This window comes from Streptomyces olivochromogenes, from assembly GCF_001514115.1.
GTDB lineage: Bacteria > Actinomycetota > Actinomycetes > Streptomycetales > Streptomycetaceae > Streptomyces > Streptomyces olivochromogenes.
This window is the reverse complement of sequence record NZ_KQ948451.1, coordinates 1,248,581-1,304,577: the sequence shown is the minus strand read 5'-3', so window position 1 is coordinate 1,304,577 and position 55,997 is coordinate 1,248,581. Positions and strand designations below refer to the sequence as shown.

The 55,997-nt window shown below is 70.2% G+C and carries 54 protein-coding genes and 1 pseudogene; 38 read left to right on the top strand and 17 right to left on the bottom strand.

From position 1 onward, the window contains the following. Window positions 1–125: 125 nt before the first annotated feature. Genes AQJ27_RS05960 through AQJ27_RS05950 form a run of 3 tightly spaced genes read right to left on the bottom strand, consistent with a single transcriptional unit; the run spans window position 126 to window position 2,458 of the window. Window positions 126–785, bottom strand: a complete 660-nt coding sequence (locus AQJ27_RS05960; protein ID WP_067362492.1) for a contact-dependent growth inhibition system immunity protein — start codon at window positions 783–785, stop codon at window positions 126–128. Window positions 786–812: 27 nt separating this feature from the next. Continuing rightward, the gene (locus AQJ27_RS56305; protein WP_067362489.1) at window positions 813–2,090 is read right to left on the bottom strand and encodes an RNase A-like domain-containing protein; all 1,278 of its coding nucleotides are present in this window, start codon (window positions 2,088–2,090) and stop codon (window positions 813–815) included. Continuing rightward, window positions 2,087–2,458 (bottom strand): WXG100 family type VII secretion target, encoded by a 372-nt coding sequence (locus AQJ27_RS05950; protein WP_067362486.1) that lies wholly within the window; start codon window positions 2,456–2,458, stop codon window positions 2,087–2,089. The genes AQJ27_RS56305 and AQJ27_RS05950 overlap by 4 nt, the downstream gene beginning before the upstream one ends. A gap of 329 nt (window positions 2,459–2,787) precedes the next feature. On the opposite strand from AQJ27_RS05950, the gene AQJ27_RS05945 reads away from it, so the two are divergent. The 3 genes and pseudogenes from AQJ27_RS05945 to AQJ27_RS05935 all read left to right on the top strand — a co-directional run bounded on the left by AQJ27_RS05945 (window position 2,788) and on the right by AQJ27_RS05935 (window position 5,152). Next, window positions 2,788–3,153, top strand: coding sequence for an HK97 gp10 family phage protein (locus tag AQJ27_RS05945; protein WP_159064330.1), 366 nt, complete (start codon window positions 2,788–2,790; stop codon window positions 3,151–3,153). 84 nt (window positions 3,154–3,237) lie between these two features. Next, window positions 3,238–3,689, top strand: a pseudogene (locus AQJ27_RS05940) (transposase); the annotation flags it as partial. A 362-nt stretch (window positions 3,690–4,051) separates the two neighbouring features. Continuing rightward, window positions 4,052–5,152: an IS110 family RNA-guided transposase gene (locus tag AQJ27_RS05935; protein ID WP_067362909.1), complete on the top strand. Its 1,101-nt coding sequence runs from the start codon at window positions 4,052–4,054 to the stop codon at window positions 5,150–5,152. Window positions 5,153–5,315: 163 nt separating this feature from the next. On the opposite strand, the gene AQJ27_RS05930 is transcribed toward AQJ27_RS05935, so the two are convergent. Further along, entirely contained in the window at window positions 5,316–6,143 is an 828-nt protein-coding gene (locus AQJ27_RS05930) for a hypothetical protein (RefSeq protein WP_067362480.1), read from the bottom strand. A 615-nt stretch (window positions 6,144–6,758) separates the two neighbouring features. Between AQJ27_RS05930 and AQJ27_RS05920 the strand changes: the two genes are divergently transcribed. Beyond that, a complete protein-coding gene (locus tag AQJ27_RS05920; protein ID WP_067362471.1) occupies window positions 6,759–7,199 on the top strand; it encodes a hypothetical protein in 441 nt (146 codons plus the stop codon). Window positions 7,200–7,555: 356 nt separating this feature from the next. Here the strand turns inward: AQJ27_RS05920 and AQJ27_RS05915 are convergent, their stop codons facing one another. Further along, entirely contained in the window at window positions 7,556–8,083 is a 528-nt protein-coding gene (locus AQJ27_RS05915) for a 2'-5' RNA ligase family protein (protein WP_067362468.1), read from the bottom strand. A 634-nt stretch (window positions 8,084–8,717) separates the two neighbouring features. Here AQJ27_RS05915 and pcaDC point away from each other — a divergent pair. The 8 genes from pcaDC (at window position 8,718) to AQJ27_RS05875 (ending at window position 15,429) form a co-directional block, all read left to right on the top strand. Further along, entirely contained in the window at window positions 8,718–10,013 is a 1,296-nt protein-coding gene (gene pcaDC, locus AQJ27_RS05910; protein WP_067362465.1) for a bifunctional 3-oxoadipate enol-lactonase/4-carboxymuconolactone decarboxylase PcaDC, read from the top strand. A gap of 70 nt (window positions 10,014–10,083) precedes the next feature. After that, window positions 10,084–10,719 carry an MBL fold metallo-hydrolase gene (locus tag AQJ27_RS05905; RefSeq protein ID WP_067362462.1) on the top strand — a complete coding sequence of 212 codons (636 nt, stop codon included), beginning with the start codon at window positions 10,084–10,086 and terminating at the stop codon, window positions 10,717–10,719. Window positions 10,720–10,791: 72 nt separating this feature from the next. Further along, window positions 10,792–11,571, top strand: a complete 780-nt coding sequence (locus AQJ27_RS05900) for an exodeoxyribonuclease III (RefSeq protein WP_054230385.1) — start codon at window positions 10,792–10,794, stop codon at window positions 11,569–11,571. Window positions 11,572–11,627: 56 nt separating this feature from the next. Next, window positions 11,628–12,068 carry a DUF6278 family protein gene (locus tag AQJ27_RS05895; protein ID WP_067362458.1) on the top strand — a complete coding sequence of 147 codons (441 nt, stop codon included), beginning with the start codon at window positions 11,628–11,630 and terminating at the stop codon, window positions 12,066–12,068. Between the two features lie 140 nt (window positions 12,069–12,208). Then, a complete protein-coding gene (locus tag AQJ27_RS05890) occupies window positions 12,209–12,952 on the top strand; it encodes an amino acid ABC transporter ATP-binding protein (protein WP_067362455.1) in 744 nt (247 codons plus the stop codon). Between the two features lie 16 nt (window positions 12,953–12,968). Then, window positions 12,969–13,886 carry a glutamate ABC transporter substrate-binding protein gene (locus AQJ27_RS05885; RefSeq protein WP_067362452.1) on the top strand — a complete coding sequence of 306 codons (918 nt, stop codon included), beginning with the start codon at window positions 12,969–12,971 and terminating at the stop codon, window positions 13,884–13,886. A gap of 11 nt (window positions 13,887–13,897) precedes the next feature. Then, a complete protein-coding gene (locus AQJ27_RS05880; RefSeq protein ID WP_067362449.1) occupies window positions 13,898–14,542 on the top strand; it encodes an amino acid ABC transporter permease in 645 nt (214 codons plus the stop codon). Continuing rightward, window positions 14,539–15,429, top strand: coding sequence for an amino acid ABC transporter permease (locus AQJ27_RS05875; RefSeq protein ID WP_067362446.1), 891 nt, complete (start codon window positions 14,539–14,541; stop codon window positions 15,427–15,429). Before AQJ27_RS05880 ends, AQJ27_RS05875 begins: the two co-directional genes overlap by 4 nt. Window positions 15,430–15,480: 51 nt before the next feature. On the opposite strand, the gene AQJ27_RS05870 is transcribed toward AQJ27_RS05875, so the two are convergent. Together AQJ27_RS05870 and AQJ27_RS05865 are read right to left on the bottom strand one after the other, a co-directional pair. Next, window positions 15,481–17,049 carry a CocE/NonD family hydrolase gene (locus tag AQJ27_RS05870; RefSeq protein WP_067362444.1) on the bottom strand — a complete coding sequence of 523 codons (1,569 nt, stop codon included), beginning with the start codon at window positions 17,047–17,049 and terminating at the stop codon, window positions 15,481–15,483. Between the two features lie 135 nt (window positions 17,050–17,184). After that, entirely contained in the window at window positions 17,185–17,943 is a 759-nt protein-coding gene (locus tag AQJ27_RS05865) for a hypothetical protein (protein ID WP_201264218.1), read from the bottom strand. A gap of 104 nt (window positions 17,944–18,047) precedes the next feature. Here AQJ27_RS05865 and ggt point away from each other — a divergent pair, with 104 nt between their 5' ends. After that, the gene (gene ggt, locus AQJ27_RS05860; protein ID WP_079064792.1) at window positions 18,048–19,859 is read left to right on the top strand and encodes a gamma-glutamyltransferase; all 1,812 of its coding nucleotides are present in this window, start codon (window positions 18,048–18,050) and stop codon (window positions 19,857–19,859) included. Window positions 19,860–19,904: 45 nt separating this feature from the next. Here ggt and map read toward each other — a convergent pair whose 3' ends face one another. Beyond that, window positions 19,905–20,672: a type I methionyl aminopeptidase gene (gene map, locus AQJ27_RS05855; RefSeq protein WP_067362438.1), complete on the bottom strand. Its 768-nt coding sequence runs from the start codon at window positions 20,670–20,672 to the stop codon at window positions 19,905–19,907. A gap of 32 nt (window positions 20,673–20,704) precedes the next feature. On the opposite strand from map, the gene AQJ27_RS05850 reads away from it, so the two are divergent. From AQJ27_RS05850 to AQJ27_RS05810, 9 genes are all read left to right on the top strand, one after another. Beyond that, window positions 20,705–20,977 (top strand): helix-turn-helix domain-containing protein, encoded by a 273-nt coding sequence (locus AQJ27_RS05850; RefSeq protein ID WP_067362435.1) that lies wholly within the window; start codon window positions 20,705–20,707, stop codon window positions 20,975–20,977. Between the two features lie 56 nt (window positions 20,978–21,033). Then, window positions 21,034–22,710: a hypothetical protein gene (locus AQJ27_RS05845; RefSeq protein WP_067362432.1), complete on the top strand. Its 1,677-nt coding sequence runs from the start codon at window positions 21,034–21,036 to the stop codon at window positions 22,708–22,710. A 214-nt stretch (window positions 22,711–22,924) separates the two neighbouring features. Next, window positions 22,925–23,767, top strand: a complete 843-nt coding sequence (locus AQJ27_RS05840; protein WP_067362429.1) for a nitrilase-related carbon-nitrogen hydrolase — start codon at window positions 22,925–22,927, stop codon at window positions 23,765–23,767. Then, the gene (locus tag AQJ27_RS05835) at window positions 23,764–25,047 is read left to right on the top strand and encodes an aspartate aminotransferase family protein (RefSeq protein WP_067362426.1); all 1,284 of its coding nucleotides are present in this window, start codon (window positions 23,764–23,766) and stop codon (window positions 25,045–25,047) included. Before AQJ27_RS05840 ends, AQJ27_RS05835 begins: the two co-directional genes overlap by 4 nt. A 25-nt stretch (window positions 25,048–25,072) precedes the next feature. Continuing rightward, window positions 25,073–26,635 (top strand): PucR family transcriptional regulator, encoded by a 1,563-nt coding sequence (locus AQJ27_RS05830; protein ID WP_067362423.1) that lies wholly within the window; start codon window positions 25,073–25,075, stop codon window positions 26,633–26,635. Window positions 26,636–26,780: 145 nt separating this feature from the next. Further along, complete coding sequence (locus AQJ27_RS05825) at window positions 26,781–27,623, top strand: nitrilase-related carbon-nitrogen hydrolase (protein ID WP_067362420.1); 843 nt, start codon at window positions 26,781–26,783, stop codon at window positions 27,621–27,623. 175 nt (window positions 27,624–27,798) lie between these two features. After that, the gene (gene hydA, locus AQJ27_RS05820) at window positions 27,799–29,202 is read left to right on the top strand and encodes a dihydropyrimidinase (protein WP_054230370.1); all 1,404 of its coding nucleotides are present in this window, start codon (window positions 27,799–27,801) and stop codon (window positions 29,200–29,202) included. 18 nt (window positions 29,203–29,220) lie between these two features. Beyond that, window positions 29,221–30,240, top strand: a complete 1,020-nt coding sequence (locus AQJ27_RS05815) for a TIGR03842 family LLM class F420-dependent oxidoreductase (RefSeq protein WP_067362417.1) — start codon at window positions 29,221–29,223, stop codon at window positions 30,238–30,240. A gap of 194 nt (window positions 30,241–30,434) precedes the next feature. Then, window positions 30,435–31,961: an NCS1 family nucleobase:cation symporter-1 gene (locus AQJ27_RS05810; protein WP_067362414.1), complete on the top strand. Its 1,527-nt coding sequence runs from the start codon at window positions 30,435–30,437 to the stop codon at window positions 31,959–31,961. 34 nt (window positions 31,962–31,995) lie between these two features. Here the strand turns inward: AQJ27_RS05810 and AQJ27_RS05805 are convergent, their stop codons facing one another. From AQJ27_RS05805 to AQJ27_RS05795, 3 genes are all read right to left on the bottom strand, one after another. Next, complete coding sequence (locus AQJ27_RS05805; protein WP_067362904.1) at window positions 31,996–32,661, bottom strand: hypothetical protein; 666 nt, start codon at window positions 32,659–32,661, stop codon at window positions 31,996–31,998. Window positions 32,662–32,783: 122 nt separating this feature from the next. Then, window positions 32,784–33,122: a hypothetical protein gene (locus AQJ27_RS05800; protein WP_067362411.1), complete on the bottom strand. Its 339-nt coding sequence runs from the start codon at window positions 33,120–33,122 to the stop codon at window positions 32,784–32,786. Window positions 33,123–33,298: 176 nt separating this feature from the next. Next, window positions 33,299–34,300 (bottom strand): carboxymuconolactone decarboxylase family protein, encoded by a 1,002-nt coding sequence (locus AQJ27_RS05795; protein ID WP_067362408.1) that lies wholly within the window; start codon window positions 34,298–34,300, stop codon window positions 33,299–33,301. Window positions 34,301–34,516: 216 nt separating this feature from the next. Between AQJ27_RS05795 and AQJ27_RS05790 the strand changes: the two genes are divergently transcribed. From AQJ27_RS05790 to AQJ27_RS05745, 10 genes are all read left to right on the top strand, one after another. Continuing rightward, complete coding sequence (locus tag AQJ27_RS05790; protein ID WP_067362405.1) at window positions 34,517–35,629, top strand: sensor histidine kinase; 1,113 nt, start codon at window positions 34,517–34,519, stop codon at window positions 35,627–35,629. Next, complete coding sequence (locus AQJ27_RS05785; protein ID WP_067362402.1) at window positions 35,626–36,294, top strand: response regulator; 669 nt, start codon at window positions 35,626–35,628, stop codon at window positions 36,292–36,294. Before AQJ27_RS05790 ends, AQJ27_RS05785 begins: the two co-directional genes overlap by 4 nt. A 16-nt stretch (window positions 36,295–36,310) precedes the next feature. Next, the gene (locus tag AQJ27_RS05780; protein ID WP_159064329.1) at window positions 36,311–36,517 is read left to right on the top strand and encodes a hypothetical protein; all 207 of its coding nucleotides are present in this window, start codon (window positions 36,311–36,313) and stop codon (window positions 36,515–36,517) included. A 53-nt stretch (window positions 36,518–36,570) separates the two neighbouring features. Continuing rightward, window positions 36,571–36,984: a hypothetical protein gene (locus tag AQJ27_RS05775; RefSeq protein ID WP_096239613.1), complete on the top strand. Its 414-nt coding sequence runs from the start codon at window positions 36,571–36,573 to the stop codon at window positions 36,982–36,984. Between the two features lie 236 nt (window positions 36,985–37,220). Beyond that, window positions 37,221–39,044, top strand: a complete 1,824-nt coding sequence (locus tag AQJ27_RS05770; RefSeq protein WP_067362394.1) for a gamma-glutamyltransferase family protein — start codon at window positions 37,221–37,223, stop codon at window positions 39,042–39,044. A gap of 86 nt (window positions 39,045–39,130) precedes the next feature. Continuing rightward, the gene (locus AQJ27_RS05765) at window positions 39,131–39,976 is read left to right on the top strand and encodes an inositol monophosphatase family protein (protein WP_067362391.1); all 846 of its coding nucleotides are present in this window, start codon (window positions 39,131–39,133) and stop codon (window positions 39,974–39,976) included. Window positions 39,977–40,266: 290 nt separating this feature from the next. Continuing rightward, entirely contained in the window at window positions 40,267–41,676 is a 1,410-nt protein-coding gene (locus AQJ27_RS05760; protein WP_067362902.1) for a phytoene desaturase family protein, read from the top strand. 249 nt (window positions 41,677–41,925) lie between these two features. Continuing rightward, window positions 41,926–43,398 carry a glycoside hydrolase gene (locus tag AQJ27_RS05755; RefSeq protein ID WP_067362388.1) on the top strand — a complete coding sequence of 491 codons (1,473 nt, stop codon included), beginning with the start codon at window positions 41,926–41,928 and terminating at the stop codon, window positions 43,396–43,398. Between the two features lie 76 nt (window positions 43,399–43,474). Next, a complete protein-coding gene (locus AQJ27_RS05750; RefSeq protein WP_067362899.1) occupies window positions 43,475–43,984 on the top strand; it encodes an O-acetyl-ADP-ribose deacetylase in 510 nt (169 codons plus the stop codon). 44 nt (window positions 43,985–44,028) lie between these two features. After that, window positions 44,029–44,547, top strand: a complete 519-nt coding sequence (locus AQJ27_RS05745) for a P-loop NTPase family protein (protein WP_067362385.1) — start codon at window positions 44,029–44,031, stop codon at window positions 44,545–44,547. A 25-nt stretch (window positions 44,548–44,572) separates the two neighbouring features. On the opposite strand, the gene AQJ27_RS05740 is transcribed toward AQJ27_RS05745, so the two are convergent. The 3 genes from AQJ27_RS05740 to AQJ27_RS05730 form a co-directional block, all read right to left on the bottom strand. Beyond that, window positions 44,573–44,950, bottom strand: a complete 378-nt coding sequence (locus AQJ27_RS05740; protein WP_067362382.1) for a YybH family protein — start codon at window positions 44,948–44,950, stop codon at window positions 44,573–44,575. Window positions 44,951–44,976: 26 nt separating this feature from the next. Next, on the bottom strand, window positions 44,977–45,690 hold the full coding sequence (locus tag AQJ27_RS05735) for an SDR family NAD(P)-dependent oxidoreductase (protein ID WP_067362377.1): 714 nt from the start codon (window positions 45,688–45,690) through the stop codon (window positions 44,977–44,979). A 207-nt stretch (window positions 45,691–45,897) separates the two neighbouring features. Beyond that, window positions 45,898–46,818: a LysR family transcriptional regulator gene (locus AQJ27_RS05730; RefSeq protein WP_067362374.1), complete on the bottom strand. Its 921-nt coding sequence runs from the start codon at window positions 46,816–46,818 to the stop codon at window positions 45,898–45,900. A 215-nt stretch (window positions 46,819–47,033) separates the two neighbouring features. Between AQJ27_RS05730 and AQJ27_RS05725 the strand changes: the two genes are divergently transcribed. The 4 genes from AQJ27_RS05725 (at window position 47,034) to AQJ27_RS05710 (ending at window position 50,527) form a co-directional block, all read left to right on the top strand. Further along, a complete protein-coding gene (locus AQJ27_RS05725) occupies window positions 47,034–47,336 on the top strand; it encodes a muconolactone Delta-isomerase family protein (RefSeq protein WP_067362371.1) in 303 nt (100 codons plus the stop codon). Window positions 47,337–47,469: 133 nt separating this feature from the next. Further along, the gene (locus tag AQJ27_RS05720; RefSeq protein WP_067362895.1) at window positions 47,470–48,738 is read left to right on the top strand and encodes a YbfB/YjiJ family MFS transporter; all 1,269 of its coding nucleotides are present in this window, start codon (window positions 47,470–47,472) and stop codon (window positions 48,736–48,738) included. Between the two features lie 19 nt (window positions 48,739–48,757). Beyond that, entirely contained in the window at window positions 48,758–49,372 is a 615-nt protein-coding gene (locus AQJ27_RS05715) for a GOLPH3/VPS74 family protein (RefSeq protein ID WP_067362368.1), read from the top strand. Window positions 49,373–49,456: 84 nt separating this feature from the next. Further along, on the top strand, window positions 49,457–50,527 hold the full coding sequence (locus tag AQJ27_RS05710; RefSeq protein ID WP_235613370.1) for an alpha/beta fold hydrolase: 1,071 nt from the start codon (window positions 49,457–49,459) through the stop codon (window positions 50,525–50,527). A gap of 28 nt (window positions 50,528–50,555) precedes the next feature. On the opposite strand, the gene AQJ27_RS05705 is transcribed toward AQJ27_RS05710, so the two are convergent. Then, window positions 50,556–51,176, bottom strand: coding sequence for a TetR/AcrR family transcriptional regulator (locus AQJ27_RS05705; RefSeq protein ID WP_067362365.1), 621 nt, complete (start codon window positions 51,174–51,176; stop codon window positions 50,556–50,558). 1,314 nt (window positions 51,177–52,490) lie between these two features. Between AQJ27_RS05705 and AQJ27_RS05700 the strand changes: the two genes are divergently transcribed. Next, on the top strand, window positions 52,491–53,402 hold the full coding sequence (locus tag AQJ27_RS05700; RefSeq protein ID WP_235613439.1) for a polyprenyl synthetase family protein: 912 nt from the start codon (window positions 52,491–52,493) through the stop codon (window positions 53,400–53,402). A 217-nt stretch (window positions 53,403–53,619) separates the two neighbouring features. Further along, window positions 53,620–54,471, top strand: a complete 852-nt coding sequence (locus AQJ27_RS05695) for a COG4705 family protein (RefSeq protein WP_067362360.1) — start codon at window positions 53,620–53,622, stop codon at window positions 54,469–54,471. A gap of 49 nt (window positions 54,472–54,520) precedes the next feature. On the opposite strand, the gene AQJ27_RS05690 is transcribed toward AQJ27_RS05695, so the two are convergent. Further along, complete coding sequence (locus AQJ27_RS05690) at window positions 54,521–55,417, bottom strand: M56 family metallopeptidase (RefSeq protein WP_067362357.1); 897 nt, start codon at window positions 55,415–55,417, stop codon at window positions 54,521–54,523. Continuing rightward, entirely contained in the window at window positions 55,414–55,797 is a 384-nt protein-coding gene (locus AQJ27_RS05685; RefSeq protein ID WP_067362353.1) for a BlaI/MecI/CopY family transcriptional regulator, read from the bottom strand. The genes AQJ27_RS05690 and AQJ27_RS05685 overlap by 4 nt, the downstream gene beginning before the upstream one ends. Window positions 55,798–55,997: the final 200 nt, after the last annotated feature.

The window sequence follows — 55,997 nt, the reverse complement described above, 5'->3', positions numbered from 1 at the left end:
CGACGGACGCTGGCGGGTGACGGGCCCGCCTGGTCAGCGGTGACTTGAGCGGATCATGGGGGGTGTTGATCCGTTGGGGGGCGAGTACCGGGGCACCACGGTTCTGACGGCCGCGCCGGGCGGGATCAGGCGGCAGTGTGGTGAGTGAGGATGTCCCTGATGTCGATGAGCCACTGGCGCAGTGGAACTCCCTTTGGAGGCGCGATGCGCAGACCGAGTACACGGGCGGCTTCCGTCAGGTCGTCGTCGTTCGGGTTGGCTGCGATGAACGCGTCGATGTCCGTGGCCGCGGCTCGGTGGTCCTCCGGGGACTCCAGGGCCAGGTAGTCGTCGACGGCCTCAGCGTGCGACTGGTACTCGGCGGAGAAGTCCTGGTGAAAGTAGGACCCCAGAAGGTGGGCGAGCGCGGGGAACCGCTCACGCCACTCCCAGGCAGTCTGCGGGCGGTGGGTGGAACCGTCGGCCGGCGGCTTCGCGAGGAAGTGGCTGAGGTGATGGCGGATGACCCGCAGGCAGTCCTCGACGCTCACGCCTGACGGCGGTTCGATGTGCGGAAGGAGGTCGACGTCGTCGGCTACCTCGTCGCTGAACAGGCCGACGGCGAGCAGATCGTCGAGCTCGCGTACTGCGGCTGCCGCACGCTGGGGTTTGGCCGCGACGACACGCAGGTAGGAGGTGAGCGCTGCGCCGGGTGCTTCCATCGTGTCGTCGAATGTGTTGCCGCTCCATTCGTACGCCTGTAGGAGGTCGTGCAGTTCCGTGAAGCGGTCGTGGATGGGCGCCATGGGCTGTGGACCTGTCTGGTTGCGGTCTTACGAGGTGGCTTCGGGGTAGGAGGTCAGGACGCGGTAGCCCAGAGGGACGGTCGGGTCCTTCTTGAGGACGACTTTCGCCCCCGTCACCCATTCTGGGGGCAGTCCGTTCTTGAAGTGGGTGCGAGACAAGCTCATTCCGGTGGGCTCTCCCAGCTCGGCCGAAAAGTCCTTCTTCCCCGCCGGCTTCCCGTTGTTCAACCAGTCCTCGATCTGCTTCTGCCGCTTGAGGACTACCGCCTGGGTGTGCTTCTGGGCCGAGGCGTGGTCGATGTACCGGGAGGCGGCGTCCAGTTCAGGGTCCCCGCGCAGGCGGGCCCGGAGGTCCCGGGTGGTGACCTCGACGTGACGGGCGCCGGTATGCGCGCCGTTCTTGCCTTCGTCCGCTGCGAGGTCCGTCGTGTACTTCGGCTTCTGCGCCCCCTTGCGTTTGCTGCGTGGCCAGGCGTTGGGTTCGCCGTCGCCCTTCATGAGCAGGCCGAGGTCGTCGGCACTTGCCGTCAGTCCGCCGGGCAGCGCGACCTGGGGTTCGAGCCCGGCGACGCGGACGCCACCCAGCAGTTCTGTCCATCCGCCGGCGCCCCGCACGGCCCTCACGGTGGCGCCCCCGCCACCGAAAGCGCCACCGGTGAGGGCTCCGTAGAGCGCGGCCTGGCGTACCTCGTCGAGGCTGAGGCCCTTGCTCTCGCCCAGAGCGATGGACATCGGCTGGGTGAGGGCCAGGTCGACGGTGACAGACTCGATGCCCGCGAAGGCGGCGGTGGCGAGGGTCGTACCGGCGATGGTGGCGATCTCGGTGGAGACGGTGACGCTGAGGGTCGCGGCGAGTTCCACGATGGTGGCCGTGGCCGCCGTCGCGGCGGCCTCGGAGATGCCGAAGGTGAAGACGGCCAGTGCCGTGCCGGCGATGATCGTCGCGCCGACGATCTCCAGCTCGTGCTCCAGGCGCTTGACGGCGGCATGGACGACGTCGGCGTACTTGTCGAGCGCTTTGGCCATGTCACGGGCGCCGTCGATCATGTCCTGGAGCCAGCCGTGGCCGTCGTAGTAGTAGCGTCGCCAGTACGGGTCGTCGAAGGCGGAGATCGCCTCGCCCTTGTTGTGCTCGATGATGCCGCGGGCGGACTTGTTCGCCGCGGCCGTCACCTCTTCGATGTCGTCGGCGAAGTCTCGCCACGCCTTGGCCGCGTCGCGCAGCCCACCCTCGTCGGCATCCGGCCACCACATACCGGTGACGTCCTGGATGATCTCCTTGGCCTTGTCGGCGGCACCGCTCACTGCTGGGTGCCGTTTCCGTCGTGCGGGGTGGCCTTGATCTTGCTGAACATCGAGCGGACGAGTTCCTCGTTGTCGATGTGGCCGTCCGCCATGTCCGTCAACGCGTCGTGGATGCTGGCCAGGCCCTGGGCGAGGATGTCGGAGGCGTTCTCGATCTTCTTCACGTTCGGGCCGTACGCCTCGTGGAAGGCGCGGCCCTGATCGTCGTCGCCCCACGGCGAACCGGCCGCCGACAGTGCCAGTTTGAGCTTGGTCAGGGCCTTGGCGAGATCGGTGCTGTGCGTGTGGAAGTGCGGAGCCGTCTTCTTCAGATCGGCGATCTTGATGTCGAGTATCTCGCCGTCGCCGCCACTGCCCTTGTCGCCCATGGTGTTGCGCCCGTCCCCTCCGTTGCCTCACCAGCCCAAAGACCCTAAGTGGCGGGCAGGCTTCGCAGCTGAGAGCGGCGTCAAGCGGCAGTAAAGTTCCGTTCAAGATTCCGCAGGGCAGGGCAGGGCAGGGCGGAGGGTGGGGCCGAGGGAGCAAATAGGCTCCGCCGGTGACGAGCCCCGTTCCCCTGAACCCGCACCCGAGCACCCACCCGGATGCCTCAGCCTTCCGTGATCCGGTGGCGGTGGCCGCGTCGTTGGCGTGGCAGGGGCCCGCTGTTCGTGCGCGTACGCGGGCGAACACTCGGCACCACGCGATGCTGCTACGGATGAGAATTCAGCGGCACGCGTCAGGGCGGCCCGGGCCGAACGTGATCACCGGTGCCTACCGGGCCTCGTGGGACGCGAAGATGACGGTCGCGGGTGGGCGGGTGACCGCTGTGGTGTTCACGGAGGCGCCGCAGGCGCGCCGACTGGAGTACGGGTTCGTCGGCGTCGACCGGAGCGGGCGGCAGTACCGGCAGCCGCCGTTTCCGCACATTGAGCCTGCGTACCGCGAGACTGAGCTTGAGATAAAACCTCTGGGCTCGCCCAAGAAGGCATTCGAGTCCCCCACATGGGCAAATGCCGGACAAGGCGACGGCTACGTCGTCATCCTCGGGTTGCGAGAGGGCGTTAAGTCCTGTTGCTGGTGATGTGGTGTCGCCTGTTTGTGGGTTATGGGACAGTTCCACGCTCGCGTCATGTCGTGTGCATGATGGAGTCGCGGACATGAACGGATGCCGTACGCAACCGACTTGTCCGACGAGCAGTGGGCGTTGATCGAGCCGCTGGTCACCGCGTGGAAGCAGGAGCGGGTGGCGCGGTCGGTGACCGGGGACCCGGGCTCCCGCGACCTGCGCGAGGTCGTGAACGCGCTGCTCTACCAGAACCGGACGGGCTGTCAGTGGCGGCTCCTGCCACACGACCTCCCGGCCTGGTCGGCGGTGTTCTACTACTTCACCTGTGGCGCCAGGACGGCCTTGATAAGCGGATCCAGGAGATCCTGCGCTGCCAGGTGCGGGAGCGGTCCAGACGATTAGAGGACCCGTCCCTGGTGATCATCGACACCCAGTCCGTCCGCGTGGCGGCCGGGGTGCCGAAGGCGACGACGGGACTGGACGCGAACGCGAAGACGCCCGGCAGGAAGCGGGGACTCGCCGTCAACGTGCTGGGCCTGATTTTGAACGTGCCGCTTGTCTGCGTGCGCTGTTGTGGTCGGTTGGGATCAGGTTCCGGGGTGTTGCGTGAGGGGGATTGAGCATCTTCTGCGGCCCCTGAGCGCGGCAGAGATGGCAGCGGGAGGATGGGCGGGTGCTGTCCCGGGCCCGGGGCCTGACTCATGATATTTCTGACCGAAGTGTCCCGCTGCCACAGTGTCGGCCGTTGGCCGGGGATGGTGCGTTGTCGGTACCGGACTGGCGGGGCGTGTCCCGATAGGGGCCTGCCGATCGCTGTGGCGTCCTCACGATTCTGACCGCCCGACGCGGCCCGGTACCGGCAACGCGACACGTCATCGGACCGGGAAGGGAATCGGGTATGGCGAGTTCGACCATGTCCACTACGTTGCCTGCTCCGAAGCCCCGCCGTCGCCGCCCTGCGGGGGAGGTGGTGCTGGGAGTGGATACGCACCGGGATGCCCATGTGGCTTCGGTGCTCTCCTTGACGGGGGCGGTGCTGGCCACTGACGAGTTCCCGGCCACCGCGGCCGGCTACCGCGCTCTGCTGAAGTGGGCCAGAAGGTCGGGAGCCGTGAGGCGGGCCGGGGTGGAGGGGACCGGCTCCTGCGGGGCGTCCCTGACGCGCTACCTGCTGGCCCAGGGCGTGGACGTGTTTGACGTGAACTGGATGGACCGGGCAGATCGCCGTCGGCGCGGCAAGTCGGATCCGCTCGATGCCCAGAATGCGGCGCGAGCCGTGCTGAGCGGGCGGGCCTGTGCTCGGGCCAAATCGGGCGACGGGCCGGTGCAGATCGCCAGGATGTACAAGCTCACGAAGGCGTCGGCCGTGAAAGCCCGCACCCAGACCATCAACCCGCTCAAGGCCGTGATCGTCACCGCCGATCCCGCCTTGCGGGAAGAGCTGGCCGGCCTGGGCAATGCCGAACTCTTCCGTACCTGTGCGCGGTTCACCGACGCGAGCAGTCACGAGGGGGCAGGCGAGGAGTCGGTGCTGCAGGCCACCCGGATCACGCTGGGCCTGCTGGCATCCCGGATCGGACAGCTCTCCGAGGAGATCCGCGAGGTGGACGCTCGGCTGGCCCGGCTCGTGGAATGTCATGCCCCGCAGCTGCTCGATGTGGTGGGGGTTGGCCCGGACACGGCTGTCGCTCTGCTGATCACGGTGGGGGACAACCCGGAACGGCTGGACAGCGAGGCGTCCTTCGCTGCCTTGTGCGGGGTGAGCCCCGTCGAGCGTTCCTCGGGACGTCGGCAGGTCCGTCGCCTCAACCGCGGCGGCGACCGTCAGGCCAATGCCGCGCTCCATCGCATCGTGTTCACCCGCCTGCGGGTCGACCCGCGCACCCAGGACTATTACGAGCGTCGGATCAAGGAGGGCAAGACCCGGCGCGAAATCGTCCGTTGCCTCAAGCGCTATGCGGCCCGGGAGGTCTTCCACCTGGTCAAACAGCTACAGCCAGGCCCCCGCTCGTAGGGGCTGTGATTTGAGGAGCCCCGATCTGATGGTGCTGGCGGGGACTCCGTGTTCGGCGGACGGGCAAGTGAAGGCCCGGCGCGACATCATTCCCGCATCGCGCCCACGTCGAGGCTCAGGTGCAGCAGCTGTCCTGCGGCGCCTTGGCCCGACGTTGAGGACGTCATCGCACTCCGGTCGCCGACAACAGGGTCGGGTCGTAGCAGTCGCAGGACAGGACGGTCGCCGCAGCACCTGCCTTGGCTGGCACCTCGAGCAGCACCGTCATGCTGCTGATCGACGTGGCTTCGCGCCACTCCGGTCCGCCTCCGAGCATGATCTGGGTGTCCGAGTCCTTTTCGAACACCACTGTTCCGCTCGCACCGACTCCGGCCACCCGGTGCGTCTGCTGCAGGGTGCACGCCACCAGCGAACTACCCGAGTCCAGGCGCAGCACCGGCAGCGCGGTGCCCGCCGGCCGGTACGACAGGCTGCGCTCGAGTTCGGGGTCCGCCCATCCATTGAAGAACTTCACGAGATCGCTGGTCATGGGACCGCGGGCGAAGCGCCGATCCGCGAGTTTTCCCTGCGGAGGATCGAACGTGAGGTAGTCCGCGAAGGCGCCACGCACGGAGCGCTCCGCTGATCCGGTCGGAGACAGCTGCACGGTGTCGTCCGGATTGCGGCGCAGGGCGGGAAGTTGTTTGGGCTTCATCCGCACGATGGTGCGGCCCTTTTCGGTCGACGTCGGACCCGGCGCGGGATCGGTGGCGGAGGGCTTCTTGAGTGGTTCGGTGAGCGCCCAGATGGAGGCGGTGGCCTTCCACGGTCCGCCGGGCTGAGTCTGTGCGAAGTAGAACAGCTGTGACGAGCGGTCCTTCTCCTGACCCTTCCATTTGCTCAGTACGGCGAAGAAGCGCGGGAAGCCGGCGTCGGCTTTCTCCGACGGGATCAGGAACTTGGGACGGACCAGGTGGGCGACTTCGTCCTTCGTTCCTGCCTTGCGATGCACTTAGTACGCGGCCAGCGATTCCTTGAGCAGCACGCCGGTTTGTACCTGCCCTTGGGCCGCGTCGTCCATCGCCGTATCGGCACGGGCGTTGGTGCGGTCGTAGGCGGCGAAGACCTCTTTCGCCTCAGCCCTGTCTATGACAGGTCGGGATATGGCAGACGGGGCCGGACGTCCGTCACTCCTGTCCGAGGAGGCGCCTGTGCAGCTCGTCACCAGCATCAGCAGGGCAGCCGCCGCAACAGGGGGCGTCGATCCTCTGGCAGTCACAACTTTCCCTCCAGCTCCAACAGCACCACCAGTCTAGGAAGTTGATCTGCGGGGTGCGCCCGGAACCGGATGGAAAGATCAGCCCGATGCCTCCGCTTGGCCGGAACCGTGCTGTCTCCACCTGGGGGAGATCGCCCCGACGTCGGCCGCTGGCGAGGAGGTGCACCGCCCTGTGCGGTTCCCGGAGCACCAGCCCCGTGCCAACAGGCCGCGACAAGATCACCAACGACATCCGGAACGTGTGCCAGAACCCACTCGTCGTCTATAGAGCCAGCCTGGTGTCGCAGCGCTGTTGGCCGACCGGGGCCCTGGTGCGCGGGTGGCGGCCGGGCAGGTTAGTTTGCTCGGATGAGTCTTCTTGATGATGTGGCCGAGCGCGACGGCTGGCGATGCTGGGTGTGTGACGAAGCGGTCGACCCCGACGAGTCAGTGAACGACCCGCGGGGCCCCAGCGTCGACAGCCGGACCGCCGACCGGAAGGCCAAGGTCGCCGAGCGGCTCGCGCACCGCGGGTGCAATAGCCGCAAGGGTGCGGTCAAGGTGGTCATCGCCTGGCCGGAGCGCCTGTACGTAGTCGAACCCGCGCCGCTGATCGCCGTTGGCGACAGGCTGGAGCGCAAGGGGGGCCGCGAGACGGTGGGCCGTTGTCCGACTAGGAAGGATGCCCAAGAGGCGGCGGATTGGCTGGTGGACCGGTTCTCTCGACTGCTACCGGGGCTGCCGGTGACCGCCGACATCGAGGCGGGCGGCGGCCAGTTCCTCGTCATCCTGGCCACCGGCCGCCGCTGATCGGGGATCACCCCTCAGCCAAAGACGGCCGACGCCGGGGCGCAGTAGCCGGAGAAGGCGAACGGGCCTGCGATGCCCCGCTAACAGCAGTAGCGCAGCAGTGCGGGCCGTCGCCCTCGCCGGGTGGCGGCTCGCACTGCTGTGTTCACTCCTCGGAGGGATCGGGGCTCCAGACGGCTGGCCCGCCGCCGCGCCACTCGATGAGCAGCGGGTCGTCCAGGCGGACGTTTTCCGGGTCCAGTCCTGCCCGCCGCAGGAACTCCAGGAGGTCGCGGGGGCCCAGGGCGCGGCCGAGGATGGGGTGCCGGCCTCGGGCTGTGTTCGCCGGCCAGGGGCGAGGGACTGGCGGGCGGTGTCTACGGCCCGTCCGGGACGCCGAGCGGCACGGTGAACCGCGGCTGCCAGCCTTCCTCCGTCGGCACCACCAGCTGGACCGCCGTCGCACGGGTGTGCAGCGGCAGCAGGCTGCCGATCGCAGCGCGGACATGGGCGGCAGCTGTCGGGTTGTCCGCACCCATAGCGACCGTGACATGGGCGGCGGGCTGCGCCCCGAAGCGGCCCTTGTACGGGCGCAACCCGGGCCACTGGGTGCGGAACGCATCGACGATCGTTTGGAGTCCCGGAACGGTGACGGCGACGAAGCCGGACTCCGTCACGACCTCCTCCAAGAGCAGATCAGCTGCCGGGAAACTTGCAGCCAGGGAACGCACGCCCTTCTCGTCCTGATCTGTCAGCGCCGATTCCGGCACGAACGGGTAGAGGAGCGAGACGTGCGCCGGCACCCCACGACGCACCAGAGCCGGGTCGATACGCCACGCCGCATCGAGGAGCGGGGCGGCATCGGGCAAGACAATGACGACGGCAGTGGTCCCTGGCTCTGGCACGCCGTCATCATCGCAGGCCAGTCCGCTACTGCGCGCGTTGCACTGGGAGGTGGGTGAGGGCAACGAGTTGGGCGTGGTCGAGGCGGTCGCGGCCGACGTGTTGGTTGGTGATCCACGCCCCGTATGGTGCCCGCTTCCGTCCGGGACGTGCTCGATGCAGGCTCGTCCGGCGATGCCGCCCTCGCGTGTGGCTCCGGGTTTGGGTTCTGACTCACTTTCCGGATGTCGTTGGTGATCTTGTCGCGGGCCTGTTGGCACGGAGGTGTTGTACCCCCGGGGCTGCCGGATTTGCAGCTAACGGACGTGCTCTCGGCCGCCCCCGGCCAACAGCCCGGCTCAACCGCCCGTCACGCGACCAGCGGCTATTCGCACGCACCGTGGTTCCACCTGAAGATCACCAACAGCATCAATCCCGTGAATGATCTTGAGGTCGGCTGCTTTGCATCGAGACTCGTTGCGAGGAGGCCAGGTCTGCGGCGAGAAGCCTGACCGTCATCGAACTGCGCCAAGATCGTTCACGGAATCGTGGCCTGAACCAAAATCGCCGTCGTTCACAGGTCTTCCACCTGGTCAGATAGTTACAGCCAGGACCCCGCTCATAGGGGCTGTCGTGACAGATGAAAGGGTCAGGCGGGTGAGTGAGACACCGATGAACACCCTGCAATACCGCTTCGACGGGCCAGAAGACGCCCCTGTCCTGATCCTCGGTCCCTCACTGGGTACCACCTGGCACATGTGGGACCGGCAGATACCGGAGCTGTCCAAGAGCTGGCGGATCTTCCGGTTCGACCTGCCGGGCCACGGCGGCGCCCCCGCCTACCCGGCGGGTTCCGTCACCGAACTGGCGGGGCGGCTGCTCGCCACCCTCGACGGGCTCGGCGTGCAGCGCTTCGGTTACGCGGGCTGCGCGTTCAGCGGGGCCATCGGTATCGAGCTGGCGCTGCGCCACCCGGAGCGGATCGCCTCGCTCGCCGTGATCGCCGCCTCGCCCCGCTTCGGATCGGCCGACGAGTTCCGCCAGCGCGGGGTGATCGTGCGCAGCAACGGTCTTGACCCGATCGCGCGATCCTCGCCCGAGCGCTGGTTCACGACCGGCTTCGCCGCCGCGCAGCCCGCGATCACCGAGTGGGCCGTGCAGATGGTGCGCACCACCGACCCCGGCTGCTACATCGCCGCCTGCGAGGCGCTCGCCGCGTTCGACGTACGCGCCGAACTGGGCCGCGTCGGCGTCCCCACCCTCGTCCTCGTCGGCTCCGACGACCAGGTCACCGGACCCGCCGAGGCCCGCACGCTGGTCGCCGGGATACCGGACGCCCGCCTCGCCGTCGTACCCGGCGCCTCGCACCTGGTTCCCGTGGAGCAGCCGGCCGCGGTCACCGACCTGCTGATACGACACTTCTCCACCGCCTGGCAGCCCGCCTACGACTCGACCACAGGCCAGATGGCCATCCCGGCGGCCCCGGTCAAGCCGGTGCTCACGGCACCCCCGCCGGTCGGACCCGTCGCCGAGATCGCCCCACCCGTCGTCCAGCCCGCGGTTCTGGGCAGGCCCGACCCCTACGACGCCGGGATCAAGGTGCGCCGCGAGGTGCTGGGCGACGCGCATGTGGACCGGGCGCTGGCCTCGGCGGACGAGTTCTCCGGGGACTTCCAGGAGTTCATCACGCGCTACGCGTGGGGCGAGATCTGGGACCGGCCGGGCCTCGACCGGCGTTCGCGCAGCTGTGTCACGCTCACCGCGCTGGTCGCGGGCGGTCACCTCGACGAGCTGGCCTTCCATACCCGCGCCGCCCTCCGCAACGGCCTCACCCCGGTCGAGATCAAGGAGGTGCTCCTCCAGGCGGCCGTCTACTGCGGTGTCCCGGCCGCCAACAGCGCCTTCAAGGTGGCGCAGCAGGTCATCCGGGAGGAGACCACCCCCCAGGAGTGATCTTGAGCCTGGTAGTGGGAGCACCTGTTTCAGCAGCCCTCCGTGGCATCCGGAGGGGGAGGATGGACCCATGAAGCTCACGAAGAAGTCGCATGCCTGCATCCGTCTCGAGAAGGACGGGCGGGTGCTCGTCATCGACCCGGGGACCTTCACCGAGGAGGACGCGGCCGTCGGCGCGGAAGCGATCCTGGTCACGCACGAGCACCTCGACCACTTCAACGAGGACCGGCTGCGGGCCGGTCTGGAGTCCAACCCGGCGGCCGAGATCTGGACCCTGAAGTCGGTCGCGGAGAAGATCTCCGCGGCCTTCCCGGGCCGTGTGCACACCGTCGGTCACGGCGACACGTTCACCGCCGCGGGCTTCGACGTCCAGGTGCACGGCGAACTGCACGCCGTGATCCACCCGGACATCCCGCGCATCACGAACGTCGGCTATCTCATCGACGGCGGACGCGTCTTCCACCCGGGCGACGCCCTCACCGTCCCCGAGCAGCCGGTCGAGACGCTGATGCTCCCGGTCATGGCCCCGTGGAACAAGATCGCCGAGGTCATCGACTACGTCCGCGAGGTGAAGCCGCAGCGCGCGTACGACATCCACGACGCGCTCCTGACGGACCTCGCGCGCCCGATCTACGACCACCAGATCGGCTCCCTGGGCGGCTCCGAGCACCTGCGGCTCGCGCCGGGGGCGTCGGCGGACGTCTGAGCACACCCGAGAGCGGGGGCGCCGGGCGGGCGCGGCGGCCCGTTGTCGTACCCGCCCGGTAGGTTGTGAGGCATGCGCATCGCGACCTGGAACGTGAACTCGATCACCGCTCGCCTCCCGAGGCTGCTGGCCTGGCTGGAGAGCAGCGGCACGGACGTGCTGTGCCTCCAGGAGGCCAAGGTCGCCGCCGAGCAGTTCCCCGTCGACGAGCTGCGCGAGCTGGGCTACGAGGCGGCGGTCCACGCGACCGGGCGGTGGAACGGAGTGGCGGTGCTCTCCCGCGTCGGCCTGGAGGACGTGGTCAAGGGGCTGCCCGGTGACCCCGGTTACGAGGGCGTGGAGGAGCCCCGGGCCGTCTCCGCGACCTGCGGCCCGGTCCGCGTCTGGTCGGTGTACGTGCCGAACGGACGCGAGGTGGACCACCCCCACTACGCCTACAAGATCCAGTGGTTCGAGGCCCTCAAGGCCGCGGTCGCGGGCGACGCGGCGGGCAGCCGTCCCTTCGCCGTGCTGGGCGACTACAACGTGGCGCCGACGGACGACGACGTCTGGGACATCTCCCTCTTCGAGGGGGCCACCCACGTCACCCCGGCCGAGCGGGCGGCCCTCGCCGCGCTGCGCGAGTCGGGCCTGTCGGACGTGGTCCCGCGGCCCCTGAAGTACGACCACCCGTTCACGTACTGGGACTACCGTCAGCTGGGCTTCCCCAAGAACCGCGGCATGCGCATCGACCTGGTCTACGGCAACGAGCCGTTCGCCAAGGCGGTCACCGACTCCTATGTGGACCGCGAGGAGCGCAAGGGCAAGGGCGCGTCGGACCACGCGCCGGTCGTGGTGGACCTCGACGTGTGAAGGCCCCCGGGGCGCGCCTGTGGTGCGACCCGGAGTGCGAATGTCACGCTGGGCGTATGAACATCCCTTTCCTGGGCACCTGGCGCAAGAAGCACGGTCCCGCCTTCGGCGTCGCGGTGTTCTCCGACGGTGATCACGACTCCGAGGGCGTCGCCGAACTCCTCTCCGAGTGCGAGCTGCTGCGCTCGCAGGCCCATCAGGCGGGCGTCGAACTCGACGACTCCGTCGCCTCGTTGGAAGCGCTGGACCAGCTGCTGCCGCGCTGGCGCGACGACGAGGAGAGCCTGCCATGGCTCGGCAACGACGCGGGGCTCTATCTCGGCTCGGTCATCGTGCGCACGGTGCCCGGCGCCCGCTGGGAGGTCTGGCCCAACGGCCACCCGGCGGTGCGGCTGGCCTCCGGCCGGGAGATCGATGTCGTCGCCTCCGGCCACACCTGGGCGTCCAGCGGTGCCCCCGAACTCTCCCAGCTGTACGCGGAGGTGTCGGAGGGATAGCCCGTCCCGCCGTGACGCCGTAAACCAGAAACTTCATAAATACGGCTAATGCCCGAAAAGTGCGTGTCGCGTATGGGGGGTCACCCTGCCCGGATAGTTTGCGGCTTCTGCGACACAGCTGAGAGTGGGTAGGGCCGGGCATGGCTGTCGATCCTCTGATCGAACTGCAGGACGTGAACAAGCACTTCGGCGAGTTGCATGTCCTCCAGGACATCAACCTCACCGTCGGCAAGGGGGAGGTGGTCGTGGTCATCGGCCCCTCGGGGTCGGGCAAGTCGACCCTGTGCAGGGCGATCAACCGGCTGGAGACCATCGAGTCCGGCGCCATCAGGCTCGAAGGCCGGCCGCTGCCGGACGAGGGCAAGGCGCTGGCCGGACTCCGCGCCGAGGTCGGGATGGTCTTCCAGTCCTTCAACCTCTTCGCCCACAAGACGATCCTGCAGAACGTCTCACTGGCCCAGATCAAGGTCCGTGGCCGCAAGAAAGAGGAGGCCGACCGGCGCTCCCTCGAGCTCCTGGACCGTGTGGGCCTCGCCTCCCAGGCCCCGAAGTACCCGGCGCAGCTCTCCGGCGGCCAGCAGCAGCGCGTGGCCATCGCCCGCGCCCTCGCCATGGACCCCAAGGCCCTGCTGTTCGACGAGCCGACCTCGGCACTCGACCCCGAGATGATCAACGAGGTCCTGGAAGTCATGCAGCAGCTCGCGCGCGACGGCATGACCATGGTCGTCGTCACCCACGAGATGGGCTTCGCACGCTCCGCGGCCAACCGCGTCGTCTTCATGGCCGACGGCCGCGTCGTCGAGGACCGCAGTCCCGAGGAGTTCTTCACCAACCCGCGCAGCGACCGCGCCAAGGACTTCCTCTCCAAGATCCTCAAGCACTAGGCGGGGGAGTACGACCATGATCCGTACGACACCTGCGCGCCTGGCCGTGGCCGCCCTCGTGTGCATCGCGCTGCTGACGGCCGCCTGCGGCAAGGAGGGCAGTCCGCCCACCAAGGGACCGGCCGCCGGCAAGCTGCCCCACTACCAGGTGGCGGAGGGCTTCGAACTCCCCTCCTCGCCCACCTGGGAGAGGGCCAGAAAGCGCGGCTACCTCAACATCGGCGTCAAGGAGGACCAGCCGTACCTGGGCGAGAAGGACCCGGCGAGCGGCACCTACTCCGGCTTCGACATCGAGATCGCCAGGATGATGTCGGCCTCGCTCGGCTTCGACCCGAGCACCATCCGTTTCAAGACGATCGCCTCGGCCAACCGCGAAACCGCCCTGCAGAACGGTCAGATCGACTTCTACGTCGGCACCTACACCATCAACGACAACCGCAAGAAACTCGTCGGCTTCGCGGGCCCCTACTACATGGCCGGTCAGTCGCTGCTCGTACGCAAGAACGAGAAGGACATCCACGGCCCCCAGGACCTCGCCGGCAAACGCGTCTGCTCGGCGGCCGGTTCGACGCCGTACCAGCGCATCCAGACCGACTACCCGAGGGCGACGCTCGTCGCCTACGACACCTACTCGGTCTGCGTCGACAACCTGCTCACCTACCAGGTCGACGCCGTCACCACCGACGACGCGATCCTGATCGGCTACGCGGCGAAGGTGCCCGACGAACTCAAGGTCGTCGGCAGGCCGTTCTCGAAGGAGCCGTACGGCATCGGCGTGCCGCGCGACGACAACGCGCTGCGGTTCGCACTCGACGACGCGTTGGAGGCCCGTGAGAAGAACGGCGACTGGAAGAGGGCGTACGAGGCGACGCTCGGGCTCTCCGGAGTGCCGGCGCCCACCCCGCCCGCCATCGACCGCTACCCGGCGAGCTGAGCGAGGCCGATGTGAACGTACTGACCGACAACTTCCACACCTTCGCCCAGGGATTCCTCGGCACGGTCGAACTCACCGTCTACGCGAGCGTGCTGGCCCTCGTGCTCGGCTTCCTGATGGCGTCGTTCCGGGTCGCGCCGGTCGGCTCCCTGCGGGCCTTCGGCACGGTGTGGGTGACCGTGCTGCGCAACACCCCGCTCACCCTGCTGTTCTTCGCCGTGCTGCTCGGGCTGCCCCGGTTCGGACTCGTGCTGCCCTTCAAGGTGTTCGCGATCCTGGCGCTCGGCTGCTACACCTCCGCGTTCATCTGCGAGGCGCTGCGCTCGGGCATCAACACCGTGCCCAAGGGACAGGGCGAGGCGGCCCGCAGCCTCGGCATGACCTTCAGCCAGACGCTGTCCGTGGTCGTCCTGCCGCAGGCGTTCCGGTCCGTGATCCCGCCCATCGGCTCCACGCTCATCGCCCTCGCCAAGAACTCGGCGATCGCCGGGGCGTTCAGCGTCAACGAACTGCTCGGGACCTACAAGACGCTGAGCGAGCTCGGCTACAACATCGTCTGGACCTTCATCTGGATCGCCGTCGGCTATCTGATCATCACCCTCACCATCAGCGCGATCTTCAACTACCTCGAACAGCGCTGGGGAGTCGCCCGATGACCGCCACCGCCCCTGAATCCACCGCCCTGTACGACGTTCCCGGACCCAGGACCCGTCAGCGGCACCGGCTCTACGCGGCCGTGTCCACCGCCCTGATCCTCGCCCTGGTCGGCTGGATCCTCTATCTCCTCTTCGACACCGACCAGTTCACCTACACGAAGTGGATGCCGTTCGAGTACAAGGGCATCCAGGAACTGCTGCTGCGGGGACTGGGCAACACGCTGAAGGCCTTCGCGATGGCCGCGGTGCTCTCGCTGGCGCTGGGCACCGTGCTCGCGACGGGACGCCTGTCCGACCACCGTCCGGTGCGCTGGGTCTGCGCGCTGGTCGTCGAGTTCTTCCGCGCGATGCCCGTACTGGTGATGATCTTCTTCATCTTCGTGGCGCTGAAGGTGCAGCCGCTGCCCGCGCTGGTCGCGGGGCTGACCCTCTACAACGGCTCGGTGCTCGCCGAGGTCTTCCGCTCCGGCGTCAACTCCGTCGAACGCGGCCAGCGGGAGGCCGCGTTCGCGCTCGGCATGCGCAAGACCCAGGTCATGACGTACGTCCTCGTCCCGCAGGCCGTGCGGGCCATGCTGCCCGCCATCATCAGCCAACTCGTGGTGGCCCTGAAGGACACCTCGCTCGGCTATCTCATCACCTACGAGGAGTTTCTCCACGCCGGGAAACTGATCGCCTCGAACCTCGACTACGATTTGCCGTTCATCCCCGTGGTGATGGTGATCTCGCCGATCTACATCGGGATGTGCATGCTGCTCTCCTGGTTCGCCCAGTGGGTGTCCCGGCGGGAGCAGCGCAGTCCCAAGACCGAGGCCGTGAATGTGGCACCGGCCGAACCAGGGACGCTGCTGCCGGGTGGGGGTCCCCCCACAGCCCCGCGACTGTAGGGGGAGCAGCAGCTCACAGGGCCAGACCCGGCCGGCGCCAGCAGCCGGAGATCACTGCTCGCGCAGGGGAACGGACACGTAGGACGGGTCGTTCGCCGGTGAGGAGAAGGTCAGCTGCGCGCCGGACGGGTTGTGCTCGATGTAGAGCGGGTCGACCGTGTCGACGACCAGGGCGAGCCGATGCCCTGCCGGGACGTCGTAGGCCGTGGAGTACAGCTCCAGGTCGACGCCGAACGGCTTTCCGGGCGTCTGCCCGTGGAAGGTGTACGGCGCGTTGCTGACCAGCTTGCCGAGGCCGAGCGGGCCCACGTCGTAGAGGTAGGCGACGAGGGTGCCGCTCTCCTTGGTCGGAGTGAGCGTGGTGTGCAGCGTGGTGGTTCCGCGCACTCGCTGGACGCTCCCGTACCTCTCCGACTGCCAGACGGCCGCCCAGCGGCGCGGCAGCAGCGGGATCGACGCCATCGGGGGCACCTGGGCGATCTGGTCGAGGATGCTGGAGAGGAAGATGATCCCGCCGTCCGCGCCCGAGTCGACGTTGGTGTGGATCGTGGTGGTGCCCGCGAGGGCGATCTTCTTCCTGGTCGCGCCGACCGACTTCCAGTCGGGGTAGCCCTCGTAGGCGCCGGTGGTGCGGGGCTTGAGCTGGACGGGCTGCTCACGGTCGATGCCGTTGTCGACGCCCCTGAGGTAGTGGTCGAACCAGCGGCCGGTGTCCGTCCACACGTCGTTGGGGAGCCCGAACAGACCGGTCAACTCGGCGGTGGCGTGGTCGCCGGGGCGGAACTCCAGGCGCTTGGGGCCGGTCAACTCCTCGTAGAATTTGGCGTACTGGTTGGGTGCGAAGATCGTGTCGCCCCAGCCGTTGGCCATGAAGACGGCCGCGCCGTTCTTGTTGAGCTGGTCGACATAGGTCTCGGGGGAACGTTTCTTCCCCCAGGCGATCATCTCCTGCTCCTTCGACAGGTTCGAGGCGAAGAAGTCCTTGAGGGTCTGCTGGAGTTCGGCGCTCGGGTGCCCGGTGACAGTCCCCGCGACGCCGAGCAGGGCGGTGGCCTGGGAGTGCTGGGTGCGGCCCGAGTAGATCGAGTCGATGAGGTCGGCCCAGCCGCTCATGGCGGAGACCGCCTTGATCCTCTTGTCGTGGGCGGCGGCGAGCAGGCTGATCCCGGCGCCGTAGGAGACGCCCGCCATGCCGACCTTCTGGGCGTCGGCCGGGGTGTTCGCCAGCGCCCAGTCGATCACCTTGGAGGCGTCGGCCACGTCGGGCGGTCCCGCCACTTCTATCTCGCCGCCGGACTGCCAGAAGCCGCGCACGTTGTACGTGAGCACCACATAGCCGGAGTCGGCGAGCTTCTGGGCCTGTGCGAGGTACTCGACCTGGGGCAGGCCCCAGCTCGTCGGCATGACGAGGAGCGGGTACCTGCGGCTGCCGTCGGCGCCCGCGGGGGTGACGACATTGGCCTTGAGGACCGTGCCGCCGTCTCCGGCGATGTCGACGAAGCGGACGGAGGCTGAGGCCGCCTGGGCGGTGGGGGCGAGCCCGAGGGCGGTACCGGCGATCAGGGCTGCGGATACGGCACCGACGGCGGACGTGCGCAGGGCATGACGATGGTGTCCCACGGGCCACTCCTCACTCGTGTCAGTAGAATGTGACCCGACGGTAACCTCGCTGCTTTACCGGAAGTAACCCGTCGGTAAGTTACGCACGGGTAAAGATTGTTCGAGGGCCGTGAAATCTACGAGGCGAGGTGAGATCTACGAGGCGCGGTGGGAGTTGCGAGCCGGCACAGGTGTGGGCAGCGGGGTCTGGGCGGCCGGGGTCACATCCGCGACGAGCTCGACGACATCGGGCCCGTACGCGTGCGAGTTCACCACCTTCAGCAGCAGTACGAAGGAGTTGCCACCGTGCTTGCGTGCCAGCCGTTCGTGGTTGCGGGCGAGATAACGGGTCGCCGCCTGGTTGGTGATCGCGCGCTGCCCGCAGAAGAGGAAGACGGGCCGCGTCCCGCGTTCCTGTCCGGCGATCAGTCGGGCGAGGATCACGTACTCGCCCTTCCCCGGCTCCAGGAGGTAGCGCTCGCTGCCGATCTGGAAGGCGCCGCGGTCCGGGCCCGGTTCGGCGTCGGTGTTCACCTGGATGCCCGGCAGCAGGGAGTGCAGGTGCGCGGCCATCCGCCGGTTGGACGAGGGCCCGCCCACACAGAACTCGGTCCGCTCCCCGAACCCCTGCTGCGCGGCGTCGTGCGCGACGACCTGGGCGTGTGCGCCGCAGTCCTTGATCAGCGCGGCGAGTTCGAGCAGCGCGAACACGTCGAAGCGCATCACCGTGAGCTCCGGGCCGCCCGCCTCGCGGTTCACCACCAGGAGCGACTCGGAGTTGTCGGGCAGCCCGAAGAACGCCTGCTTGCGCCGGAGTCTGCGCTTCCAGAGGTAGGTGCGGGCGAGCCAGCCGAGCGCGGCGCTGATGGCGGCGGCGACCACGCCGAGGACGATGTTGCGCACGTCGTCATTCATGGGCGCGCATGGTATCGGGAGTGCGGACCGGTGTTCGAGGGGGTCCTGACGGGAGGGGTGCGGTGAAGTTACGCTGCGCGGACGGCTGTTGACTGGAGGTACGGATGCGTCGCCCTGTTGCGCGGAATCTGGCGGTCTTGGCGGTTTCGGCCGCGGTGGTGTCGGTCGGTGCGGCGGCGCCACCTGCCGCAGGGACGGCTTCCTCCCGTGCCACCCCGGCGAAGGTGCCGGTCGCCGTCGGCTACGGCGGTGCCGTGGCCAGCGTCGACGCCGACGCCTCCGCCGCCGGGATCGAGGTCCTGAAGAAGGGCGGCAACGCCGTGGACGCGGCGGTCGCCACCGCGGCGGCCCTGGGCGTCACCGAGCCGTACTCCTCCGGCGTCGGCGGGGGCGGCTACTTCGTCTACTACGACGCCAAGTCCCGTACGGTGCATACGATCGACGGCCGTGAGACCGCGCCGCTGACCGCCGACTCGGGGCTCTTCCTGGAGAACGGCCGGCCGCTCGCCTTCGCGGACGCCGTCACCAGCGGGCTGAGCGTGGGCACGCCGGGCACGCCCGCGACCTGGCAGACGGCGCTGGACAGCTGGGGCAGCAAGCGGCTCGGGAGCGTCCTGAAGCCCGCGGAGCGGATCGCGCGCGACGGGTTCACGGTCGACGCGACCTTCCGCTCGCAGACCGAGTCCAACCAGGCGCGCTTCAAGAACTTCCCGGACACCGCGAAGCTGTTCCTGCCCGGCGGCTCGCTCCCCGTGGTCGGATCGATCTTCACGAACCCCGATCTCGCCAAGACCTACGAGGAGTTGGGCAAGAAGGGTGTCGGCGCGATCTACCACGGCGACCTCGGCAAGGACATCGTCGCCACCGTGAACAAGCCCCCGGTGGACCCGGCTTCGGGCTACGACGCCCGCCCGGGCAAGCTGTCGTCGAAGGACCTGGCGGCCTACCGCGCGAAGCGACAGGCGCCGACGGAGACGTCGTACCGCGGCCGGAAGGTCTACTCGATCGCCCCGTCCTCCTCCGGTGGCACCACGGTCGGCGAGGCCCTCAACATCCTTGAGAAGACGGACCTTTCGAAGGCGAGCGAGGTCCAGTACCTGCACCACTACATCGAGGCCAGCCGGATCGCGTTCGCGGACCGGGGGCGCTGGGTGGGCGATCCCGCCTTCGAGGACGTCCCCACGAAGGAACTCCTCTCGCAGAAGTACGCCGATTCGCGCGCCTGCCTGATCAAGGACGACGCGGTCCTGACGAGCCCGCTCGCACCGGGCGACCCGCGCAGTCCGGCGGCCTGCTCCACCGGCGGCACGGCCGCCCCGACGACGTACGAGGGCGAGAACACCACCCATCTCACGGTGGCCGACAAGTGGGGCAACGTCGTCTCCTACACCCTCACCATCGAGCAGACCGGCGGCAGCGGGATCACCGTTCCGGGGCGCGGATTCCTCCTCAACAACGAGCTGACGGACTTCTCCTTCACCCCGGCCAACCCGGCCGTCCACGACCCGAACCTGCCCGGCCCCGGTAAGCGCCCGCGCTCGTCGATCTCCCCGACGATCGTCCTGGACCGGCACAACCAGCCCGTGGTGGCGCTCGGTTCGCCCGGCGGCGCGACCATCATCACCACCGTCCTGCAGACCCTGACGGAGTTCCTGGACCGGAGGCTGCCGCTGGTGGACGCCATCGCCGCCCCGCGCGCCAGCCAGCGCAACGCGGCCCAGACAGAACTCGAACCGGGCCTGTACGACAGCGCCCTGCGGACCCGGCTCGAAGCCCTCGGGCACTCCTTCAAGCTCAACCCCGAGATCGGCGCCGCGACGGGCGTCCAACGCCTCCCCGACGGCCGGTGGCTGGCGGCCGCCGAGAAGGTACGGCGCGGTGGCGGCTCGGCGATGGTGGTGCGACCGGCGTCGTAGCGAGCGGCGCCCTCGCGCTCGGCGACGTCGGCGCGCCGGTGGCGATCAGCGTGCCGTGAGGATGCGTGGGCCCGTCCGGGTGATGGCCACCGTGTGTTCCGTGTGGGCCGCGCGGGAGCCGTCGTCGGTGCGCAGCGTCCAGCCGTCGGGGGCCGCGTGGAAGCCGTCGGTGCCGCCGCCGATGAGCATGGGCTCGATCGCGAGCACCATGCCGTGGCGCAGGGGGAGGCCGCGGCCCGGGCGGCCCTCGTTCGGGACGGACGGGTCCTCGTGCATGCGACGGCCCACGCCGTGGCCTCCGAAGCCGTCCGGGATGCCGTACCCGGCCGCGCGGCACACCGTGCCGACGGCGTGCGCGATGTCCCCGATCCGGTTGCCGACGACCGCCGCCTCGATGCCCGCCGCGAGGGCCCGCTCGGCGGTCTCCACGAGCCGCGCGTCGGCCACGCGGGGCTCGCCCACGATGAAGCTGATCGCCGAGTCGCCGACCCAGCCGCCCAGTTCGGCCCCGAAGTCGATGGAGACCAGGTCGCCGTCCCGCAACCGGTAACCGGTCGGGATGCCGTGCACGATCGCGTCGTTCACCGAGGCGCAGATGACCGCGGGGAAGGGGGTGGGTGCGAACGAGGGCCGGTAGCCGAGGAAGGGGGAGCCGGCGCCCGCGTCACGCAGCACCTGGTGGGCGACCTCGTCCAGCTCCAGCAACGAGACCCCCACGTCCGCCGCCTTGCGCACCGCCGTGAGCGCCCGGCCCACGACCTGGCCCGCTTCGTACATCTCGTCGATCGACGTGTCCGTCTTGAGTTCCACCATGCCAATTACTATACCGGTATTAGAATGGGGTCATGGTGCGTAACCCCCTGACCCCCGAAGAGCGCGAACGCGGTGAGCGTCTCGGGCAGTTGCTGCGCGAGGCCCGCGGTGGCCGCAGCATGGTGGAGGTCGCGGCGACCGCCGGGATCTCGGCCGAGACCCTGCGCAAGATCGAGACCGGACGGGCCCCCACCCCCGCCTTCTTCACCGTGGCGGCGCTGGCGCGGGCGCTCGGGCTGTCCATGGATGACATCGATCACAGGACTCTGCGCCCAGTCCGAAAACTCCCTGTAGCCGTTCCGTAACACGAGGGGTGTTTTCTACCGGACCGGAGTACACCAGTCGGGTGGGGAGTTGTGTGATGGCTGTGGAACAACTCCCGGGTCAAGTACGGGAGTTCGCGAGTTATTTGAGCGGGCTGATGAAACGGCTCGATCAGGACGGCGGCTGGTGCGCGGTGTTCTGGCAGCGCGACCCCGACGGCATGCGGGCCTGCCTGGACGGTTGGGAAGTGCCGCCGTGGGACGTCGTGGAGGCGCTCCTCCAGGACCTCGCCGCGGAGCAGGGCCCCCAGGCCGTGGCCCAGGAGGCCCAGCGCGCCCGTTCCCTGCACGGCGCCTCGCTCACCGCCTACGACGGCCGGCCCGGCGGCCGGGACGCCCTCGGCGACCGTCTCGACGTCATGCTCCGCGAACAGCGCTACTCCGCGGAACGTCAGGCCGAACTGAGCCGGCAGCTGCACGCGGTCACCACCCAGGAGGAGGCCGACACCGTCCGGATCGACCTCGCCTGGGCCCACGACGACCACGAACGGGCCACCGCCCGATGTGCCGAACTCCGCCACCGGATGGAGAACCTGGACCGCCGCGCCCTGCGTACCCACGTATCGGGCGCGTTCGACTTTTCGGGGGACGCGGGCGGGGGCGTCGTCCGGGTCGCGGAGCCGGCCGACCAGCGCGCGCTCGAGACGCGGCCCGGTGCGCCAGGGACGGCGGCCCCGGACCGCCCGACGATCCCGCCGGAGCGGTCCGGCCCGCGCCCGCGCTTCGCGGACCCGGCTGCGAGCGACCGCTCCGGCCCCGCCCCCGCTCCCACGGCGCCGCGCGACCCGGCGACCCCCGGTTCCGGACCGTTCGATCCGGCGGCCGCCCGTTCCGCCCGAAGCGACTCGGCGGCCGCCCGTACCGGCCCGTACGACCAGGCCGGTACCAGCACGACTCCCAGTACCAGTGCCAGTGCCACCGCCAACCTGGGCGCCGCCCCCGGCCCGGGCCCCGCCCCCGCTCCGAGTGCCGCCCCCGTCCCCAAGCAGCGCTCCAGGCGGCGCCCCCGCGGCAGCGCCCGCTTCGCCGGGATGATGGAGGCCGAGGCGGCCCCTGTGGCCGTCCCGGAGACGGCGGCGCCGCCCGTGTCCGCCCCGGCCGTGCCGAGCGGCCGTAGCCCCCGTGGAGCCCGTTTCGCGGGTGCCGCCGAGGCGCCCGCGCAGCCGCGCACCGAGGTGTTGGACGAGGATGCGCGGCGGGCCACCGCCGAGACCGTCCAGACCCTGACCCGGCTGCGCCGTGAGGGGCGCAGCGGCGAGGCGCACGCCGTGCTCGTGGAGGCCGCCTACTGGCCCGCCGCCCGCTTCCCGCTGCTCGCCGCCGAACTGCACCGGGCGGGCCTCGACGCGGACTGGGCCACCCTGCTGTGGGAGGCCGCCTCGCTCCCCGCGGACCGGCTGGTCGGCGCCGCGGACGCGCTCGTCGCGGCGGGCCGCAGCGCCGACGGCCGGCAGATGCTGCGCCAGGGCGTCGCCCGCCCCGCTCCCGAGATCGGGACCGCCGTGCTGAGCCTGGCCGACGGGGGGCGGCAGCGCGAGATCCGGGCGCTGCTCGACGCGTACGTCCGCGTCCGCACCCCGGAGGAGGCGGCTCGCAGCGCGGAGGCGGACCCGGGACGCCTCGTGCCGCTGCTGCTGGCGGCCGCCAAGGGTGTCTCGGAGGAGCGCCACTGGGACCTGGTGCACGCGCTGAGGGTGGCCGGTTTCACCGCCTGAGCCATCAGGGAAGGCATTCCCGAGCCCGTCGAAGGTCCGTCGGGCCGTCGCCCACCGGATCGACCGCTCACCCACAGGGGTGCGAAACGTGATCGACTCAGCGGGTTAACGGCGATGGTCTTGGCAAGGCTGTCCGCTGGGCTTACTTTCGAGCCTCTACCGCCTTTGTCTACGGGCGTAGAGGCTCTCTGACGTCTCGTCGAAGGAGCAGCTCATGGCCAACGTCGTACGCGCCGCTCTGGTTCAGGCCACCTGGACCGGCGACACCGCATCCATGGTCGCCAAGCACGAGGAGCACGCCCGCGAGGCGGCCCGGCAGGGCGCGAAGGTGATCGGATTCCAGGAAGTCTTCAACGCCCCCTACTTCTGCCAGGTCCAGGAGCCCGAGCACTACGGCTGGGCGGAGCCGGTGCCCGACGGGCCCACCGTCACTCGTATGCGGGAGCTCGCGCGCGAGACCGGCATGGTCATCGTCGTGCCCGTGTTCGAGGTCGAGCAGTCCGGCTTCTACTTCAACACCGCGGCCGTGATCGACGCCGACGGCACCTACCTCGGCAAGTACCGCAAGCACCACATCCCGCAGGTGAAGGGCTTCTGGGAGAAGTACTACTTCAAACCGGGCAACCTGGGCTGGCCGGTCTTCGACACCGCGGTGGGCAGGATCGGCGTGTACATCTGCTACGACCGCCACTTCCCCGAGGGCTGGCGGCAGCTCGGTCTGAACGGCGCCCAGCTCGTCTACAACCCCTCCGCCACCTCCCGCGGCCTCTCCGCCTACCTCTGGCAGCTGGAACAGCCCGCCGCGGCCGTCGCCAACGAGTACTTCATCGCCGCGATCAACCGGGTCGGGCAGGAGGAGTACGGCGACAACGACTTCTACGGGACCTCGTACTTCGTCGACCCGCGCGGACAGTTCGTGGGGGAGACGGCCAGTGACAAGACCGAGGAGCTGATCGTCCGCGACCTCGACTTCGACCTGATCGATGAGGTCCGGCAGCAGTGGGCGTTCTACCGCGACCGGCGGCCCGACGCCTACGAGGGGCTGGTGCAGCCGTGAGCGACCTGTACGCGCGCCACAAGGCCGTCCTGCCCGACTGGCTGGCCCTCTACTACGAGGACCCGATCGAGATCACCCACGGCGAGGGCCGCCACGTCTGGGACGCCCAGGGCAACAAGTACCTCGACTTCTTCGGCGGCATCCTGACGACGATGACCGCGCACGCCCTGCCCGAGGTCACCAAGGCCGTCAGTGAGCAGGCCGGGCGGATCATCCACACCTCCACGCTCTACCTCAACCGGCCGATGGTCGAGCTCGCCGAGCGGATCGCCCAGCTGTCCGGCATCCCCGACGCCCGCGTCTTCTTCACGACCTCCGGCACCGAGGCCAACGACACGGCCCTGCTGCTCGCCACCGCCCACCGGCAGAGCAACCAGATCCTGGCGATGCGCAACAGCTACCACGGCCGCTCCTTCAGCGCGGTCGGCATCACCGGCAACAAGGGCTGGTCGCCGACCTCCCTCTCGCCCCTCCAGACGCTGTACGTCCACGGCGGCGTCCGCACCCGCGGCCCGTACGCCGATCTCAGCGACGCGGAGTTCATCGCGGCCTGCGTCGACGATCTGAAGGACCTGCTCGGCCACGTCCGCCCGCCCGCCGCCCTCATCGCCGAACCCATCCAGGGCGTCGGTGGCTTCACCGCGCCGCCCGACGGCCTGTACGCGGCCTTCCGCGAGGTCCTCGACCAGCACGGCATCCTCTGGATCGCCGACGAGGTGCAGACCGGCTGGGGCCGCACCGGCGAGCACTTCTGGGGCTGGCAGGCGCACGCCGCCGCAGGCCCGCCGGACATGCTCACCTTCGCCAAGGGCATCGGCAACGGCATGTCCATCGGCGGCGTCGTCGCGCGCGCCGAGATCATGAACTGCCTCGACTCCAACTCCATCTCGACCTTCGGCGGCTCGCCGATCACGATGGCGGCGGGCCTGGCGAACCTCACGTACCTCCTCGAACACGACCTCCAGGGCAACGCCCGGCGCGTCGGCGGTCTGCTCGGCGAGCGGCTGCGGGCGATCTCCGTGCCGCTCGACTACGTACGGGAGGTGCGCGGGCGCGGGTTGATGATCGGCGTCGAGCTGGTCAGGCCCGGCACCGACGAGGCGTACCCCGAAGGTGCCGCGGCCGTACTCGAAGCGGCCCGCCAGGACGGCCTGTTGATCGGCAAGGGCGGCGGTCACAACACCAGCGTGCTGCGCATCGCACCGCCGCTCTCCCTCACCGTCGCGGAGGCGGAGGAGGGCGCGGCGATTCTCGAGCACGCGCTGAGGTGTATCCAGTAAGAAGTTCTGAGCAAGGGAACGTGCCATGACCACCGCCACCGCCTTGGAACCCGCCCTGTCGGTACGCCAGGTCCTCGCCCTGGACCGGGTGCTCGCCGGAGAGCCCGAGGTGGTGGCCGGCGCGGGCCATCTCGATCGGTCCGTGCGCTGGGTGCACGTCGCCGAGGCCGCCGACGTGGGCGTGATGCTCAGCGGCGGGGAAATGGTGCTCACCACCGGGGTCCTGCTCGCCGGCGACCCGGACGCGCAGGCCGAGTACATCCGTTCGCTGCACCGCGCGGAGGCCGCGGCCGTCGTCCTCGGGCTCGGCCGGGCCTTCCCGACCCCGCCGGACGTGATGCGCCGGGCCGCCGAGCGCTGCGGGCTGCCCATGGTGGTCCTCCACCGGCCCTTCCCGTTCGCCGAGCTGACGGAGGAGGTCCAGTCCCGGCTCGTGCGCAGCAAGTTCGCGGCGGTGAGCCTCTCGGAGGCCGTACGGACCGCGCTCACCGGGCTCATCACCACGGGCGCGCCCCTGCAACGGATGCTCGACGAGATCGCCGTGCACGCCGCGTGCCCGGTCGTCGTCACCAACCTCGCCCACCGCGTCCTCGCCACGGCGGGGGAGCGGTCCGCGGTGGACGACGTGCTGCGCGACTGGGAGCGCATCGCCCGGCAGGCGGGCGGCAGCGAGGGCGACGGCTGGATCCGCGCCGAGCTGGGCGGGCGCGGCGAGAGATGGGGCCGCATCGTGCTGTGCGGCTACCGGGGCGACGCCGCCACCGGGCGGCTGCTCGCCGACCGTGCCGCCGAGGCCCTGGTCCTGCACCGGATGCTGGGTGGCTCCGTGCACACCTGGGAGGAGGAGTCCGCGCAGGGCCTGCTGACCGACCTGGTGAGCGGGGTCGTACCGGCGCGGCAGCTGCTCCCGCGGGCCAGGGCGGCCGGGCTGCCCGTCAACCGCCGGTCCTTCGTGCCGCTGGTGGTACGGGACGGCGACCTGGGTCAACTCGATCGCGTGCTGCGTCTGTTGGGGCTCCCCGGGCTGGTCGCCGAGCTCGTCGACGGGGCCACCGCCGTGCTGCTCAGCCTCGCCCGCGATCAGGACGCGGAGGCGCTGGCCGCCCACTTCGCGCTGCGGCTGCGCCATGAGACCGGCACCCGAACGACCGTGGCGGCGGCCTCGCCCCGTACCGCCTGGGACGACGTTCCCGGCGGCCTGCGCGAGGCCCTGCACGTCGCCGAGGCCGCCGCCGACGCACCCGCCGACCAGGACCAGCCGGTGCTCGTCCGGCTGCGTGACGTCCATCTGCGGGGCCTGATACGGCTGTTGCGCGACGACCCGAACGTCCAGTCCTTCGCCGAACGGGAGTTGGACGGGCTGCTGTGCGGGGCCGATGCCGAGTCGGAGCTGCTGCCCGTGCTGCGGACCTACCTCGCGACCGGCCGCAACAAGTCCCGCACCGCGCAGCTCCACCACGTCAGCAGGCCCGCGCTCTACCGCCGACTGGAGGCCATCGAGGCCCGGCTCGGCGTCGACCTCGACGACTTCGAGCAGGCCGCCTCCGTACACATCGCACTGCTCGCACACGACGCGCAACAACGGTGAAACACGGGACGACTCAGGTGAAACATGGGACAACGCGGGGGTGACACCGTGGAACGGCACAGCGCCTCAGACGTGACACGGTGCAACTCAAAGCCGTGGTCCGGGCTTCCTAGGCTCCTCGCACACCGAGCGACCGGAGGTCCCGATGAGCAGAGTGATCCGCGCCGCCGTCTTCCAGACTGCCTGGACCGGCGACAAGGAGTCGATGATCCAGGTCCACGAGCAGGCGGCCCGCGACGCCGCCGCACAGGGCGCACAGGTGCTGTGCTTCCAGGAGCTCTTCTACGGGCCCTACTTCTGCCAGGTCCAGGACAAGGCGTTCTACGAGTACGCCGAGCAGATCCCCGAAGGCCCGATCGTCCGGCGCTTCCAGGCGCTGGCCAAGGAACTGGGCATCGTCCTCGTGCTGCCGATGTACGAGGAGGAGCAGCCCGGCGTCCTCTACAACACGGCCGCCGTGATCGACGCGGACGGCTCGTACCTCGGCAAGTACCGCAAGCACCACATTCCGCAGGTCGAGGGCTTCTGGGAGAAGTTCTACTTCCGTCCCGGCAACGCCGGCTGGCCGGTCTTCGACACCGCCGTCGGCAGGATCGGCGTCTACATCTGCTACGACCGGCACTTCCCGGAGGGCTGGCGTGCGCTGGGCCTTGCGGGCGCCGAGATCGTGTTCAACCCGTCGGCCACCTCGCGCGGACTGTCCTCCTACATCTGGCAGCTGGAGCAGCCGGCGGCGGCCGTCGCCAACGAGTACTTCGTGGGCGCCATCAACCGCGTGGGCGTGGAGGAGCTGGGCGACAACGACTTCTACGGAACGTCGTACTTCGTCGACCCGGAGGCCCAGTTCGTCGGGGAGGTGGCCAGCGACAAGGAGACCGAACTCGTCGTCCGCGACCTCGACATGGCCAAGCTGCGCGAGGTGCGCGACCGTTGGCAGTTCTACCGGGACCGCCGCCCCGACGCGTACGAGCCGCTGACCACGCCGTAGCCCGGCGGGGCTCTGGAGTCCGCCGGGCTTCCCGCGCCCCGGACGGGGCGCGGGGCTGTGGCATGGCGCGGCTCCACCGCGGGGGCGCGACCAGCCACGAGTGACCCGCAGTTTTCAGCGCACCGCATCCAGCGCAGGGCCGGAGAGATCCAGCGCACGGCAGGAGAGAGGGAGCATGAGCAGCCGTACCGTCATCCGTAATGGCCTCGTCATCACCGCGTCCGACGAGATCCACGCCGACGTCCTGATCGAGGACGGCCGGGTCGTCGCCCTCGCCGCGACCGGCACCCCGGCGGCCGAGTCGTGGACGGCCGAGAAGACCATCGACGCCACCGGCAAGTACGTCATCCCGGGCGGCGTCGACGCCCACACCCACATGGAGCTGCCCTTCGGCGGCACCTTCGCCTCGGACACCTTCGAGACGGGCACCCGGGCCGCGGCCTGGGGCGGCACCACCACCATCGTCGACTTCGCGGTGCAGAGCGTCGGCCGCTCACTGCGCGAGGGCCTCGACGCCTGGAACGCCAAGGCCGACGGCAACTGCGCCATCGACTACGCCTTCCACATGATCGTCTCCGACGTCAACCAGGAGACGCTCAAGGAGATGGACCTGCTGGTCCAGGAGGGCGTCACCTCCTTCAAGCAGTTCATGGCCTACCCCGGCGTCTTCTACAGCGACGACGGCCAGATCCTGCGCGCCATGCAGCGCTCCGCCGAGAACGGCGGCCTGATCATGATGCACGCGGAGAACGGCATCGCGATCGACGTCCTCGTGGAACAGGCGCTGGCGCGCGGCGAGACCGACCCCCGCTTCCACGGCGAGGTGCGCAAGGCGCTCCTGGAGGCCGAGGCCACCCACCGCGCCATCAAGCTCGCCCAGGTCGCGGGCGCTCCGCTGTACGTCGTGCACGTCTCGGCGCAGGAGGCGGTCGCCGAGATCGCACGGGCGCGTGACGAGGGCCTGAACGTCTTCGGCGAGACCTGCCCGCAGTACCTGTTCCTGTCGACCGACAACCTCGCGGAACCGGACTTCGAGGGATCGAAGTACGTGTGCAGCACGCCCCTTCGGCCCAAGGAGCACCAGGCCGCCCTGTGGCGGGGCCTGCGCACCAACGACCTCCAGGTCGTGTCGACCGACCACTGCCCCTTCTGCTTCGTGGGCCAGAAGGAGCTCGGCCGGGGCGACTTCTCGAAGATCCCCAACGGCCTCCCGGGCGTCGAGAACCGCATGGACCTGCTCCACCAGGCCGTCGTCGACGGGCACATCTCGCGCCGCCGCTGGATCGAGATCGCCTGCGCCACCCCGGCCCGGATGTTCGGCCTGTACCCGAAGAAGGGCACGATCGCGCCGGGCGCCGACGCCGACATCGTCATCTACGACCCGCACGCCGAGCAGGTCATGTCGGTCGAGACCCACCACATGAACGTCGACTACTCGGCCTACGAGGGCAAGCGCGTCACCGGGCAGGTCGAGACCGTGCTCTCGCGCGGCGAACCGGTCATCACCGAGCGGGAGTTCACCGGACGCGCGGGGCACGGCGTCTACACCCCCCGCTCCACCTGTCAGTACCTTCTCTGAACGCCTAGGAGTGGCGCCATGGACTTCGGACTCGTCCTGCAGACCGACCCCCCGGCCTCCCGCGTCATCGACCTGATGAAGCGCGCCGAGGGGAACGGCTTCACGTACGGCTGGACCTTCGACTCGGCCGTGCTGTGGCAGGAACCCTTTGTGATCTACAGTCAGATCCTCGCGAACACCGAGAAGTTGACGGTCGGCCCGATGGTCACCAACCCGGGCACCCGCACCTGGGAGGTCACCGCCTCCACCTTCGCGACGCTCAACGACATGTACGGCAACCGCACGGTGTGCGGCATCGGGCGCGGCGACTCGGCGATGCGTGTCGCCGGACGCAAGCCCAACACGCTCGCCCGCATCAGCGGCGCGATGAAGGTCATCCGTGCCCTCGGCCGCGGCGAGGAGGCCGACCTCGGCGGCACCGTCGTCAAGTTTCCCTGGGTCAGGCCGGGTGCCGAACTCCCGGTCTGGATGGCCGCGTACGGTCCCAAGGCCCTGAAGATGACCGGCGAGGAGGCTGACGGGTTCATCCTCCAGCTCGCCGACCTCTATCTCACCGAGTACATGGTCAAGGCCGTGAAGGAAGCGGCCGTCGAGGCGGGCCGTGACCCCTCCGAGGTGAAGATCTGCGTGGCCGCGCCCGCGTACATCACGGAGGACGACTCGCCGGAGGCCCTCGCCCACGCGCGTGAGCAGTGCCGCTGGTTCGGCGGCATGGTCGGCAACCACGTGGCCGACCTGGTCTCCAAGTACGGCGAGCACTCCGCCGCCGTGCCCGAGGAACTCACCGACTACATCAAGGCCCGCGAGGGCTACGACTACTCCCACCACGGGCGCAGCGACAACCCCGACACCAAGTTCGTGCCGGACGAGATCGTCGACCGGTTCTGTCTGATCGGCACGGCCGAGCAGCACATCGAGAAGCTGAAGGCGCTGCGCGCGCTGGGCGTGGACCAGTTCGCGGTGTACGACATGCACGACGCGCAGGAGGCCGTGATCGACGCGTACGGGTCGAAGGTCATCCCGGCCGTCAACGGCTGACAACTCCGCTCCGGGCGGCCGGCCTCCGGCCGCCCACCGCACCTCCGGCCGAACCCCGGCCACCGCTCACCCTCCCCGCACGTCCCCTTCCCTCCGTCCGGGGAAGGGGATCACCGCACCACCGCACCCGCACAACCCCCCACGGCGTCACCCGCACGGCCTCTCCCGTCACTCCTCACTTGATTGGCCTGCCCATGACCGAGACCGTCCCCAGCGAGGGCCCGCCCGTCGCTCAAGTCACGCTCACCGACGGCCGGGTGGAGATCGCGCCCGACGCGCCCGCGCCCAGCGGCCCCTACGCCAACGAGGACCTGCTGCCGGTCCCGGTCGAGAAGCGCACGTGGACCACGTACAACTTCTCGGCGCTCTGGGTCGGCATGGCCCACAACACCGCTTCCTGGACCCTTGCTTCCGGCCTGATAGCCGTCGGCATGGACTGGAAGCAGGCCGTGTTCACCATCGCGCTGGCCAACCTGATCGTCCTGGTCCCGATGCTGCTCACCGGGCATGCCGGTCCCAAGTACGGCATACCCTTCCCCGTCTTCGCCCGCGCCTCCTTCGGTGTCCGCGGCGCCAACCTGCCCGCTGTCGTACGGGCGTTGGTGGCCTGCGGCTGGTTCGGCATCCAGACCTGGATCGGCGGCGAGGCGATCTACTTCCTCGCCGGGAAGCTCTTCGGCGACAGCTGGGCCAACGCCTCCAAGGTCGGCGGCTACGCGTGGACCATGTGGCTGTCGTTCGCGATCTTCTGGGTGCTCCAGGTCGCCATCATCTACCGGGGCATGGAGACGATCCGCCGCTTCGAGAACTGGGCGGCGCCCTTCGTGCTCCTGGGCGCCGGCGTGATGCTGTGGTGGATGAGCAGCAAGGCGGGCGGCTTCGGCCCACTGCTCGACCAGCCCTCGAAGCTCGGCTGGGGCGGCGACTTCTGGAAGCTGTTCTGGCCCTCGCTCATGGGCATGATCGGCTTCTGGTCCACGCTGTCGCTGAACATCCCCGACTTCACGCGGTACGGCAAGAGCCAGAAGGCGCAGACCTGGGGTCAGGCGCTCGGTCTGCCGACCACGATGACGCTCTTCGCCTTCCTGTCCGTCATGGTCACCTCGGGCTCGCAGGCCGTGTACGGCGAGGCCATCTGGGACCCGGTCCAGCTGGCCGCCAAGACGGACAACGTCTTCGGCCTCCTCTACGCGCTGGTCACCGTGCTGGTCGCGACCCTGTCCGTGAACATCGCGGCCAACCTGGTCTCGCCCGCCTTCGACTTCTCCAACCTCGCACCGCGGAAGATCAGCTTCCGTACCGGCGCACTCGCCACCTGCGTCCTCGGCGTGCTGATCTTCCCCTGGAAGCTGTACTCCGACCCGCAGGGCTACATCTTCACCTGGCTCGGCCTCGTCGGCGGTCTGCTCGGCACCGTCGCCGGCATCCTCATCGCCGACTACTGGATCCTGCGCCGCACCAAGCTGGACCTCGCCGACCTGTACCGCACGGGCGGCCGCTACTGGTACGACGGCGGCTGGAACTGGCGGGCCGTCGTCGCCTTCCTCACCGGAGGCGTCCTGGCCGTCGGCGGCGCCGACTTCCACCCGCTCATCGACGGACGGCCCATCCCGGCGCTGAAGTCCCTGGCCGACTACGGCTGGGCGGTCGGACTCGGTACGTCGATGGTGCTGTACCTGGTGCTGATGCTGCTGCGGGGCAAGGAGAAGATCGCCGTCTGACGCGTGAGGAAGGGGTGCGGCGGTTGGAGAACGGTCAGCCCTTCTGGCCGTTCTCCAGCGTCGCCACCACGTCCTTGGCGGCCTTGATGGCCCCCTTGTTGATCTCGTCCGTACTGGGCGCCTTCTTCGTCTCGAAGTTGCTGCCGTTGTACGTGACGGCCACCAGCGCGTTGGACGCGCGGACGATCACCACTCCCTCACGGGTCTGCTGCTTGTCCGTGGTTGTGAGGTTCACGACGGAGTAGGCCGAGTCGCCGAGGCCGGGAACCGCACCTCCGCCGCTCTTGTCCGCGACGCGCCCCGTATAGGACTTCTGCGCCGCTTCGTCCGAATCCTTGATCTCGTACGAGACGTCCAGCCAGTGGTAGTCGAAGCCCTTGAGCGCGTTCCAGGAACAGGTGCGGCGCACCGACTTGTCGGTCGACGGAATCTCCTGGCCGGCCGTCTTGGCGCCCGGGACAAGGGCCTTGACCGTCTTCTCCGTCACGCCGGTGCAGGGCGCGGGGGCCGCGGTGTACTTCTTCGCGACCGCCGTCGCCGCGGGGCCCGACGGGGACTGCGTCGCCTGGGGCGACTTGTGGTCGGTGGCGGCCGGAGTCGTCGTCGACGTGCCGGACGACATGACCCAGCCCGTGCAGGCGAGGACCGCGACCGGCAGCAGGCGCGCGGTGAGGGCGAGTGGCAGAGGAAGAGAATGCACGGCGCACTTCTCGTGGGGGACGGTGCGGAGGGAGTCCACACTGCGGACGGAACGCCAGTGTCACATGCCTGCCTGTGGGGCGGAAGTGCCAACTCACTCCGTACCTGTGTGGTGACAGTGACTCACTGGGAACCGTCTGTCCGCCACTTCGCCGTCATCAGCCACACCGCCGCCTGGAGTCGGACACCGCGATCCGTCTCATAAGGGTGCAAGGTGTCCCGCAGGGCCGTGCGTGTGTCCGCGTCGACCGTCCGGCAGGGCGTGCGGGAGAGGATGAAGTCGACGGCGTCCGCGGCGTCGCGCCCCCATGTCGTCTCCGTCGCGACCGGAGTCACCGTCACGTCGTCCCACCCGTGCAGAACCTCGCGGATGCGCGCCGGGTCGGACACGGAGGCCATGGCGGCCTGGACGGCGACCGTCGCGGCGTCCGGTTCGTCCAGGAGTTTCCCGAAAAGGCTCAAGGCGCGTGACTCCGGACGTCGTATCCGGCGGCCGGGAAGGGGTGGATCTGGGCGTCGGCGAGCTCGTACGCGACGTTGGTGATCCCCTCCGCGGCGGTCGTCGCGCGGGCCTGGTCGAGCAGGGGTGCCGAGAGTGCCGTTCCAGGCCCGCGTCTGAGCAGAGTTGGCGATCCGTGTCATGAGGTCTCCTCGGCCGTGCGGACGGGAAGCGCGCTCTCGATCCGGTCGACGGCGGCGAACGCGCCGTACGCCACCAGATGCACCAGACAGTGGTCGGTATGGATGGGTTTGCGCCAGGCTGTCACGTCCTCGTCCGTGATCCGGTACGGGGCCAGCGCGGCCAGCAGCGCGAGCCGCGCCCCGGGCCGCGAACGGTCGGGGAGTCCGTCCCACGCGAGCGGCGGATGCGAGCCGTCCCAGTCCCGGAGCGTCTCCCGTACGAGGATCCGGTCGGCTTCGTCGAGAAGACCCTCTCCCTCGGTGGCGGCGGCCCGCAGCGCGGCGTAGGCCGGGCCGACGGTGGTCCCGCGCGCCCAGTCAGGACCGGGCCCGGGGTCGTCGAGGAGTTCCAGGCCCGCACCCGGCGCGGGTCGCCGGCGCACCGTCCGGGCGACGGACCGCCCGGCCAGACTCCGCACCGCCCGGAACCGTTGCGCGTTGCCGGGCAGCAGGCTCTCGGTGAGCAGCGCCGACACCACGCGGTTGATGAAGTGGAAGGACAGGGCGGTGCCGATGTAGGCGGGGGCGTGCGCGACGGGGAAGGGGTACGGCGCCAACTCGAGCGCCCCCGGGGTCCGGGTCGCCCCGCCCCATGCCAGCACGCGCGCGTGCTCCTCGTCGGCTGGGGTGTCCCCGCGTGCCACCGTCTCCGCGAGCCGGTGGTCCCCGGTCGCGTGCAGCAACATCGTGTGCGCGTCCACGCAGAACGGGCACCGGTTGGCGACGGACACCCCGAGCGCCGCGAGTTCCTTCCCCGTCCGGCTGCCCTCGCCCGCGATCAGCGACTCGCGCATCAACGCCCAGGCGGAAGCCATGAGACCGGGAGCGGGCGAGAGCACGACGAAGGTCGCCGCGCGCTCGATGCCGAAGTCGTCGGCGAGCTGGGCATAGACGCCCGCGACACGTCCGGTGGCGGACCTGGGCGGAGACGGGGTGGTGTAACGGAAGGGACTGGGCATGGGACGCCTCCTGGTAGGGAACGAGCGCGGGGCCGCCGGCTCGGCCGCCATCGCCACCCTCCTTCAGGGAGCCGTCCCCGGTCGTCGTCCACCCGAAGGCATCCTGAACTACCCCCACCTGCCCCGCGCGCGCTGTGATCTACTCCAGCCGGAGTACGCCGGGCCCCCTCCACAGGTCTGACGCCACTGTCCGAACGGCCGTCTATCGTGCGGAACATGGCGTTGGACCAGGGGACGCGCAGGCACCTGGCCGACGCGGCCCTCGCGGTCGTGGTCGGTGCCCTCGTCATGACCGCGGCCGCGGTCGACGACGGCGCGACCCCCGCCGACTACGCGCTGATCACCGTGGGCTCCCTCGCCCTCGCGGCCTACCGCCGCGCCCCGCGCCGGGTACTCGCGGTCAGTACGGTCACCACGACGGCGTACGTCCTGCACGCACACCCCGGCACCCTCGCCGCCCTCCCGGTGCTGGGCGCGGTCCACACGGCGGCCCGAGCGGGTCACCGAGGAGTGGCGGCGCTCGCGAGTGCCCTGTTCCTGGCGGCGTTCGTGACCACGGATCTCACGGCACGCGCAGGCGCCGAGCGCTCTCTCCTGCTCGCCGGCTGGTTCCTGTGCGCCCTGGTGACCGGCCTCGCCGACCGCAACTGGCAGGCGTATCTGCGCCAGACGGAGCAACGCGCGATGGAAGCGGAACGCACCCGTGAGGAGGCGGCCCTGCGCCGCGCGGGTGAGGAACGGCTGCGGATTGCCAGGGAGTTGCACGACTCGCTCACGCACAGCATCTCGATCGTCAAGCTTCAGGCGGGCGTCGCCGTCCACCTCGCCCGCAAACGCGGTGAGGAGGTCCCGCCCGCGCTGCTCGCCATCCAGGAGGCGGGCGGCGAGGCGATGCGCGAACTGCGGGCCACCCTTGAGGTATTGCGCACCGATGAGCCGACCGGCACCCCCGCGCTGCTCGTGGAGCGGGCTCGCGCGGCCGGTCTCGCCGTGGAGCTGACGGTGAGCGGCGACGAGCGTCCGCTCACGGCGACGGTGGACCGTGCCGCGTACCGCATCGTCCAGGAGGCCCTGACGAACGCCGCGCGCCACGCGGGCCCCGCCAAGGTGGCCGTCCAACTCGACTACAGCACGGACGACCTGACGATATCCGTCGACGACGACGGCGGCGCCGACCCGTCGCGTCCGCCCACCCCCGGCATCGGCCTCACCGGTATGCGCGAACGTGTCTCGGCCCTCGGCGGCACCCTGCACGCCGCACCGCGCACGGAGGGCGGCTTCTCGGTGCGCGCCGAACTGCCGCTGGGCATACCGGAGGAGGTGCCGTGATCAGGGTCGCGCTCGTCGACGACCAGGCGCTGATGCGCGCCGGTTTCCGCGCCCTGCTCGACGCCGAGGACGGCATCGAGGTCGTGGGCGAGGCCGCCGACGGCAAGCAGGGCCTCGCGCTGGTGCGCGCTTCCTTGCCGGACATCGCCCTCGTCGACGTACAGATGCCGGTGATGTCGGGCATCGAGGCCACCCGCCGTATCGCCGCCGACCCGGAGCTGTCCGCCGTACGTGTCGTCATGCTCACCAACTACGGCCTGGACGAGTACGTCTTCGAGGCGTTGCGGGCCGGGGCCAGCGGCTTCCTGCTCAAGGACACCGAGCCCGCCGACCTGCTCCAGGCCATCGAGGTCGTCGCGCGGGGAGAGGCGCTGCTGTCCCCGTCCGTGACCCGCACCCTGATCGGCGAGTTCGTGGCCCGGCCCCCGGACCGGGCCACCGCGCCCGGCCTGGAGTGCCTCACCCGCCGCGAACGCGAGGTCACGGCACTCGCCGCGCGCGGTCTGACCAACGAGGAGATCGCCGCACACATGGTCATCAGCCCGTTCACCGCCAAGACGCACATCAGCCGGGCGATGACGAAACTGGGCGCCCGCGACCGGGCCCAACTGGTGGTGTTCGCCTATGAGTCGGGCTTGGTGACGGCACGGGGGAGCGCGAACTGAGGGGTGCGTGGACCTCATGACCGGCGAAGAAACCGTGCGGGCCCTCGATCCGGTCCGCGACCTTGTCGCGAGCGACGAGGCGGAAATCGCGGTCGACCACCTCATCAACACGGTCGACTCGTTCCGGCTCACGCTACGTCAGGACGAGCACGACCGGCTCATGTCGGCGGCCGCCCGGCTGAACGTGGCTCAAGTTGAACTCCTGGCTCACAAAGAGGTATGACCTACAGTCCGCGAGCCACCAACTCAGCGGCACAGCACGTCAACGGGAGAGTAATGAAGAGGCACATCATGGCCCGCGTCGGCATAGCCGTCACCGCCACCGGGCTGGCACTGGCACTGGGAACGGGAACCTCCTTCGCCGGCGGCAACTACGTCGGCTCGTTCAAGAAGAACGGCAAGTCCGTCGCGACCGTGGTGTTCGAGCCGCGGAACTCCTCCGGGGGAACTCAGTTCACCGACGTGATCGACTCGGCCAAGGACGGGCACTCGATCCGAGCGGTCACCTATGACGCGACCACGGGCAAGCGGCGGAACACCTGCGAGACCAGTTCCGTCAAGGACTGCGGGATCTCGCCCCGGATCGCCAAGGGCCACAAGGTCCGCGTCAAGGTGTACTGGGTCAAGGGCAGGACGGCGACCTACCTCGGCACGGTGACGACCGACAAGGGCAAGCTGCCGGTCGTCTGACCGAGCGTCTCCGCCCGGTGAGAACCGCGTCGAGGCTCCGTCCCGGACGGCGCCTCGACGCGCGGACGGGTGTCAGGGCGTGAGAGTCACGGGCGCCGAAGCGAGAGCACGTCCGATCGGTAGTCTGCTGCCTGATCAGGGCGACCGGAGCCGAGCCGGACCTCCCCAGATTCCTCCCACAGCCCGTCCGGAGGACTGTTGGTACCGGCCGACGCGCGCAAACACCGAGGTGAGAGATGTACTTCACTACTCGACCCACGCTTCAAGGATCCTTCGGCATGGTGTCCTCCACGCACTGGCTCGCCTCGCAGTCGGCGATGGCCGTCCTGGAGGACGGCGGCAACGCGTACGACGCCGCCGTCGCCGCGGGCTTCGTGCTGCACGTGGTCGAGCCGCACCTCAACGGACCCGCCGGCGAGGTCCCGATCATCCTCGCCCCCGCAGGCGGCGAGGTGCGTGTGCTGTGCGGGCAGGGCGTCGCGCCCGCCGGGGCGACGATCGCCCACTACAGGGGACTCGGTTTGGATCTCGTACCCGGCACCGGACCGCTCGCGGCCGCCGTGCCCGGCGCCTTCGACGCGTGGATGCTGCTCCTGCGCGACCACGGCACGAGGTCTCTCGCCGACGTCATGAAGTACGCCATCGGATACGCGGAGGACGGGCACCCGCCCGTGGAGCGGGTCGGCGAGACCGTGGAGTCGGTGCGCGCACTCTTCGAGACGGAGTGGACCTCGTCGGCCGAGGTGTACCTGCCCGGCGGGAAGGCGCCACGCCCCGGCGAACTCTTCCGCAACCCCGCCCTCGCCGCGACCTGGCGCCGACTGCTCACCGAGGTCTCCGGGGAGAGCGGCCGCGTGGCGCAGATCGAGGCCGCGCGCCGCGTCTGGCGCTCCGGCTTCATCGCCGAGGCCCTCGTACGGCAGGCCCGGCGGCCCACCATGGACACCAGCGGACAGCGCCACACCGGCACCCTGACAGCCGCCGACCTGGCCTCCTGGTCCGCGAGCTACGAGGCGCCCGCGACGTACGACTGGCACGGCTGGACCCTGTGCAAGGCGGGCCCCTGGAGCCAGGGCCCGGTCCTCCTCCAGCAGCTCGCCCTGCTCCCGCCCCGGCTGCCGCGGTACGGCTCCGCGGAGTACGTCCACCTGCTCGTCGAGGGCTGCAAGCTCGCCATGGCCGACCGGGAGGCCTGGTACGGGGACGCGGCCGAGGTGCCTCTCGACGAGCTGCTGTCGCAGGAGTACAACGCCGAGCGGCGCGCCCTCATCGGCCACAAGGCCTCCAGCGAGCTGCGTCCCGGCAGTCCCGGAGGGCGCACCCCGACGATCAGTGGTCACGCGCGCGAGGTCGCCGCCGGGGAGCCGGGCTTCGACGCGCTGGCGGTACCGGGCGCGGGCGAACCCACCGTCGCCGGGGCCGCGGGGGAACCCGAGGTGGCCCGGGACGGCGGGACCCGGGGCGACACCTGCCACCTCGACGTCGTCGACCGCTGGGGCAACATGGTCGCCGCCACCCCCAGCGGCGGCTGGCTTCAGTCCAACCCCGTCGTCCCCGAGCTGGGCTTCCCGCTCGGCACCCGGCTCCAGATGGCCTGGCTGGACGAGGGGCTGCCCAACTCCCTCACACCCGGCCGCCGTCCCCGTACGACGCTGACACCCTCGCTGGCGCTGCGCGACGGAGTCCCGGTCATGGCGTTCGGAACCCCGGGCGGCGATCAGCAGGACCAGTGGCAGACCCACTTCTTCCTGGCCGTGGCGCTGCGCGCCGAGGTACGTGGCGGGCTCGACCTCCAGGGCGCGATCGACGCCCCGAACTGGCACAACGACAGCTTCCCGGGCTCGTTCTACCCGCGCGGCATGCGCCCCGGCAGCCTCACCGTCGAGTCCCGCACGGACGAGGCGGTCGTCGAGGAGCTGCGCCGTCGCGGCCATGACGTCCACGTCGCGGAGGCCTGGTCCGAGGGCCGGCTGTGCGCGGTCGCCCGGGATCCGGAGACGGGTGTGCTGTCGGCGGCGGCGAACCCGCGGGGGATGCAGGGGTACGCGGTGGGACGCTGATCGGCAACTCCGGGAATTCACGGCGATTCCACCCGGAGTGCACCCGGGGGGCGGGGATTGTCAGTGGCGCGTGTTGTCATGGAGCCATGATCGAAGACATCGAAACCATCGACGAGTTTCTCGCGCGCCGCACGTCCGACGTCGAAGAGGCGATCCGGCAGGCGGCCGCCGCCGAGATCATGCCGCGCTTCAGGCAGCTGACCGCGGACGAGATCGACGAGAAGAGCGGCCCGCACGACCTGGTCACGGACGCCGACCGCAAGGCCGAGGAGTACCTCACCGAGGCGCTCGCCAAGCTGCTGCCCGGCTCGGTCGTCGTCGGCGAGGAGGCGGTCCACGCCAATCCGGCGACGTACGACGCGATCCAGGGGCAGGCCCCGGTCTGGATCGTCGACCCGGTCGACGGCACCCGCCAGTTCGTCCACGGCGACACCGGTTTCTGCACGCTCGTCGCGCTCGCCGTGGGCGGGGTCGTCCAGGCGTCCTGGACCTATGCCCCGGCCCGCGACCAGCTCGCCGTCGCCGTGCGCGGCCGGGGTGCCCGCCTGGACGGCGAGCTGCTGCGCCCGGGTGCGCCCACGCCCGGCCGTGACCTCGAGATAGCCACCTCCCACCCCGACTACACCACCGACGAGCAGAAGCGCGCTCTGCTAGGCCTGCACACCGAGGGCGTGCGCCCGCGTCCCTGCGGTTCGGCGGGGCTGGAGTATCTGGCCGTGGCCCGTGGTGAGCTCGATGGGACAGCTTTCTCCTGGGAGGCGGCCTGGGATCATGCGGCGGGCCTGCTCCTCGTCGAGGAGGCGGGCGGCGCCCACCTGACCCTCACGGGCGAACCCTTCCGCATCACGGGAGGCAACACCCTCCCCTTCACGGCGGCCCGCGACGAGACCACGGCCCGACGGGTACGGGGCTTGCTGACCGCCGGCCTCTGACCCCACCGACGCGCCGGGGGTGCAAGTCCGGGATCCGTCCGGGCGAGCATCTCGGGATCCTTCCGGGCGAGCGCCTGTCTCACACCAGTGGCCCCGTAGGCACAAGGCGAACCCTGTTCGACCAGAGCGTTTCATCATCGAAAGCGGATGGCTTCTTGGACCCCGGTGGCCCCCGTCCGCCGGACGACTCCCGGTCTCCCAACCCCCCGCGCCATCAAGGCTGTCAGTCCCCCGGCATATCCTGATGTCCAGTGGCCGTCGGCTGACAAAGGAGTCCGAAGGTGCCGTCGATGCTCGATGCGGTCGTGGTGGGTGCGGGGCCGAACGGACTGACGGCTGCCGTGGAGCTGGCCCGCCGTGGCTTCTCCGTGGCCGTGTTCGAGGCACGGGACACCGTGGGCGGCGGCGCCCGCACCGAAGAGCTGACACTCCCCGGCTTCCGGCACGACCCCTGTTCCGCGGCCCACCCCCTCGGCATCAACTCACCCGCCTTCCGCGCGATGCCCCTGGAGCGGTACGGCCTGGAGTGGCTGCACGCGAAGCTCCCGATGGCACACCCGTTCCCCGACGGCACCGCGGCGGTGCTCGCCCGCTCCGTGGCCGAGACGGCGGCCTCGTTCGGCCCGCGCGACGCCGGTGCGTACCGCAGACTGGTCGCCCCCTTCCTCCCCAAGTGGGACACGCTGGCCCACGACTTCATGTCCCTGCCACTGACCGCCCTGCCCCGCGACCCGGTGACGCTCGCCCGCTTCGGCCTGGCGGGGCTGCCGCCCTCGACCTGGCTCATGCGGCGCTTCCGGGACGAGCGGGCCCAGGCGCTGTTCGCCGGTCTCGTCGCACACGTCATGGCCCCGCTCGACGGCATCGCCACCGGCGCCGTCGGCCTGGTCTTCGCGCTGGCCGCGCACGCCCGCGGCTGGCCCGTGCCCCGCGGCGGCTCCCAGTCCATCTCCGACGCCCTCACCGCGTACCTCAAGGACCTCGGCGGCACCGTCCACACCGACTACGAGGTCAAGCGTCTCGACGACCTGCCGCCCGCCCGCGCCTACGTCTTCGACACCTCGCCCTCCGCGCTGTCCCGCATCGCGGGCTTCGGGCGGTACTACGAGGACTATCGCTACGGGGCGTCCGTCTTCAAGATCGACTACGCCCTGGACGGTCCCGTCCCCTGGACGGCCGAGGAGGCACGCACCGCCGGGACGGTGCAGGTGGGCGCGAGCCGCGCCGAGATCGCCACCGCCCTGCGCGCCGCCTCGCGCGAGGGCCGGGCGCCGGACGCACCCTTCCTGATCACGGTGCAGCCCAGCATCGTCGACCCCTCCCGGGCCCCGGAGGGCAAGCAGGTCTTCTGGGCGTACGGACACGTTCCGAACGGCTGGACGGGTGACCTCACGGACGCGATCGAGCGGCAGTTGGAGCGGTTCGCACCCGGCTTCCGCGACCGCGTACTGGCCCGCGCCACCGCGGGCCCGCCCGAACTCGCCGCGCGCAACGCCAACTACGTGGGCGGCGACATCGGCTGCGGCGCCGCCTCCGGGCTCCAGCTCCTGCTGCGCCCCAAGCTCTCCCTGTTCCCGTACAGCACACCGCACCCGGCCGTCTTCATCTGCTCCGCGGCCACCCCGCCGGGCCCCGGTGTGCACGGCATGTCGGGCCACAACGCGGCGAAGGCCGTGTGGCGGCGCCTGCGCCAGTCCTGACCAGCGGATGCCGCCAGTCCTGGCCAGGGGCGGCCAACAGTCCTGATCGGGGGATACCGCCAGTCCTGACCAGCGGCGACCACCAGTCGTGATCAGAGGCGGCCGCCAGCCCTGACCAGAGGCGGCGCAAGCCGTCACATCCGTGTCTCGTTTCACAGGAAGAAAGCGCTGTCACGCGTCTCGACAACGTCCAGCCCCGGCCCGATCATGCGATGGGGCCGTGGCATGACCGTGACAGGAGACTTCCACATGATCAAGCGCAGATCGGTGCTGGCCGCGGCGGGTGGTGCGCTGCTCGGCAGTGCGCTGGCCACGGGCACCGCTCGGGCCGACGCGACCATCGGGGTCAACCCGGGTACGACGTACGGCAGTTGGGAGGGCTGGGGAACCTCCCTCGCCTGGTGGGCCAATGTGTTCGGCGCCCGGGACGACTTCGCCGACATCTTCTTCACCACCAAGTCCGTCGCGTACGGCGGCAAGACGCTGCCGGGCCTCGGCCTCAACATCGCCCGTTACAACCTGGGCGCGTGCAGCTGGAACACCGTGAGCGGCGAGAGCATGGTCGCCTCCGCCAACATTCCCGCGTTCAAGCAGATCGAGGGGTACTGGCAGGACTGGAACAACGAGGACCCCACCTCCTCCGCCTGGGACTGGACGGCCGACGCCAACCAGCGGGCGGCCCTGGTCAAGGCGACCCAACGCGGCGCCGTCAGCGAGCTGTTCGCCAACTCGCCGATGTGGTGGATGTGCCTCAACCACAACCCGTCCGGCGCGTCCGGCGGCGGCAACAACCTCCAGTCCTGGAACTACCGCCAGCACGCCTCCCACCTGGCCGCGGTGGCGCTCTACGCGAAGAACAACTGGGGTGTGAACTTCAGCTCCGTCGACGCGTTCAACGAGCCCTCCTCCAGCTGGTGGACGGCGACGGGCACCCAGGAGGGCTGCCACATGGACGCCACCGTCCAGGCGGCCGTCCTCCCGTATCTGCGCAGCGAACTCGACAAGCGGGGTCTGACCGGCACCCTGGTCTCCGCGTCCGACGAGACGAACTACGACCTGGCCCGCACGACCTGGAACTCCTTCAGCTCGACCACGAAAGCCCAGGTCAACCGGGTCAACGTGCACGGTTACCAGGGCTCCGGCGGTCGCCGTGACCTCCTCTACACCGACGTCGTCACCACGGCGGGCAAGCGGCTGTGGAACTCCGAGACGGGCGACTCCGACGCCACCGGCCTCACCCTGGCGAGCAACCTCTGCCTGGACTTCCGCTGGCTGCACCCGACCGCGTGGGTCTACTGGCAGGTGATGGACCCCAGCACCGGCTGGGCGATGATCGCCTACGACCAGAGCACTCTCCAGCCGACGACCGTCCAGACCAAGTACTACGTGATGGCCCAGTTCAGCCGGCACATCCGTCCCGGCATGACCATCATCGACACCGGTGTCGGATACGCGGCAGCGGCGTACGACGCGAGCGCGAAGCGTCTGGTCATCGTGGCCGTCAACTCCGGCGCCGCGCAGAACCTCACCTTCGACCTGTCCAAGTTCAGCCAGGTCAGCGGGGGCAGCGGCGGACTCGTACGACGCTGGAACACCGTCACCTCCGGCAGCGGCGACCTCTACACCGCCCACTCGGACACCTATCTGAGCGGCAAGACGCTGACGGCGGCCTTCTCCGCCGCGTCCGTGCAGACCTTCGAGATCGACGGAGTGGTCGTCTGACAGTCGGTTATCGCGTGGCGGCCGGAGCGCGATGCGGCGAGGATCGAAGACCGCATACGAGGAGGCCGAGGCCGTCATGACCGCCATCACCCTGGTCCAGGGAGACATCACCCGTCAGAGCGCCGACGCGATCGTCAACGCGGCGAACTCGTCGCTGCTCGGCGGGGGAGGCGTGGACGGGGCCATCCACCGACGTGGCGGCCCCGCCGTCCTCGCCGACTGCCGCAGGCTCCGCGCCTCGCACTACGGCAAGGGCCTGCCCACGGGCCGGGCGGTCGCCACCACCGCGGGCGAGCTGGACGCGCGGTGGGTGATCCACACGGTCGGCCCGGTCTTCAGCCGTGAGGAGGACCGCTCGGAACTCCTCGCCTCCTGCTACCGGGAGTCGCTGAAGGTGGCCGACGAACTCGGCGCCCGCACGGTCGCCTTCCCGGCCGTCTCCGCCGGTATCTACGGGTGGCCGATGGACGACGCCGCCCGGATCGCGGTGGAGACGGTACGGACCACGCCGACGGCCGTCGAGGAGGTCACGTTCGTCCTCTTCGACGAGCCGGCGTACGAGGCGTTCGCCGCGCAGGTCCGCTGACTCCCCCTTTCTCACGGACGGGTCCGGCTCGGTAGGGTGCGGGGATGCGGCGGATCTTGGTGGTGGGCAGTACCGGTGCGGGTAAGTCCACGCTCGCCCGGGGCCTGAGCGGTCGCCTCGGCCTGCCCTACCACGAGATGGACGCGCTGTACTTCACCGGCGCCGGGTGGGCGGTGAACGACAAGCTGAGCGAGGACGTACTGCGGATCACCGCCGAACCCCGCTGGATCATCGACTCCCTCGGCTATCCCGAGGTCCGTGACCTGATGTGGGACCGGGCCGACACGGTGATATGGCTGGACTATCCCAAACGGGTCGTCCTGCCCCGCGTCCTGCGCCGTTCGGTCCGCCGCACCGTCACACGCGAGCCGCTGTTCGGTGGCAACAGGGAGACCTGGACCGGCTGGCTGAGCCGGGAACACCCCCTCTGGTGGGCCTGGTCCCAGCACGCGAACCGGCGCCGCGAGATCACCCGCCGCACCGGCGACCCGCGCTTCGCGCCCCTCGACACCCTTCGCTTCGGCCGCCCCGGCGACACCGCGGCCTGGGTGAAGTCCCTGTAGGTGAAGTCCCTGTAAGGGAGCAGGACTACTCGAGCCGTGACACCTGGTAGTGGCTGATGTACCAGGTCTCCCCCACGCGTCGCACCAGTACGCCGAGTTTGACGTTGAGGGTGGGGCGGTCGATGAAGGAGAAGTCGACGCTCAGATAACCGAGTACGAGGTCGTCGGTGAGGCGTCTGGTCTCGAGAATCCGGTACGCGGCGGCCATGCCGATGGGCTGGGAGGCGTAGTACGCCGCGACGCCCGGCCTTCCGACGCTGTAGGGGTGCAGGCCCTGGAAGATCGCGTCCTCGGTGAACCGGGCGGCGACCTGCTCCGGCTCGTGCCCGTCGACGGCGGCCTTCCACTGGTCGAGGACGCCGCGCAGGATGGCTTCCGTGTCGCTGTCCGTCGTGCTGTTCATCGGGATTCTCCCCTTGTCGTGTTCCGTCAGTGGCCGGCGCTCATGCCGCCGTCGACGTGGAGGATCTCGCCGGTGACGAACGGGGCGTTCTCCAGGTAGATCACGGCGTCGACGATGTCGCTCGTCTCGCCCATCCGGCCGACCGGGTGCAGCCCGGCGAGGGCCGCGTGGGTTTCCTCGGCGTGCATCGGGGTCTTTATGGTGCCCGGCGAAACGGCGTTGGCGCGGATGCCGCGCGTGGCGTACTCGATGGCGAGGGACTTGGTGGCGGACTGGAGGCCGCCCTTGGTCAACGAGGCGAGTACGGAGGGCACGTTGGAGTCGGCGTTGTCGACCAGGCTGGTGGTGATGTTGACGATGTGGCCGCCGCCCTGGGCGAGCATGTGCTCGACGGCCAGCTGGGTGATGCGGAAGAAGCCGGTGAGGTTCACGCCGGTCGCTGCGGCGTAGTCGTCCTGGGTGTACTGGTGGAAGGGCTTGGCGAGGAAGATGCCCGCGTTGTTGACCAGGGTGTCGACACGGCCGAACCGCTCGACCGCGGTGGCGATGACGCGTTCGGCGGTGGCGGGGTCGGCGATGTCACCCTGAACGGTCACGATGCCCGCGTCGTCGGCGGGAGCGATCGTGCGTGAGGTGGCGACGACGGCGTACCCGAGCTTGCGGTACGCCTCGGCAATGCCCGCGCCGAGGCCCTGCGAGGCTCCGGTGACGACGGCGACCTTCTGGTTCTGAGAGCTCATGCTGATCTTCTCCGGGTTCCGTGATTCCGCGATGAAGCGGGGGCTTCTTGGTGGGTCGCCGATTCGGCTACTAGCCGACCGGTCGACTATTTGGAAGTTAGGCGGGGCGGAGTGGAGAAGTCAAAGGTCAACAGGGTCCTGGCCAGGACCGAATTCCTCGCTGCTGGTAGGCGCGGCCTCCCAGTCCAGGTCAGTGGGCCGATGGCCCTACCGGTGCGGATCTCCGTCCGGCAGCCAGGCGCCCGGGGCACGGATGCCGAGGTCGCCCACGCCGCCGCAGAGGGCGTCGACGACGGCGAGGACGGCCGGGCGGTCCTCGTTCTCGCGCCAGACCAGCGACCAGGTCCAGTAGATCTCCGGTGCGGTGACCGGGCGCTGGACCAGATCGGGCGGCAGCGGGGTGGTCTGACCCTTGGGGGAGTTGACCACCGGGCGACTGCAGCGACGGACGTGATCGAAGAACGCCGGTCCGGTGATGCCGCCGTTGGAGATGCGTACCGCGCGGGCCCCGGTGTCCTGGGCCAGCTCTTCGGCGTAGACGTTCCAGGACGACCAGGAGGTGGTGTCGGCGTCGAGGAGGACGGCGGTGTCCCGGGCGGCCACGTCGCTCGTGTCGTCGCCGCCCGCGACGGCGTAGAGCCGGTCGGCGCCGATGAGCCGGGCGCGCAGGCCGCGTTCTTCCAGGTCCTCGGTCCGCACCCAGCACACCGCGAGGTCCAGGCCGCCCGCGGCGACCCGGGCCGCCTGGGTGTGCGAGGGCGCGACCCAGGCGTCGAGGTGGAGTTGGGCCACCGTGGCGGTGCGGGCGGTGAGGTCCGACGGGAGCCAGTTGACGTAGCCGAGCCGTACCGGTTCCGATCCGGACAGTCGACCGGCCCGCCGCTGGAGGTCGTCGGCCCGCTCGAGCAGGGCGCGGGTGTGGGGGAGCAGGGCCGAACCGGCCGCCGTGAGGGACACCGAGCGGCGATCGCGATCGAACAACCGCACGCCCAGGTCGCGTTCGAGCGCCTTGATCTGCTGGGACAGAGAGGGCCCCGCGATCAGCAGGCGCTCGGCGGCCCGGCCGAAGTTCAGCTCCTCGGCGACGGCGACGAAATACCGCAGTTGGCGCAACTCCACGCTGGTCATGCTACGTCGGTGCGAGGCCCCGCCTCTCAGCAGGGAGGAAGCCTGTCGTGGCATCGCCCCGGTGGCAGGCGGACGATGGAGTCCATAGGAAGCCCGACCGAGTGCGGCCCGGCGGGACCTGACGGCGGACGACCTCAGCGGTCCTCCGGCCGGCCACCATCACCCCACGCGGCGTTCCGGTGCCCGCCGGACGCCCCACCGAGCGGAGCAGGACCATGCGAGAGTTCCTGGTCGAGATCACCACCACGATCCCCGAGGGCACCACTCAGGACGAGGTCGACCGGCGGCGCGCCGCCGAGGCCGTCCGTGCCCGGGAACTGGCCGCCACCGGCAACCTGGCGCGGCTGTGGCGCCCGGTCGGCGAGCTGCGCAGCATCGGCATCTGGTGTGCCGGTGACGAGGACGAACTCCACGAGAAGGTGCTCGGCACGCTGCCGCTGCGCCCGTGGATGAGCCTCACCGTCACCGCGCTCGAGTCCCACCCCAACGACCCGGGCCGGAACGACGCCGCGCGGTGACGGCGGGGACCGGTGCGACATGGACTTCGTCATGAGCGTACGAGCCCTGCGCGCCTCCCCGGCCGGAAGCGCCGGCGCGCCGCACTCGCCCTGGCGCCACGTGGCCCAGGCCGCCGCGGCACTCGCCGCGGGCATGGGGGTGGGCCGGTTCGTCTACACGCCGATCCTCCCGCTGATGCACGCCGGGGCGGGGCTGTCCGCAGCCGACGGCGCGAACCTGGCCACCGCCAACTACATCGGCTACCTCCTCGGCGCGCTCGTCGGCATCCTGGCCCCCGCGGTGGTTCGCTCGCGGGCCCTGCTGCGCACCTCGCTCGTCGTGCTGACCGGCACCCTGGCCGCGATGCCCGCCACCCACGACACCGCCGTGTGGTTCGCGTTGCGGCTGCTGGCCGGGGTTGCCAGCGCTCTGATCTTCGTCATCGCGGTCAGCTCGCTCCTCAGCCACCTGCGGGAGTACCCGGCTCATCTGCCCGGATGGGCGTTCGGCGGGGTCGGCGCCGGCATCGCCCTGTCGGGTCTGCTCGTGCTGCTGCTGCGCCCCGTCGCCGACTGGCGGACCGCCTGGTGGGCCTCGGCGGCGCTCGCCGCGGTCCTCTCCGCCGCCTCGTGGAAGCTCCGCCCCGAAACGCCTCCCACGACGCCCCAGGCCATCCAGGCCGCCGAGGCCACCCAGGTCACCCAGGCTGCCGAGGCCACCCAGGCCGCCGAGGCCATCCAGGCCGACCAGGCCGCTAGGGCCACCACAGTCACTGCGGCCGCCGTGGATGACAGCCGCGGGCCGCGCACGCACCGCTGGTTCACCGCCCTGTTCGCCTCCTACACGCTGGAAGGCATCGGCTACATCATCGCGGGCACGTTCCTGGTCGCCGCGATCGAGCAGAGCTCCCCGGGACCGCTCGGCGGCGGCGCCTGGGTGCTGGTCGGTCTGGCCGCCGTGCCCTCCTCCGCGCTGTGGGCCCGGCTCGGGCGCCGTTGGTCCCGCCCCGACCTGCTGCTCGCCGCGCTCGTCGTCCAGGCGGTGGGCATCGCCCTGCCCGCGCTGATCGGCGGAGCGCCGGCCGCCCTGGTCTCCGCGGTGCTGTTCGGCGCGACGTTCATCGGGGTCAGCACCCTCGCCCTCGCCACCGGGGCCCACCTGGAGTTCCCCCGCTCCGTCGCACTCCTGACCGCCGGATACTCCGTCGGCCAGATCCTCGGCCCGCTGGTGGTCGCGCCCCTGCTCCACCACGGCTATCAGCAGGCCCTGATCCTGGCCGCCTCCGTGGTTCTCGTGGCGGCCGTGGCCGCCGCCGTGCTGCGCATCGGCTTCCCGCACCACATGGTGGTAGTGCGAGCTACTGCCCCGGTACGACAGCCCGCACCGACGGAATCCGCCGCGGACGCGGGCAGTCGCCGATGACTCAGACGTGGAGTGCGTCATGACCACACCGCGGGACCTGCTGATGATCGCCATGGACGTCCCGTCCAGCCCGCCCGTCGAGCAGGGCGACCTGTCGCTGGCCCTCGCGGGAGCCGAACTGGTCGATCTCATCGAGGCCCAGGCCATCACGCTGGAGGACGACCGCATCGTGCCCGGCGCGCAGTGGACCATGGGCGACCGTCTGTTGGACGGGGCCGTGGCGTCGCTGGTCCGGCAGAGGCCGTACGAGTCCGTGGACGACTGGCTGTGGCGCCGGGGCCGTGGACTGTCCGCGGCCTATCGCGCGGACCTGGAGGCGGAGGGACAGCTCGCCCGGCCGCGCCACCGCTGGATTCCCTTCGGTGGCGGCCGTACGGAAGCGGCCGACTCGCCGGACCGCAGCCACGCGGACGAACGCTGGACCGCGGGCGAGCCCATTCTCACCGTCCTGGCGGCCGCCGTGGGCATCCACGACGAGTCGACCGAGGAGGCCGCGGGTCTCGTCGACGACTCGGTCCTTACCGTACTGGCCGCCGTCAACGGCGCGGTGACGGAACTGGAAGCGGTACGGCAACGGCGAAGCATCGAGGACGCGGCCTTCGACAACATCTGGCGAGGCGGCGACGGCACATGACGTCGTTCATGACGTCAAGCGTGATGTCAATCATGACATCCGGGCCTTGTCGATTCCCCGCTGGTCACGCACCGGTCAAGAAAGGTGAATGCCATAGACAGGCGCACGTTTTCCCGGATTCTCACCATAGGAACAGCCGGAGCCTCGCTGCCGGCGCTCCCGGAGACATCGGCCTCCGCCTCATCCTCTGCGTCGGCCTCCGCGGCCGACGGAGAAAAGTCCGCGATTCCGCCCGCGGCTCAGGCCGGAACACCTGCCTCTTTCGGCCCGCTGAAGCAGATCCATGCCGGAGAGCTGAACATCGGGTATGCGGAGGCCGGCCCCGCTCACGGACCCCCGGTCGTTCTGCTGCACGGCTGGCCCTACGACATTCACAGCTATGTCGATGTGGCTCCCAGGCTCGCCGCGGCGGGCTACCGGGTGATCGTGCCGTACCTGCGCGGTCACGGCACCACGCGGTTCCGTTCGGACAAGACGTTCCGTAACGCCCAGCAGTCGGTGATCGCGCTCGACATCATCGCGCTCATGGACGCGCTGAAGATCGAGAAGGCGATCCTCGCCGGTTTCGACTGGGGAGCGCGGACGGCCGACATCATCGCGGTGCTCTGGCCGGAGCGCTGCAAGGCCCTGGTCTCCGTGAGCGGTTATCTCATCACCAACCGTGAAACCCAAAAGGCGCCGCTGCCGCCAAAGGCCGAATGGGCGTGGTGGTATCAATACTATTTCGCCACCGAAAGGGGACGGCTCGGTCTCGCGAAGTACAAGCACGATTTCGCGAAACTCATCTGGAAGAACGTCTCCCCGACATGGCACTTCAGTGACGCCACGTTCGATCGGACCGCGACCGCCTTCGACAATCCGGACTGGGTTCCCATCGTGATCCACAACTACCGGTGGCGACTGAGTCTGGCCAAGGGCGACCCGCGATTCGATCGTCTGGAAAAGCGACTTGCCCAGAGTCCCGCCATCTCGCAGCCGACGATCACCCTTGACGCCGAACTGGATCCCTTCACGCCGCCGGGAAACGGTGCCTCTTATCGCGACCATTTCACGGGCGCGTACGACCACCGGACGCTGAAGGGCATCGGTCACAACCTGCCGCAGGAAGCCCCTGCGGCATTCGCCAAGGCGGTCGTCGACGTCAATGCCCTCTGAGCCCCTCTGAATGGTGCGGTGGCGGGCGTCAGGCGCCCGCCACGGCCTCCTGTGGTGCGCGGGCACCGAGCAGGGCCAGGCAGTTCGCCCACAGGGGGCTGAGCCGACGGGTGTTGTTGTAGAGCTTGGCGAACAGCACCTGTCCCTCCAGTTGGGCGACCACCGCCCGTGCCGCTTCCCGGCTGTCGAGGGTGGTGACCTCCCCGCGCTCACGAGCCTCGGTGATGACCGACTCGACCATCTCGACCTGCGCGTCGAAGATCTCCTGCAGGCGGGTGCGGATGGGCTCGGTGTGGTTGCTCATCTCCAGGCTGAGGTTCCCGAACAGGCAGCCGGACACGGTGCCGCAGCTCTGCTGGCCGGCGCGCTGGCCGGCCTCCGTCTCCTCGAACAGCCGGTACAGCCGCCGCAGGGGTTCCTCGTCGCTGTTCAGGACGCGTGCCCAGGCGCTCTTCTGGGCGTCCCAGTGTTCGTCGAGCACGGCCAGGGCGAGGGCTTCCTTGGACGCGAAGAAGTAGTAGAAGCTGCCCTTGGGCACGCCGGCCGCCTTGCAGATCTCGGCCACGCCCAGCGCCGAGTAGCCGCGCAGCTCGATGAGTGACTGCGCGGCGCTGAGGATCTTTTCCCTGGCGTCGCTGGTTCGTCCCATGACGCAATTGTACGACCGGTCGACTATCACTGACTCTGGTCGCGTTCGTGCGGTGAAACCGTCTGATCGGGTGGTGTGGGAGCACGACCTCCGGCAGCGGGGCGAGGGCGTGCCGCCACGGGATGCGCGTGAGCCGTTCCGGCGCGGTGGCGAGTCTGTTGGGGTGGGGTACATCGCCATGCTCACGCAAGCGGTGACGGGGGAGCCTCCATGACCGAACCGCCCAGCGAGGACGCCCCGGCCGACGCCGGGTCCGATCCCGAGCCGCGGCCCCGCCTCCGGCCCGAAACCCGGCCCGAGGCGCGGCCCCAGGCCCAGCCCGAGGCCCGGCCTGACGTGAAGCCCCTGTCCCGGCCCGAGGTGCGGTCCGAGGTGCGGCCCCGGCTCCGCCTCGAGGCCCAGCCTGAGGTGCGGCCCCAGGTCCGCCCTGAGGTGAGGTCCGAGTCCCATCCCGAGGTGCGGCCTCGGGTCCGTCCTGAGGCTCGGTCCGAGGCCCGGCCCCAGGCCCGGTCCGAGGTGCGGCCGCAGGTCCGCCCTGAGGCGCGGTCCGAGTCCCAGCCCCGGCCCGAGGACCGATCCGAAGCCCAGCTTTCCCTGTCCCGGTCCGAGGCGCGTCCCCAGGTGCGACCCCAGGTCCGCCTTGAGGCGCGGTCCGAGGCCCAGCCCGAGGCGCGGCCCCAGGCCCAGCCCGAGGCGCGGTCCGAAGGCCGGTCCGTGGCCCAGCCCCAGGCCCGATCCGAAAGCCAGCCCCATACCCGACGTGGACCCCAGCGTCATCCCAAGCCTCAGCCCGGCTCGGGTGCTCCGCCTGGTCCTCGTCCCGGTCCTGGGGCTCAGCCGGATCCTCGACTCGGCTCGGAGGCTCAGCCCGGTCCCCGTCCTGGTCCTGGGGCTCAGCCCGAGCCTCGCCTCGGCTCGGGAGCTCAGCCCGGTCCTCATCCCGGTCCTGGGGCTCAGCCGGATCCTCGACTCGGTTCGGGGGCGGCTCTGCCCAGTCCCCACCCCGGCCCCCGGTTCCAGCCCCAGCCCGGGCCCGAGCCCCAACGCGGGCCTGTGTCCGACCCCCACCCTGGCCCCCGCCTCGACCCTGTACCCAACCCGCACCCGCACCCCAACCCCCGCCTCGACCCTGCGCCCAACCCCAACCCCCGCCCCAACCCCGGCCCAAATCCCAACCCCAACCCCAACCCCAACCCCGGCCCCGGCGCCATGTCCGTGCGGCCAGCCGGATCTCCGCCCGATCCCCCCTCGCCCCGAGTCGAGTTCGCGGAGCTTCTGGAGGCGGAGTTCGGTCGGCGATGGCCGGGGCGTTCGGTGGGGCTGGACGCCGTGCACCGGTACGCGATGATCCCGCCGGGCAAGCTCCTGCGGCCCTTGCTGGTGCTGCACGCGGCGCTCACGGTGGGTGGGGAGCTGGGCGCGGTGCTGCCCGCTGCGGTCGGTATCGAGGGGGCGCACGTCGGCAGCCTCCTGCACGACGACATCATCGACCGCGACACCCAGCGGCGCGGCCGCGCGGCCGTCCACACGGAGTTCGGACCCGCCCAGGCCGTCGTCGCGGGCAACGCCCTGTTCTTCTCCTGGTTCGCGACGCTCTCCGAGTGCCGTCGCCTGGGAGTACCCGCCGACCGCGTCGAACGCGCCATGGCCGTGCAGGCCGAGGCCGGGGTGGCGATCTGCCGGGGCGCCTTCGACGAACTGGCGATGCGCGGCGACCTGGAACTGGGCGTCGGCGCGTACGTGGCGATGGCCCGGGCGAAGACCGCCGTACTGCTGGCGGCCGCCTGCCGCGTGGGCGCCATTCTCGGCGGCGGTGACGCCCCGACGACGGAACTGCTCGGCGACTTCGGCGACCACCTCGGGATCTGCTTCCAGATCCGCGACGACGTGCTGCCGTACGACCCGATCGCCGCGCGCGCCATGGGCAAGCCCTCCGACAGCGACGTCCGCAACCGCCGCCCCACCCTGCCCGTGCTGATCGCCCACCGCCGCGCGGACCCCGAGAGCCGCGCGGCGCTGCGCCACGCCCTGCTGGACGAGACCGAACCGGAGCTCGCCCTGTGCCGGATCCGCGCCGTGCTGGAGCGGACCGGAGCCCTGGACACCGCGCATGCGATGGCCGACGACCACGCCCGCAGGGCCCGCGAACTCCTCACCCGGCTGCCCGCCACCGCCCACGTCGCCCACGTCCGCGCCCTGGCGCTCCTCACCCGGCCGGCGCACTGAGCCGTAACGGATCAACCAGGAGCCTGAGAGGGGTGCCCACGCGGGACGACCTCCCGGAGGCCTGATCGCGCGTTCAGGATGCGTTCAGGCTGCGACCGCCACGTTGATCGGCGTGGCGCGCAGGCCTGCGCAACACTGAGCCAACTGAGCCAATGGACACGCGCCCTCCTTCGGCCGTGGCCCTGGGGGGCGTCGATGCACCCCCCAGGAGCGAACGTTGGACAAGACGGAACTCGTCGCCGACCCCCAAGCCGTCGACCCCGGCGCCTCCGTGATGAAGAAGCTGCCAGAGGTGACCCTGGCCTTCTGGATCATGAAGATCGCCGCGACGACACTCGGCGAGACCGCGGGTGACCTCTTCGCGCAGACCCTCAAACTGGGCTACTTCCTCACCACGATCCTGCTGTTCCTGATCTTCGTGGTCACACTGGTCGTGCAGCTCAGGTCGCGCCGCTACAACCCCTTCTTCTACTGGACGGTGATCCTTTCCACCAGCATGGCGGGCACCACGATGTCCGACTTCATGAACCGTGACGCCAGCGCCAAGTACCTCTCCGACGGGGCCACCTCGCTGGGCTGGGGTCCGCAGGGCCTGGGACTCGGGTACCCCGTGGGCGCCGCGATCCTGATCTCGCTGCTGGTCGTGATCTTCACCGTCTGGAAGTTCACCGGGATGACGTTCGTCATCCGCGACATCGTGACCTTCCGGGCCGAGGCCCTCTTCTGGTCGGCGATCCTCGTGTCGAACACCCTCGGCACCTCGATGGGCGACTTCCTGTCGGACAGCTCCGGGCTCGGTTACGCGGGCGGCGCGCTGCTCGTCACCGGGCTGCTCGCGGTCCTCGTCGCGCTGATGCGCGTCCCCGCGGTGCCGAACGTGCTGCTGTTCTGGATCGCCTTCGTCCTCACCCGTCCGCTCGGCGCGACCGCGGGCGACTTCCTCACCAAGCCGACCGCCAAGGGCGGCCTCGACCTCGGTACGGCGGGTTCGTCGGCCGTGCTGTTCGCGGTGCTCGTCGCTCTCATGGGCTATGCCCACCTGCGGGAGCGCAGGACGCTCGCCACCTGAGACCGGCGAGCCGGGCCTCACCGAAAGACAGGCTCTGTCCCCGTAAGGCCTATCCCGGCAGGCTCTCGCCGAGCAGGCGCAGCAGATCGCCGGTGGCGTCCAGCGCGCCGAACGCGGGCAGGGCGCCGAGGGCGAGGACGGCCACGCCGATGGACCACAGGTTCGGCAGCGGGGCCGTCTGCAGGGCGGCGATCCGGCGGGTGACCGCGTGTTCGGAGAAGCTCAGGGCGCAGCCCGGCCGGGCGCGTTGGGCGACAAGGGCGGCCCGGGCGAGGGCGCGGGCGGTGGTACGGCGGTCCCCGACGCGCCGCGCGGCCTCCTCGTCGGCCCAGCGCTCCACCAGGAAGGCGACGGTGGTGCGCACGGGTGCGAGCACCGGGTTGGCGGCGGCCGCCAGGGTCACCGCGGTCGACAGTACCGAGTGGCGGTGGGCGAGATGGGCGCGCTCGTGGGCCAGCAGTACGCGCCGCTCCGCCGGTTCCAGCGCCCCGAGCATGGCGGCCGTGACCAGGATCCGGCCCGGCGTGCCCGGGATCGCGAAGGCCCGCGGCGTCGAGGAGGCGGCGACGATGAGTTCGCTGTCGGGCGGATGTCCCTCGCACAGTCGCTCAAGGACGCGGCGGGTCGCGTAGTGGGCGCGCAGGGCGCGAACGAGCCGGAAGCCGATCAGCCACAGGAGCATGATCGCGGCGACGGCGATCGCCACCGGGACCGGGTCCGGCAGCCGCCGCCCGTCCTCGCCGGCCTCCGTGGCCACGTGCGGCGCCTCGTTGACCAGGGTGGCGGCGAGCAGGAGCAGCGCCCAGGTGGAGGCGGTGGCGGCCAGTACGGCGGCGATGGTGAGGACCCGGGCGGCCAGCGCGGGGGAGACCTTGAGACCCACCTGCGACGCGACGGCCGTCAGGAGCAGCGGCAGGATGAGGGGGATGTAGACGTCGACCCTCACGTCCCGCTCCCCCTGAGGAGATCCCGCAGGGCCTCTTCCTCCTGGGGGCTCAGGCCGGTGACGAACTGCTGGAGGGCCGCGATCGGGTCGGGTCCCCGGTCGAGCGCCTCGTGCATGGCTTGGGCGGTCAGTTCGGCGGCGTTCTTGGCGGGCCGGTACGCGCCCCGCCGGCCGTCGACGTCACGCAGGACCAGACCCTTGTCGTACAGGCGTTTGAGGATGGTGTGAACGGTGTTGTAGGCGAGGTTGCCGCCGATCTCACCCTGGATGTCGGCCGGGGTGAGGGCCTCGTCGGTGGCCCAAAGGGCGGCGAGGACTTCGCTCTCCAGCTCACCGGCGCTGCGTCGTTCCGCTCGGCCATGGGGGCCTGTGCGAGCCATGTCCGTCACCTTACAGCGCGTAGGGGTACGGGGGGTGGTGAGGGCGTACGAATGCGCTCAGCGGGGGGTATGAGGGTGGGCCCCGGGCGGCATCCCCGACATCCCCTGCGTCCCCGCTTGTTCCACGGTAATTTGACTGTGTTTTGCTCAACTTCCCCCTTCACTCTACGTCTTGTAGGGTGAAGGACCCTACAGAATGT

What these genes read in the sequence shown, in the direction of transcription:
- AQJ27_RS05755 (WP_067362388.1), top strand. Translation starts at nt 41,926, where the DNA reads ATGATCAAGCGCAGATCGGTGCTGGCCGCGGCGGGTGGTGCGCTGCTC.
- AQJ27_RS05760 (WP_067362902.1), top strand. Translation starts at nt 40,267, where the DNA reads ATGCTCGATGCGGTCGTGGTGGGTGCGGGGCCGAACGGACTGACGGCT.
- AQJ27_RS05795 (WP_067362408.1), bottom strand. Translation starts at nt 34,300, where the DNA reads ATGCCCAGTCCCTTCCGTTACACCACCCCGTCTCCGCCCAGGTCCGCC.
- AQJ27_RS05730 (WP_067362374.1), bottom strand. Translation starts at nt 46,818, where the DNA reads ATGACCAGCGTGGAGTTGCGCCAACTGCGGTATTTCGTCGCCGTCGCC.
- AQJ27_RS05890 (WP_067362455.1), top strand. Translation starts at nt 12,209, where the DNA reads ATGGCTGTCGATCCTCTGATCGAACTGCAGGACGTGAACAAGCACTTC.
- AQJ27_RS05740 (WP_067362382.1), bottom strand. Translation starts at nt 44,950, where the DNA reads ATGAACAGCACGACGGACAGCGACACGGAAGCCATCCTGCGCGGCGTC.
- ggt (WP_079064792.1), top strand. Translation starts at nt 18,048, where the DNA reads ATGCGTCGCCCTGTTGCGCGGAATCTGGCGGTCTTGGCGGTTTCGGCC.
- AQJ27_RS05790 (WP_067362405.1), top strand. Translation starts at nt 34,517, where the DNA reads ATGGCGTTGGACCAGGGGACGCGCAGGCACCTGGCCGACGCGGCCCTC.
- AQJ27_RS05865 (WP_201264218.1), bottom strand. Translation starts at nt 17,943, where the DNA reads ATGAATGACGACGTGCGCAACATCGTCCTCGGCGTGGTCGCCGCCGCC.
- AQJ27_RS05750 (WP_067362899.1), top strand. Translation starts at nt 43,475, where the DNA reads ATGACCGCCATCACCCTGGTCCAGGGAGACATCACCCGTCAGAGCGCC.
- AQJ27_RS05830 (WP_067362423.1), top strand. Translation starts at nt 25,073, where the DNA reads ATGACCACCGCCACCGCCTTGGAACCCGCCCTGTCGGTACGCCAGGTC.
- hydA (WP_054230370.1), top strand. Translation starts at nt 27,799, where the DNA reads ATGAGCAGCCGTACCGTCATCCGTAATGGCCTCGTCATCACCGCGTCC.
- AQJ27_RS05775 (WP_096239613.1), top strand. Translation starts at nt 36,571, where the DNA reads ATGAAGAGGCACATCATGGCCCGCGTCGGCATAGCCGTCACCGCCACC.
- AQJ27_RS05840 (WP_067362429.1), top strand. Translation starts at nt 22,925, where the DNA reads ATGGCCAACGTCGTACGCGCCGCTCTGGTTCAGGCCACCTGGACCGGC.
- AQJ27_RS05850 (WP_067362435.1), top strand. Translation starts at nt 20,705, where the DNA reads ATGGTGCGTAACCCCCTGACCCCCGAAGAGCGCGAACGCGGTGAGCGT.
- AQJ27_RS05810 (WP_067362414.1), top strand. Translation starts at nt 30,435, where the DNA reads ATGACCGAGACCGTCCCCAGCGAGGGCCCGCCCGTCGCTCAAGTCACG.
- AQJ27_RS05745 (WP_067362385.1), top strand. Translation starts at nt 44,029, where the DNA reads ATGCGGCGGATCTTGGTGGTGGGCAGTACCGGTGCGGGTAAGTCCACG.
- AQJ27_RS05895 (WP_067362458.1), top strand. Translation starts at nt 11,628, where the DNA reads ATGAACATCCCTTTCCTGGGCACCTGGCGCAAGAAGCACGGTCCCGCC.
- AQJ27_RS05705 (WP_067362365.1), bottom strand. Translation starts at nt 51,176, where the DNA reads ATGGGACGAACCAGCGACGCCAGGGAAAAGATCCTCAGCGCCGCGCAG.
- AQJ27_RS05905 (WP_067362462.1), top strand. Translation starts at nt 10,084, where the DNA reads ATGAAGCTCACGAAGAAGTCGCATGCCTGCATCCGTCTCGAGAAGGAC.
- AQJ27_RS05900 (WP_054230385.1), top strand. Translation starts at nt 10,792, where the DNA reads ATGCGCATCGCGACCTGGAACGTGAACTCGATCACCGCTCGCCTCCCG.
- AQJ27_RS05685 (WP_067362353.1), bottom strand. Translation starts at nt 55,797, where the DNA reads ATGGCTCGCACAGGCCCCCATGGCCGAGCGGAACGACGCAGCGCCGGT.
- AQJ27_RS05735 (WP_067362377.1), bottom strand. Translation starts at nt 45,690, where the DNA reads ATGAGCTCTCAGAACCAGAAGGTCGCCGTCGTCACCGGAGCCTCGCAG.
- AQJ27_RS05825 (WP_067362420.1), top strand. Translation starts at nt 26,781, where the DNA reads ATGAGCAGAGTGATCCGCGCCGCCGTCTTCCAGACTGCCTGGACCGGC.
- AQJ27_RS05935 (WP_067362909.1), top strand. Translation starts at nt 4,052, where the DNA reads ATGTCCACTACGTTGCCTGCTCCGAAGCCCCGCCGTCGCCGCCCTGCG.
- map (WP_067362438.1), bottom strand. Translation starts at nt 20,672, where the DNA reads ATGGTGGAACTCAAGACGGACACGTCGATCGACGAGATGTACGAAGCG.
- AQJ27_RS05725 (WP_067362371.1), top strand. Translation starts at nt 47,034, where the DNA reads ATGCGAGAGTTCCTGGTCGAGATCACCACCACGATCCCCGAGGGCACC.
- AQJ27_RS05715 (WP_067362368.1), top strand. Translation starts at nt 48,758, where the DNA reads ATGACCACACCGCGGGACCTGCTGATGATCGCCATGGACGTCCCGTCC.
- AQJ27_RS05885 (WP_067362452.1), top strand. Translation starts at nt 12,969, where the DNA reads ATGATCCGTACGACACCTGCGCGCCTGGCCGTGGCCGCCCTCGTGTGC.
- AQJ27_RS05770 (WP_067362394.1), top strand. Translation starts at nt 37,221, where the DNA reads ATGTACTTCACTACTCGACCCACGCTTCAAGGATCCTTCGGCATGGTG.
- AQJ27_RS05920 (WP_067362471.1), top strand. Translation starts at nt 6,759, where the DNA reads ATGAGTCTTCTTGATGATGTGGCCGAGCGCGACGGCTGGCGATGCTGG.
- AQJ27_RS05815 (WP_067362417.1), top strand. Translation starts at nt 29,221, where the DNA reads ATGGACTTCGGACTCGTCCTGCAGACCGACCCCCCGGCCTCCCGCGTC.
- AQJ27_RS05765 (WP_067362391.1), top strand. Translation starts at nt 39,131, where the DNA reads ATGATCGAAGACATCGAAACCATCGACGAGTTTCTCGCGCGCCGCACG.
- AQJ27_RS05960 (WP_067362492.1), bottom strand. Translation starts at nt 785, where the DNA reads ATGGCGCCCATCCACGACCGCTTCACGGAACTGCACGACCTCCTACAG.
- AQJ27_RS05950 (WP_067362486.1), bottom strand. Translation starts at nt 2,458, where the DNA reads ATGGGCGACAAGGGCAGTGGCGGCGACGGCGAGATACTCGACATCAAG.
- AQJ27_RS05780 (WP_159064329.1), top strand. Translation starts at nt 36,311, where the DNA reads ATGACCGGCGAAGAAACCGTGCGGGCCCTCGATCCGGTCCGCGACCTT.
- AQJ27_RS05845 (WP_067362432.1), top strand. Translation starts at nt 21,034, where the DNA reads ATGGCTGTGGAACAACTCCCGGGTCAAGTACGGGAGTTCGCGAGTTAT.
- AQJ27_RS05875 (WP_067362446.1), top strand. Translation starts at nt 14,539, where the DNA reads ATGACCGCCACCGCCCCTGAATCCACCGCCCTGTACGACGTTCCCGGA.
- AQJ27_RS05945 (WP_159064330.1), top strand. Translation starts at nt 2,788, where the DNA reads ATGAGAATTCAGCGGCACGCGTCAGGGCGGCCCGGGCCGAACGTGATC.
- AQJ27_RS05720 (WP_067362895.1), top strand. Translation starts at nt 47,470, where the DNA reads ATGGGGGTGGGCCGGTTCGTCTACACGCCGATCCTCCCGCTGATGCAC.